Here is a 45074-nt window from a genome sequence, read left to right on the forward strand (position 1 = left end):
CGGGGCATACAACTCGTGAGGAGGGAACCGGGTTTGGGCTCGCTATTGTCGCCGAAATGGTCACTGCGCATGGGTGGACGATTCAGGTGACCGAGAACGAGACGGGTGGTGCTCGCTTCGAGATTCTCGGTGTCGAATCAGTGGCGTGAATCGGTTGACAGGCCCAGTCTGTTCTGTTAAACTTATTCTCTGGATTGAGCAGAGCTTCTGATCGCGTTTAATCATCAGTTGGGTTGCGATATTCATGCCAGCGGAGCGTCGGTTTCGGGATTGTTAGGGCAACTCGTATCCCTTCTTCATGAGCGTGGTACCACCACCCTAGTACGGCAATACCGATGACAACACCGACCGACCGGATCACAACTGCCTCACTTGGAAGCACGAGCGACTCCTGAATAGTAGTCGCTGTCGAGAGTTTGAGGAGGCTGGCCGGTTGCGGGTTCACACCTGCGAGGACGCCCGTGAAATTGACGCCGAAGTGAATGCCGATCGGAACGGAAAGGTTCCCGCTGAGAACATATCCGAGGCCGAGGAGGAGCGCCCATACCGCGACCATGAGCCCGAACGTCGTGCCTTTTGCGACAGCATGTGTCAAATAAAAGAACCCCGAAGAGACGAGGATCGCAACTCCTGCGGCCATTCGCCGCGAAATCGCTGAAATGCTATCCAAGCCTTCAGTGATATTCGTAATTAAATAGCCTCGGACGAAGAGTTCCTCGGGCACAACGAAGAGCAGTTGGAACAATGCTGCACCCACCGCGATAACGACCCAGGAGCCGGGTTCAGTTGTGAGTCCCACGCCAGTGAACTCGTAGTAACCAATACCCAACCCGACGAGGACGGTCAGCATGGAGATGCCAGCACCGACCATCGTCCCTCCCAGGATCTCACGCCACCACTGTCGGTCGATCGCGAAACCGAGGTCGGAGAGGTGGCGACGGTCGACCACAAGGGCGGCCACTACTACGGCAAGTGCCAATCCCAACGCATTCGGTATTTGCCAAGTCAGCATATTGAGGGCCTCCACGATCGCTCCGTTTCCGGTAAAGGGTCTCGGACGATACTGGTTTCCCGCACCTGCCAAGACGAAGAACAACACGAGCCCAGCAACAAGACGGATGGGGGCGCGGGGACGGCGTTCGGCCGTATTCCAGACCACCCAGCGGAGGCGTAGTAACAGGTATCCCGGAACGCGACGAACCGCTGGTCCGGATGCATCAACCATATGACGAAGCTCCTCATGTAAAACGATGTGTCGATCTCTGTTAAATTCTCGGACAGCCCCTCAATGATTTCAACAGATTAGACGAGCGTCAGAAACATACGCTTCTGATTGTCTGGATGATCGGGTAGCGAACCCGACCGTGACTGATTGGGAGACAGGGACCCCCTCGCACGGTTGATTTATGGATGTATATCAATATGAACGTCTTTCGTCTGCTCGATACGCACACCACCTGTATTGACCCCAGCCGGGCCAGGACTTGTCACCCGCTGAGGGTTTCAACAGAGCCGGATTTCTCTCTTCCAGCCCCCAGTTCTAAGTAGGCTCTCACACGAAGACACCTATGCCTCAGGAGACGACTGCTCGATTAGAGGAATACGCCTACAGCAACGTGGGTGAGGCGCTACGGACCATCGCCATCGTATACGAGGATGACTGTGAAGTGATCTATCTCCGAGATAACCTCAAAGGCGAATATACCGCCGAAGAGTACCATGCAATCGTAGATTCATTCAGAGCCGGTCCCGAACCAACCGAACAGAGTACAGACAGCTTGCCGATCGGTGATAGGCAATCACTTGTCCACTATCACGAGAAAGCGTTCGTCTTTCAATTTCCTCACGAAAACTGCCACAGTATTTTATTGAGCGTTGAAACGAGCGTTGGATCAAAGCTCAGGTCGTTTATCAACGGCTGTCAAGAGCACCTGTAAGAACGAAATGGTACTCTCCCTTGGCACACGCAGGATTCAGTACTGGAGGTATCATAGAATGGATCTCATGCCCGCTCTTCATTCCCTCAATTTGCTCAATACAGCATACGTAGTGATCACTGTCCACCTTCTCAGAATTCAGTGGTATTCAAAGTCTCGTGCTGGATACAGCACACAGGTCGGTCATGTCACCGTCGTTGAAATGATTCGTGGAGAATCACTAAGTGCAGAAGAATGTCGAAACACACAGAATTGGGAGTATACAGTAGCTGCCAAAAGAGGCCACTCGTCGATTTGTTTTTCCAATCTGAATATCAGTTGATTACCAACATTTAACCTGATCGCATATGTTCCCTTCAGTGTATATGACAAGAGCACTCAAAGGCTCAGGCTTCTTCGGACTTGCAACGATGATGGTTGTCGGACTCTACCAGTTCACCCTCTTGGCTGGTGGGAATGGTGTCCCAGGCTGGATGATCGGCGGCCACGCACATCTCGGTGTGATCTCTATCCTTGCTATCGTCATGGGATTCGCCGTCCCCGCACTCGGAATCACTGGACGTCTCCGCACCGCAGTTACCGTTATGTTCATCGCCGGACAGTGGGGAATTCCCGGTATCGTCTGGCTCGGAGAAGGATTCGGACTCAGCTTTCTGATGCCCACTGGGTTTCTCTGGGGTATCGCGCTCATCCTGTCCATGCTTATCATGTTCTACAAAACCATCACCCAAGACACCGAACTTGGCGGTGGCCCCACTGGAGTAGCGCCTGCTGACGACTAGCAACAACCAAACTCACTCCCCACGACCACCAATCCGTTTCAGAGAGATCATTGTCGGTAACCCAACGGAATAACTAGTTACCCTATAAGCCCCTATCGTAGGAGAACGCGGTCACTCGGTTTCGAGTGCTGCATAGATCTCCGCGTGCCGACGTCCATCGAGTTTGCCCATCTCTAGTGCAATTTCGCGACGTTCTTCATCGCTCTCGGCCGCCTGATACTGCTCGTATAGTGGCGAACCTCGTCATCGACCGGGGCCGAGGAATCGGTGCTGGACGCCATTTCTATCTCGAACAGACTTGGTGTGGTCGTTTATCAGTTACTCAGGAGGAGCATCTAAAACAGCCGCTCAGTAGATGTGCGAACGTACCTTTTTCTGCCTCGGGTACGGCTCGCTTCGCTCACGTTCAGGATACCGCACTCGCTCCGCTCGTGCGGATGCTCACTGCACCACCTGGGCCTTGTTTAGACGCAGCAGAATCGGCTCCCATCCTTTGTACTCAACTGATGAAACCGCGCCGTGAGGTGCTCACGATGAATTTCTGTACAGCCGGGATGGCTCCTGACTCGCCCACTCCAGAGCGTCTAAACAAGGCTCAAGGGTGTATCATATGCTCAAGCGAGAGGCGGATCAGATTCAATGAGGTACCCTATGAGCTTCCTGACAGCGGTAGTTGTCTTCGTAGTTGGACTAGTCTCCGGTATCGTCATTAGATGGGGCGCCGGTCTCGCTGCTATCATTGCACTCCGTTGGTGATATTCGGGGTAACAACGCCAGACATCGGACTCGTCAATTACATCATTCAGGGATACTACAACGGCAACGAGCCGTTGTTCCTCGCTGGATTGTTGTTCGGAATCGACGCCAAGCAAACGAAGAACGTCGTGGTCGAACGCTGAACTACAGCCCTAGCGCTCGTTGCAATTTCGTGAGCAAGCCCCCCTGGAGGTCGAATATCTTCGTCATCTCCTCGCCCGTGAGTTCGAAGTCGAAGACCTCCAGATTGGCCTGCAGATGTTCCGAACTCGATGCCTTCGGAATCGCCGCCACCTGTTCTTGCTGGAGCAGCCATCGAAGGGCGACCTGTGTTGGCGTCTTTCCGTAGCGTTCCGCGATCTTCGTGAGCGTCTCGTCGTCCGAGACCTTCCCTTTCGCCAGTGGGCTATACGCTGTTAGGATGATGTCGTTCTCTGCAAGATTCGAGAAGCTGCGTTTCTTGCTGTACAACAGGGCTTGTGATGTGGCTAGTAACTGCGTCCACCGGCGCGAATCGCAGTTTGGGTACTGCGATGCTCGGGCAATCAGCACTCACCTCGACACGGCGAAAGAAGCGGCGTCGTTGCACTTCACTTGTTTACTCTGAGTCGGCGCAGGTTAGACGGGTTCAGATGGCCGATTCAGCAACCGGAAGTGTAAACGAGAATGTCGTCCCCTCTCCGACAGTCGAGTCCACGCTGATGCCCCCTCCGTGGCGGTCGATGATTTTCTTGCAGATCGCGAGACCGACTCCTGTCCCACCACTATCCCCAATAGCTGTAAAGAGATCGAAAATCTGATCCTGTTGCGCCGGAGGAATCCCGGGCCCAGTATCGGCCACGGTGAATCGCCACTTATCATCCACGCAGGTTGCCGTAACGCAAATACTAACCTCACCATCACTGTGGTCGATAGCGTTGCCGATCAGGTTTTGAAAAACCTTCGCGAGCTGTGTTGAATTCCCTATGACCGTCGGGAGTGAGTCGACCGTCACCTCACAGCCCTCCCGGTCAGTAAGAAGCATCTCTCGCACCTCGTCGAGAACCGCGTTACAATCAACTGGTTCGGTAGTCGACTCACTGCAGCCGATCCGGGCAAATTCAAGAATATCCGCAATCATCTGCTGCATTCGGTCAGCGCCATCGATGGCGAATTCGATAAACTCGCGTCCGTCCTCGTCGAGGTCAGCCGCGTAGCGGCGCTCCAGTAACTGCAGATAGCTCGAAATCGTCCGTAGCGGTTCCTTCAAATCATGAGCAACAACGGATGCAAACTGCTCGAGTTCGGCGTTCGACCGCTCCAGTTCCTCGACAAGTGCGTTCAGTTCCTCGCGGCGGTGCTTGAGTTCCTGTTCGCGCTCTTTTTGAATAGTAATGTCTCGTGTTGCGCCGACGAGCTGAATCACGTCGCCGTTTTCGATGACTGGCGCGAGCTTCGTCTGCAAGTGTGTAGCCTCTCCATCGACGGCATCCGCGACCTCGTATGAAAGAGGTTCACAGCGCTCGACGCATTCTTCGTACCGAGCTTCAATTTCGGTACCGATCTCCTCACCAATCACGTCACAGACAGTTTTACCGTGGAGTGCATCAGCCGAAAAACCGACCAGCTCTTCGTAGGCCTGATTAACGCGCTGAATACTGAACGAGTTCTCACAGTCGGCATTCACGAGAAAAATCGCGTCCTGCACCTGATTGAACACTGTTTCAGCCTGGGTCAGTCGCCGTTTTCGTTCCAACAGTTGGGTGAACCACTGGCGCAAATACTCGAAAAACGTTGTTTCAGCAGGAGTGAATGGCTGATCCCGGGGATCGTCTCTGACGAAGCAGACGGTGCCATAGAGCCCCTCATCAACACGGAGTTTCGCCCCAAGATAACACCCTAACTCGAACGCTTCATAGGCTGGGTCGCCTTCCCAGCCCTGTGCCGGTGCGTTATACACCTCCAACATCCCGTCTTGTTGGATCGTTTTCCTGCAGTACGTATTCGAGAGGTCCGTAACTCCCTCTTGGACGATGTCGGCGCCGGCTACAGCGACAACCTCATGACGCTCACGTGACTCTTCGATTTTAACGACGTGCCCGTTGGCAAGATCAAGTCGCTGACATCCCAACTCCAGAAGTTGTGAAATCCTCTCATCTGGCGATGCCTTCGGTGGGGCTGTGATTTCGATAAGTTGATCGCGGTACTGCTGGTGGTCCGTCTCTCGATTGTCGTGGGGATTGATATGCGATTGGCTAACGAGGGCCGGAATCTGGCTAGCCAGTCGGTCGTATAGATTGGTGCTCTCAGTTATCCGGAGATACTCGGAGACACCTGCCGAAATAGCATCGCTAGCGATCTCTTCGCTCCCGTTCTTTGTACAGAGAATGAAAGGGACGGCCGGCTGGACTGTACGGACGGTATCGAGGACCTCGATACCAGTTTGCTCCGGAAGGTCGTAGACAGAAACGACACAGTCAATGGAGTTGTCCTTGAGTCGGTCTACTCCAGCCCTCCCGCTTGGTGCTCTTGTGACGCTGAATTGGTTCTCCTCGTGTTCAAGGCGAGTCAGAACCTGTTGTGTAAAGTCGTCATTGTTCTTGATGAATAGAACCTGAATCGACTCAGTCATACACAGTTAGATACATATATAAACTGATGCTATTGTATATTAAATCTTAGGGGAAGTGTACGATTATCAGCGATATATCGTCTCAAATGCTGCCAAACCCAAGAGATACTTGGAGACACCCGTGTGTGATGCGGACTTCGCATAGCTACTACCTTCAGATATATTGATAACTAAACGTTAGTAAATGATATACAAGACATATTCGCTTGGTAGATTACGTACACGCCACGCTAGTGGTGCACTCTGTGCCGTTGCGATTGTCTACGACGGTGAGTGTGAAATCGTGTCCCTACGAGACAATCGTAAAGATTGGGACTCCCACACAGCTATATCACCGAGGAAGAAACGCGCTGGCTCATGTTCGTTTACGAACCCGGTCTTGAACAACTCTGGGCGTCGGTTGGGAGCCCCGCAGACTCGTGGACGATCCCGGACGATTCAGAGGTCGAGGAACAGATGAATCGCGTCGTTGAACAGCTGGATCGATATGGAATTGAGATTGTGGGTGATTCATTGACTATCGATTGATCGGCTCGATCGAAATCCTTAGCAGAGGATATATTCTAACTCGAGGCGGTCAGTACGGAGTGCACATTAGTTCTGATCAGTTGGTAAATTGGTAGTGTGTATTTCTCAGGTCCGCTCTCAGTCGTGGTCATTGGTATCACCAAGGAACTATGAATTCCGAGCGCATATAGTGTAGAAATGGCCGATGACGGACCATCGGAGACGTCAGCCACCGACGTTCCACCAACAACAATCTATACCCGTCTCGTTAACGGCGTCGTGAGCCTCAACGAGCAGTGGCAGATTACGTATTGTAATCAGCACGCCGAAGAAGTTCTCCAACATAGCAGAGACGAATTGCTCGGAACAGATGCTCACGAAGTATTTTTTGACTCCCCTGATTCGAACCTCCAGCAAGAACTCGAACACGCTAGAGAAACGCGAGAACCGATCTCGTTCGAGGCACATTTCCCCTCATTAGGTTGTTGGCTGGCGGGACGTGCGTATCCTATTGAGACGGACCTATGGCTTCATTTCCGTGACGTCTCTGAACGCGCTCGCCGCCAAGCACAACTGCAGAAACGCGAACAAGCTATGAACCGTGCATACGACGTTATTGCGGACCCCGAACTCTCCTTTGAGAAGCAGATTGACGCGCTGCTAGAAATCGTTCGGACCGCAGTCGGAACGGACTATGCGACGCTCTCTCGGGTCGATCAGAACGCCAATTCCTATCTGTTCGAGGCGGTCGCCACACCGACAGACGCTGATCTCAACGCGGGCGACACGGTGCCACTCGACGTGACAAACTGCGAATGTGCCGTCGAGACCGAGCAAACACTTGTGTTGAATGATATTCAAGAGGATGCGCCGGAGCTCGCCGATCGAGCAGGGAACGCCGACTGGGGCATGTCCTGTTATCTGGGGACACCAATATTCGTCGATGGGAATTCGTATGGAACCTTCTGTTTCTACGATATGGAACCGCGGAACGAATCGTTCTCCGATTGGGAAGTGGCGTTTGTCGAGTATCTTGGCGATTGGGTGAGTACGGAAATCGAGCGCCAGCGCCAGACCGCTCGCCTCGAATCGTTCGCGGATATGCTTGCCCACGAACTCCGCAATCCGCTGGCGATCGGGCAACTCTACAGTAACCAACTGCCAAGCGAGGCTGCGCCGGAAGCAGTTGAGTACGTTGCTGAGGCGTTCGATCGTATCGAGGAACTCATTGACGTGATCCTCATTCTCACCCAAGAAGCAACGGTCAACATTGACTGGGAAACGGTTGCGGTGGCAGACGCCGCCAGAACGGCATGGGCAGATGCCGATGTCGGCGGCGCAGAACTCACAGTTATAGCTTCACAAAACATCGAAGTGGATCCAATCCATTTCCAGCATCTGCTCGAAAATCTCTTCGAAAATGCAGTTACTCATCATACGGCAGATATGCCCGTGCAGGTTACTGTCGGGGACCTCCCGACAGGGTTCTACGTCGCTGATAACGGCTCTGGAATTGCCAAAAGTGAACGGAGCCAGGTCTTTGAGACGGGCTATACGACTGCCGACGATGGCACGGGCCTCGGGCTTGCGTTCGTTACCGAACTGACAGAGATGTATGACTGGCGCTGTCAGATTGTCGAAAGCGATACGGGTGGAGCACGCTTTGAATTCACGAATACTGACCACCGTTGAACCGCTATTCTTGGCTAATCGCCTCAACAAGTGTGATTCCGAAAGGCCATTATCCACTACCATCAAAATGCCTTCGTCTTTCAATTTCCACACGAGAACTGCCACAGCATTCTGCTGAGCCTCGAACCGAATGTCAGGTCGCGGTTAGGTCTTTCATTAGCGGGAGTCAACAGCGACTCTGAATCCAAGCTAAACGGCTAGATTAGAGACACGCTGGTCACCCGCCTGATTGCTACCTGGGCTGAATTACTTTTAAGCTAAAACTATGGGATACCCCAGATATATGACTGTGTATTTTCGTGCGATATGAGAAGAGATTGCTCTACTACGCCCGGAGATACTTGTACCGGAGAACAGTAGCATCCACCATGACCGACGACGAAGCGCCGGTGCAGCACTGCACACTCCCCGAACCAATAGATGTCCGAGACACACTCGAAGGAGCTGGCATCGAACATCTCGACGTCGACGACGAGCGAATAGTCGTCATCTATCAACAGGCGATTCTCATGGTCACCGCGACAGATGGCCAGGTAACAGCAGCTCAAGAATTAGAGGCCGAACTCTGGGAAGCAGCACCACGCTCGACAGCGCCGGACCCAGAGTCGCTCCTTACTTCGTTCATCGACGAGCTAGTGGCCGCGACTGACACGCCCCCGTAGCACTACGGCATGGAGTCGTCCCGAAACCGAGAGTGACCCGCACTACTGTCTAGTTCCCTTACATCCGATAGTCTCCAGAAATCCTGACTACCCAATAAATATCAAGTATCATCTAATAATTCCTATTTTATTTAAATATATATTGTAAACGAAGCTATTTGATTGTGCTAGACATGGCGAATATACTGAATAGATTTCAAATATGATTGATAGCGCGAATAACAAGCTGCCTGGAGGGCGAGTAGCTCTTGCCGATGGAAAAACACCAGTACCGTGTTTTGATCCATACTGCTGTACCGATGCGACTGTTCTCTGCTACGACCAGAACATCAATCGGCCAGTCGCATTTTGTGATAAACATGCTGAGGATTGGATAGCACACAAGCACATCATCCGCGCCAACCGACGGTAGCTGATATTTTTTGATTTCGACATACTGTAACCTCTGATAGCTATGAGGGTGCCAGGCCAAAGAGATGCGGCGTTCTGCCTAACGAAATAGTCTCTCTTTTGTCAATAATGATCATACAGGACCGCAAGTCCGTTGCAAAAAGCGTCCAGTTCGCCCAACTGTCGAGTGTCCTCGCTTAGGGACGATCTCGACGTTTCATGCTACGCTAGTTATACGAGGGCCGTTCAATCCGAGCAAGCCAGAAGTCCCGTATTTCCTTGACGAGCTCGAGATAGGTCTCGTAGTCCGTTGGTTTCGTGAGATACGCATTTGCGCCGAGGTCGTACGCTCTGTCGATCGTCGCTTGATCATCTTCGCTCGAAAGGATAAGGATTGGTACCCGACGGAGCGGGACCGAACTTGTTTTCAGCTCTTCGAGCAGCGCCATGCCGCCCTCGCCGGGGATATCGAGGTCGAGAAGCAGGAGCTCTGGCATGTCATGCCCGTCACATTCGTCGTCACTCGGACCCCGGGTGGGAAAAAACGTAATTGCCTCCATCGTAGTAGTCGCAAAGTCCAGTGTCGGGAACTCTATCTCGGTGGCTGCTTCTTCGAACAAGCGTCGGTCAGCTGGGTTATCTTCGACAACTAACACTGTAGGCAGATTCTCTGGCATAACCGTGGATAATTAATCATACAAGTATTGGTTCTCTATCAGCATTAATTTGATGGCCAGTTAGATTTTCATTTTCTGTTGGGAAAATCCCAGAAACCATATTTTAATTCCCACTATATTACCAGAAAAAAGTTGCATCTTGTCCACTTTAATGTGTCTAAATATTAGCTATTCGAGATCAAAACCAGCCAGTATTATTTTGGTAGCGCCGGGAGATGTTCGTATATGGTCTCCCCTCCTGTGTACCAAGCTGACCTTCTCGCAGATACCATCCAGAAGGCAACCACGCAGGGATTGTTAGGCCCCAAAGAGGCCGAAGTACTGCAGACGCGAGTGCAGGGGATCGACTCGCTTGAAGAGGCTCATGAACTGTGGAATCATATCGAGGAAGAGTACGATATACTCGAATCCCAGCTGTGGGATAACTGACTGGCAGTGTTACTGTTGGGCGAGGGCATGGCCAACTCATCGTTACTGACCCGTCCTATGACTTCGAGTCGAAGCTGTAGGCTCTAGAGACCACTCTCATCGATTTGTCGCAAGTCTTTCTTGAGATCCTTCTCAACTCCTGAGGAACCTGACGTAGCCCCCATTATCTTGTGGCTGGCTGGCGTACCATCGCCAATGGACCGGTCGTCGCTACTCGCTACATTCTTAGTCGGCCTTTTGCTCGTGATCGCCGGGTGTGCTGGACTCGGAGACACCACCACTACCGCGGCACCTACCGACACTGAACCCTCAACAACTACTACTCTCTCACCGACCGACACGGACCCCACGCCAACCGCGGCTCATTCACCAACCGATACCGAATCTACAACGACCACCACAGCACCCACAGCCAACGGCACCCTCGAAGTCCACGCTATCAACGTCGGCCAGTCGACGAGTACGCTCATCATCAGCCCGACCGGCGAAACGATGCTGATCGACTCGGGTGACTTCACCGACGATGGGGAATACGTGCTCCAATATCTCCAGCGCCACAATATCACACGCATCGACCACTTCGTCGTTACGCATGCCGACGCCGACCATATCGGCGGTAACGCGGCGATCATCAACTACTACGAAACGGAGGCCAACGGTATCGGCGCAATCTACGATCCTGGGATTGCCGCCAGTACCCAGACCTACGAGGAGTATCTCGATGCCGTCGAGACACACAATGTCATCTTGTATGAAACCAGAGACGGCGATTCGATTCCCTTCGACGGCGTCGACCTACAGGTCATGGGGCCACCGGAACCATACATCGATAACGAAGCCCGCAACGAGAACAGTATCGTGCTCAAACTCACCTATGGAGAAACGAGTTTCTTACTGCCCGGTGATGGGGAAGCCGACCAGGAACGCTACCTCGTCGAGAACTATGGCTCGCAGCTCCAGTCGACGATCCTGTTAGCGGGCCACCACGGCAGTGCCAGTAGCTCGAATCCCGCCTTCCTCGATGCCGTTCAGCCGAAGGTGGCCATCATTTCTAGTGCCTACGACTCGCGCTATGACCATCCCAACACGGAAACGCTCGAGCGGCTGGCTTCCCGCAGTATCACCACCTATTGGACAGCCACCCACGGCGGTATGGTGTTCCGGAGCGATGGCCAAACTGTGACGGTGCGCACCCAACAAGCCGCGCCGACCAAGCCCCTCGAACTTCGAGAGGGCGACCCCATCGCTCCCGGTGCGACCCAGCCCCTGGAGACCAGAGCGCGCTTTACCGGCAGTGGACAGTCGCAACCGACGACACCCGTTGCCACGGACGGTGGGACGACAGACACCTCCCCATCGTTGTCGCTTGCGGACGTCAATGCTGATGCCGCTGGCGACGATCGCTCGAATCTCAACGACGAGTACGTGGTGCTCCGCAATGACGGCCAGACGGCGATTGACATATCCGGTTGGACGGTCGCCGACAAAGCCGGCCACAGTTACACGGTTCCCAAGGGCGTCACACTCGAAGAGGGCTCGACAATCACGATCCACACTGGAAGTGGACAGAATACGGCGACGGACCTCTACTGGAATGCTGGCAGCCCAATCTGGAACAATGGTGGCGATACGGTCATCGTCACGACAGCAGACGGCGAGCGCGTCCTCAGCGAGACCTACACATGATACCCGATGGTACGTACATGGCAGTCGTCGATCGCATCGAAGACGAACTCGCGACGCTTGAGGTTCAGGGCGACGACGAACGGTATAGCCTCGTCATCGATGAGACAACACTCCCAGCCGACGCTCGACATGCCGATGCGATTGTCGAACTCGAAGTTGACGATGGCGAGCCAGTCGAAATACGCTATCAGGAACAAGAGACGGCAAGACGAAAAGAAGAAGCACAGAGTCGATTCGATCGACTCTCAAAGCGACGCTCGGACAACGACGAGGAGTAAGCCTGCTACCTGGCGTCACTCAGTCGTAGTAACTAATCCGCTCGGTGACTTCAGCAAAGGCCACGTTCTCCGTTACCGTCTGAATTTCGGCGGCGACGCGTTCGCCGACTTCTGTGTCGGGGACAATAACGACATACCCTCGCTCAACTCGGGCCACCCCATCGCCCTGCTCACCGATATCCTCGATTTCGACTCGTCGCGTCTCCCCCTCCTTAACGGGTGGTCCCTGAGCCTGCCCATTCGCTGATGGAGAGTCCACACTGCTTCGGTGTGTATTTGACTCGGTCGGGTGCAGCGCAACCCGATACGTCTCACCCGCTTCCAACTCACCAATTTGAATCTCATCGGCAGGCACATCAATCACGAACGACTCACCATCTTCCTCGATCTCAGCAGAGAACAGACACTGTAGTTGTGGTGGAATTTCCATGTATGCAGACAGCCTCGTTCTCAGAGACGTCATCGGCCACCTATTTGACTCTACTCCCACGGATACTGCCCGTGGCGCTCGCGGTAGGCTCCAATCTGCTGGTCGAACTCAATTTCGTGTGGGAGCGGGTCGCCGGCGTGGACATCCTCGGAGGAGACACTGTCGGGCAGCCACTCGCGCGATTGCTCCTCGTCGGACTCACTCGACTCCTCTTCCAGATCGAGAAACCGTGCGTGTTCGCAGACATCGCACATCCAGATTTCCCGTCCAGTCACTGGGTATAAATCGAGACCATCCCGGCCAGCATATGAGTGTGGTGTCGGCTCCTGACAGCCAACACAGTCGTATCGGTACTCAAGGTCACCCGGATCTCCAAGAGAATACGCCTGGACGATCCCAGGCACCAACCAGTACTCCGCCTCACTCTCCTCGATCCGTGTCGCCAGCGCTTCGAACTGGCTGTACTCGGTCAAGCCGTCGCCGTCCTCGACGAACAACCGTGGCGTGGTATTCGGACGCTCCCAGTCGGTCTGCTCGACGGCGGTTTCGAAGAGGGTCTGCCCCACAGAGCGACCAAATCGAACGATATCCGGCGGGAACGGCCACCCCTCGGTCAGTTGTGGGGCTGGTTCGGCGTTGAAATCTGCCCGGCACTTGACTGTTGCACGGGAGGACTCAGTACCGGTCGTCAGGTCGTCACTGACAGCAAATGCTGCGGCACCGAATGCTTGGGCATGGTACTTGGTATTCCCCTCAACGACGGCAAGGATGACGCGACCGAACGACCACTCATCGACTGACCTCTCGTTCTCGACCGTCGGGTCGACGAGAGCGTCCCCAGCGCAGAACGGACAGTGCACTTCTGCTTCAGGGAGCGGCTTCGAATAGGTCGAACACTGGGTGGAGTCAGCATCGTCGGGAGTCCGGTAGTTTCCGGGCAGGTCCTCGGCATCGTCAGCGTCGGCGCGAGGGTCTGCGCTAGCGCTCCCACGGATATCTGCCGGGTCGAAGCTGGGGTTCCAATCAGTCACACACATGGATAGTCTCGTTTTCAGTTATAAACGCCAGCCCACTGCGGTGCTACAGAAAACACATCGATAGGAGCGGGTGCGAAGGGAACCTCCCCACTGTCTGAATCACAATAGCGACAATTCAGCCGCGCAAGAATTGGCATCTCTATACTCGTGGCCACCGATGTGGTTTGGAAAGTTGTTTGTCTTATATATGTCTGACAAATGTTTATGTATTGTCTGATATTCAGTGCGAGTATGGGAGAAACAAGTGGGAGTCTATCTGAACGAATCGTCCAACGGGTAGCGACAACTACCAACAGCGACGTGGTTGAGTTGCCGCCACTGTACGACAGTATCGATCCGGATGCTCTGGATATGACCGTTAAGGAGATGTCCGGCGGTGCTATCTCGTTCAAATATGCGGGACATGAAGTAACGGTTACTCACGGCGGCGCAATCAGGCTCGAAGAACAACCAACTGGCACTCCCGCCACGGAAATCGCTATGAGCGACGATTGATCCGGGACTGCTCCATCAGCCGCTGATTCAAGATATCTTTTATTGGCGGTGTCGCTGTGAGAGTATAGCTCAAGAACTTTGTAGGCAGTATTACTCGCCAAGCGGCGTGACATCGAAGGTCTGGAGATGCGACCGCAGGCGAGCGTAGGCACCATCACCGCTCCCAGCGGTCACACAGAATCGGTTCGGCCGGGCAGCACGAGGGTTGCCACCGGCGTTGATCCAGCGCTCCATGGTGAACTCCTGTGCGTCGAGTTCGTCTTTGTCCGCATCGGTACGGAACACTGCTGCAACCACGGGCGTTCCATGATTCTCGGCTCGATAGGCGGCCTCGACCGCCTCGTGGTCAGCGTCGAACCGCGTCCAGCCCGCGAACGTCGCTGGCGGATTCGCAGCGAACGCCTCAATCTCCCGGCGCTCTTTCGTCGCTTCGACGGCACTGCGCCACGCCTGCTCGATATCGTCGAACTGGGACTGCTCGATTGCCGCCAGCACATCTGACTTAAGACAATCACTGGCCCACGCTAGCACGGTTTTGGCCTTCTTCGCTCGCTCGTCGGGCTCCCCATTCAGACAGCCGAAATTCCGCTCTCGGGGCGAGAGTGTAAACATCATCCGCCGCCAGTAGCCAGGATCGGCCGCTCGATCCTCGCCCCGGTCCGGTGCCCACGCGGTCATGGATTGGCGAATCTCTTCGTGGTGTCCGAGACCAGTACGATGTCCGCCAGTCGAGAGCACCCGTTCAGCAAGGTCAATCGTCCGCTCAGTCTCGTCGGCGGGCACTTCCTCGGGACGGTCGATGTCAACGTGGTATGGGAGGCCGTACTCAGCCACGAGGACTCGGTCGATATCGGGACCGATGGGTGCTTCATCAAGGAAGGTCGGTTCGACTCCGTCCACTGGCTCGGTGTGCATCTGTAGAATGCCTCCACCCGCTGGAGGCTGCACAAAATCGACGAGCAAGAGAAAAAGAGCGAGTGGCTACGACTCGTCAGACTGCGTCGGCTGGATCGCCCGCATCCGGTCGCTGTACTCCGCTTCGTACTCGGTGAGCAGCTGTTCGAACTCTTCAAGCGCATCCGCTGCGGTCTCACCTTTCGCTTTGATGGTGAGCTGGTCTTCGTCCCAAGTGCCAGTGCCGCGTTTGAGTCGGGCTTCGACGCTGGCCCCGATATCTGTTCGTTCGACTCGCTCGATGTCGTCTGAAGTGGTGTCGTCGGTCATAGTTCCTCTCGGGAGCGCACTCTCTGGTACGCCCCGCATCTATCGGGGAGCGCAGAAAACCGCGGCGGAGTTACCGATCCCCGTCGACGGCCAACAGCGGTGGCTGCCCAGCGCTAGTCAGCGTCGAAGGCCTGGTCGCGTGCGAGGACGAATCGGGAGAGATTGCAGTATGTGTGGGTCGCTGTCACAGAAACGAAGGGGTGGGGTGAGGTGCGTGTGACACTATCAGATTCCCCTTCACCAATACTACTGTCCCAAGCAGCCTTAGTTATGCTTTGCGTATAGCGGCTCTACATCGGTCAACTACCATTCTGTACTATCTAGTGTCCAAACTGTCGCACGGACAGTATAGCCAGAAAGCCGTTTTTCTGGTTACTCGATGTCGTATCGGTCTTCGACGAGCGACCGATAGTACTCGTGATCGTCGACATCGACATCATCACAGGCATCGGTGGATTTCGCAATCACGCTCGCGAATTCTGGTTCAGGAGTCCACCCCTCAGCCTGTCGAATCGCTTCCCACTCACGAACGGCGGCCTGCTTACCGTCACGAGTCACGTACAGCACGCGTAGCGCTGGCCGCTCTCGGTTCGGTCCAGCAACAGGTGCTTTGGTTTGCCGACTGACCTGCCACTCTAACAGAAGCCCACCGCGACACTGAATCGCGTATAGGGGCTGTTCGTCCTCCCCAACGGGTTCTTCCTGGCCCTTTCTCGCCCAGGACTCGGGCAGTGGCTGGTTATCTGTCTCGTCTTTCCAGCGCCATTCGAGCGCCGTGCCTGATCGCTGTGTGCTACCCATGGTTGGTCTCTCACTCGCTGGGAGAGTGCACAAAATCGGCCAACATGCACCCATCCTTGACGGTTTCAACCGAAGCTGAAGATTCTTCCCAGCTATCAAAATCTCTCTTACCTCGCGATACCGTTCTGCTACAGACATCCCCTATTTGGGCCCAAGATACTACCGCTATGAGTAGAAGATGCTCCCCTCTCTTAGCTCAAGAGGAATTCTCGTGTAATTGTATCTGGTCATAATGTTTTTTAATGAATGATTCGTCTATCGAGTCCCAATGCGCTACTCCGAAACCCTACAGTTGTTTGAGCAAGCGTTCACATTCCCTGCCGACCGAGATACTGTCCTCAAGCAGTTAGGAGCCGTGGAGTTGATGACCCCCGCTGGAGACACAGTCACTCTCCGAGAGGTGCTCGAACGTACCGATGAAGCGATATACCACACCCCAGATGAGCTCTACTCCTCACTAGTGGGCAATCTCGAAGACGGGTTCATCGGGCGGAAATACTACGATGATCGAGCGGGCATCGAGGCGGGTGTCGATGACGTCCGAACCGAAGACGTCTCATTCTAACTCGGCCATCGATATCACGCAGGCAGTATCGACACCTCTACTGACGACTATCTTCAGTACATATTCTCGAACTCAAAGCGTGCCCCACCTCTCGTACTCGCTGTCAACGAGCACTCCCAGCCATAGATGTCTGCCATCGTTTTGACGAACGTTAATCCTACCCCCATCCCTCCATCGTCGGCCGCCGTCGTGTAGCCTCGCTCGAAGATGGTCTCCCGAACGTCGACTGGAATCCCCTTCCCGTCGTCGACGACGTAAAATCCAGTTGGGAGGTCATCAACCGTCACAGTAACATCGTCACCACCGTGTTCGACTGCGTTCTCGAAGAGATTCCGGAGCAAATGGCGGAGATACGTTTCATCAGCCGCTATCGTCAGGTCGGTCTGCACTGTCAGTGTTGCCTCGGGGGTCTCGATCTCGTCCCATGCATCCTGCGCAACGCCAGCAAGAGTAACCGGCTGCTGTTCGGACAAGGCTTTCTGGCCTCGTGCTAGGACCAGCATGATGTCGATCGTGTTCTCGATGCGATCGAATGCTTCAGCGACGTAACCGACGGCCTGCGGATTGTCCGTTTCGGACAGCTGGTGTGTGTATATCTGTCCGATCGACACTGGATTGCGAAGTTCGTGGGCCAGTAGACTGGCGAAGCTCTCCAGCCGTTCGTTCTGGCGTTCAAGTTTCTCGCCGTACTCCTCAGCGTCTTTTGCACGCGTCTTGGCTTGCCCATCGTGATACCCCATTCCCAGGCCAGCAACACTCGCGAGACCCGATAGAATGAGGAAATTTGCAATCGGGTCGGTCAACGTCGTAATGAGTGTCATGAATAGGAGAATCCCAATCATGAGTACACCGGCACGGATACACCACCCGGCGACAACTGGGAAGACGTCGGGGCGGATATTCGTTTCAGGGAGTCGGTGACCACCGTAGAAGAGGACGATACCACTCGTTCCGACTAGTATTGAGGTTGTTAGCGCTGCCTCAGTCGGCCGATCCCCGAGCAGTGAGACGACCGGCACTCCGGCAGCAAAGAGAATATAGAGGCCGCCAAGCGCGAAGAGGACACGTCGACCGCCAATAATTGCGATGCATCTTATCAAATACCCCATTGTCACTTCCGATAGAGAGTATGGTGTTAATGATTGTGGCCGAACTCGTCACCACTTCAAGGGATAGTTGAAAATTAGACATCTGCACTTGGTTGGTTATCTTCTGGTAACCAAAGAATAACGATACTATCAGAACACATCAAAACAGAAAATGTGTGCGAAGTACGTTGCAACTGGTGAGGCGTTCTACAAGGAGAAAAAGTGTGACACGCTCACGGAAGCGATATATCGGGCATTGTATGAGACAGGTGATAACTGCGAGCGGAAACAAATCCTCGCTGACGAAGAGTTGGTGTACGATTCTAACGCGGAGGGGTCATTAGTGAAGTGGGTCAAAGCTGAGCGCCCAGAGTTAGAACACCTAATTCGAGACTGAGGAGTACCGCACTCACTAACAGTGTTAGTACGTGCGTCTATTCTATACCTGCTGTAATTTGAGGAACTCCGATGACGAGACAGCGGCCGGTTATGCCGGCTGGTGCAGCTGTGGCGACTTTACAAAGACTGGAGTCTGCCCGCATCTCTGTACTCTTCGACAACGCGTGATACTCAACAATGTCGCTATTCCACTCAGAAATCTCTGAGACGTGGCCAGTGGTTCAACTGTTGGATAGGCTTCCTTTCAGGGGAATAGGGCTGCAATCGCATCAGGCCTCCCTTCTGGAAAGTGAGAGAACCGCACTGTCTGGGCCTTATTCGGACCCAGATAGCATCCCACTACCAAACCGCATACCCTTGACGAGTGGTCACTGATACGGCAGCGACCGTGTCTCTGAACGCACGGTTGATCACGTGCAGCTGTCCATAAACAAGAATGGATTAAAACTCTATTGGCCGTTCCGTCGCTCACCAGCCGTACTTTCGGCTCACAGAGGGTAGAAAAGCCACCGAGGATTATGCATCATAGCCCAAGCAGAGCAGCTAATTCCGGGACTACGCCCAGATTCCGCTGCGAAAAACCTACCAGAAAACATTTACCGAGTGCCAATGGACATCAGGTACGGTCCCAGCAGATGACGTCGACCGTTCGTCGCCTCGATCTGTAAGACGGGGCGGCACCGCCCTCACTGGGAGTCTTCTCCCATGGGCCTCCCTTCGAACGTGACACTACTTCATCGTGAGCTACGGGTATCAATCTGCTGAAGCCGCTGGAACCACGTCCGGAGCGTCTTCATCGAGACATCCACCGCGTCACTGAGCGTTGTCTGTGTCAGTCGAATATCAGCCTGCTCACTCGCTAGATATACGCATGCCGCGTCGATACCGACTGGACTGCCGTTGATCTCCGCAGACTCAGTTGCTCGCTCTGCAACCCGGGTAGCAGCCTGCTTGACCGACATCGGAACATCTCCCGGCAGCTCGGAGAAGACCTTCGGCACCCACTCAACCGGCCGCTGGACGGGAATCGAAATCTCGAGTTCAGTCTGGAACGCCCGATACGCAGTCCACACTGCCTGTTTCGAGCAGCGGGCGTAGGCCTCGATCTCGTTCATCTGGACGACCGTGTTGTATCGGCAGGCAGCATAGACGGCTGCCGCCGCCCCACTTTCGATGGAGCGTCCGACCAGCAGATCGGCGTCCTGCCCACGTTGGAATAGTTTCGACGCCTGCTTACGGACCGACTGTCCGTACTCCAGTGCCCCGACCAACCGTCGAATCTCGCCCAACCCATGCGCCAGATTCCGGTCTCGCTTGGACTCGAATTTCGACCGACTGTGCAGTCGGCGCTGTCGAGCCAATCGCCGGCGTTTCCGCGGCGAAATATCTCCCTCGCCGGAAAATCCGATCTCGGTAGAGAGGCCGCCGTCGTGCATCGTCACCGTCTGCGGTGCGCCAGTATGCTTGCGCTCCTCACGGTCGAACGACCGCCACTCTGGTCCGTAATCAACAGGCGAATCCTCGACCACGAGCCCACAGGACTCACAGTGGGTCTCTTGCTCGCTATGGCAGAGGTCGCCGTTACATTCGGGACAGCGCCGTGTCGAGACGCTCAACTCACGTTGCTGGACAGTTTGTGAAGACATTGGAAGACTTCCTCACCCACCGTGGGAGGCGAAAAATTCAGCGAGGACAGTCCGTCTACGCATCCGGCAGTCGGTCATCGGGCCGTGGGACTAATCCCGCTCGAATCTCTATATCGACCCGCCGCAGATGCTTACATCGAGACACGTCGTCCGGACAGCTACAGGTTTCTTCGAGTACGTCTACCTCGTAGACGCTGTCTGAGGCCGACTGTATTTCGTACCGACCGGGCTTTTGCAAAAACGAAACGTCGATGGCCTCGCGTTTCGCTCGCTTCGTTCGTGGGTCGTCATGGGGTTCGACTGTGAGTGGGCCGCTACCCGACTGAATGACACCGCTATTGTCGGCTGGGGCCTGTGCGACACCGCCGTCGGGGACTGCCCGTTTTGGGTTGGCATCGACGTGCAACCCGAACTGGTCATCAAGCGCATCTGATTTGCCCAGTCGGGAATCGGCCGCTCACCGATGGCGAATGCCACCCGGCGGCGGTGCTTACACGTGACCGACGGCCGATGAGAGTCGTCCGGACACTCACAGCGTCCCTGGGCCATATCGACCAGATACTCCGAGCCTGACGAGGAGACGACCAGATACAGACCCGGTGCGCCTCGGACTCGTCCAACCGAATCCAGTACGGACATCACTTCGGTCAGCGCGGCGACCGTGCGGTCGTCCACACCGGCACCATTACTGGTCATCGGCAGCCTCCAAGACCAGCAACGGTTGTCGTGAGCAATCCCTCGAAGGTGGCTATAGCAGTGGACATTGGTACAGGCGAAGCGCGTTCTCAGTGGAACGCCCCTCACCCTGCTGGGGCGCACAAAATCGCCGTCTGAGGCATTCAGTCAGGAATCGGACTCGCCTACTAACTTCTCGTGGATGTCGGAATTCACGACGGTCGCAACACCTTCGACGTCAGTTAATCCGTACTCCTCCCGAAGCAGGTCGTGAATGTCGTTCGCGAGGGCTGTCACCTCGTCACGAATTGCTGGCTCGTCCGAATGAGCCGGGAGATCGTCGGGGCCGATACCGTGGATTTCGATGAAGAGTCGCTGCTCACTCATCGCCGTCACCCCGGCGGAGCTTTCGAGCGCGTAGCCGAAGTTTGTCTTGAACGTGCGTTCGGTCCTGATGCGTCGTCTCGTAAGCGAGATATGCTTGTATCGTCTCGATGGAGTTCATACAGCGAATCCCAGCGAGAATCGGTTTGAGCTGATCGCCCGACAGGAGTCGCTTAGGTGGCAGGTCCTCCAGAATCGTGGGATTGGTATCTCCGCTCATGCTCCCATCTCCTGCTGGTCCCACGTAGCGACCGTTTCGCTGATAGCGTCGACGACGGTCCGAACCTGCTGTCGGAGTGGTACTTGCTCAGCAACGTTGACGTCCAGCTGTGCCCGGAGTTCTAGAATATCCGGCGTAGCGAGCCTGTCCGCCTTCCGAGCGACAATTCGCAGAACCTGTGCTTCGAGATCGGTCTCCAGAGGCTGCTCCGTCTGGATAGCCGCTGTGATCGACTTGACGGGCACATATCGCTGGTCGAAATACGATGCAGTGGTTCGACGACATCGCGATTGCTTTTGAGACATCCTCTCACCCGTCGGAGGGGCACAAAATACGGATGCGTTAGTGTCCGTCTCGACCGAAGGGTGAAGGTTTCTCACCACCACATTTCCCTTCTGGTCTATGGAGAGACTACCGGTTGAGAATAGGGTCTTTGAATGCCATCACCTCAACCATAATTGCCTCAACGTTCTCGTCGTCAACCCCGTTCATTTGAAGTGCTGATTTGAGATATTCTCCGACAACTCTGAAGTCTTCTTCGTCGATATCGAGATAAGCGTGTGCTTTGCGCATGTCATCGCCCGTGTAGTTAACTGGACCGCCAGCAACTGCACTGATGAATTGAATTTGGTGAGCGCGTAACTCATCCATATCCATCCCGTCGAAGTAGGGCGTGAGTTGTTCATCAGAGAGGACTTGGTCGTAGAAATCAGTGACAACTGCTTCGACCGCGTCTTTCCCGCCGATATCCTGATAGATTGTTTGAGGCATTGCGTTCATGCAAAATTGCCGTCGAATCGGAATACAACCTATCGCTAAGATGTTCGGCCTTATTTAGCTCTGCGGTAGTTGATAACAATGGGCTTGATAGAAGTATATTCCGTGTGGAATTGGCGAAAACCGACCATGAACTCGGCCACCCTACTCTGCAAGGATCTGGTCTAACAACTTCGTTTGTGCAACTGAGAGGTGTTCAACAAAAGTGGCCGCTGAAATCCCGAGTTCGTTGGCAACTGCCTTCGAGTTCGCATTCTTCGGCGATAAGAAGTAGCCCATCTCATGGGCTGTCTCGAGTACCTCATATTGGCGGTCTGTGAATACAGTCCGGTCGACAACGAGCAACGAGCGTTGCTCCTCAGATTCGCTAGATTGGGTGAGTCGGCGAACCGTAACATCTGTACAGCACGCTTGGAGATCGGAGATAACCTCCCGTAATGTTTCGAGATCCGGCGCTATAAACGAGACAACCAGCCGTTTGGAATCCGCTCGAATCTCTCGGACAGGACAGCCGTGGCTTGGAACACGCGTACATGGACACGCACTATTCTCGTGTGTATATCGATATACCGACGTTGAGCTGTCGTTGAATACTTTCTCTGCAGACTGTATTTCTGGCTCGGTGTCCTCAGCGTGATCTACTGTTACTTCGCCAACAACGCTTGGAGTCTCTGTCATAGAACTTTGGCTGACTTGCACGGATTCAATTGTACACTCCTCACTCAGTGAAGAAACGGGACAGCCAGCCACGCCGCTTACTTCCAGCTGCACGTGGACCCCAGAAGCCATATCTAGAGGGGACTGTTCCGGAAGTATAAGCAGATTCATTTCTGGGCCATACTGAGGGCGTTATATAATTCTATATTCTCCTGTCTACCGATGGAACACAAAATCGCGAACCCACGACTAACCAACAAATGACAGTCGACTCAGCAGATGTTGGTTAGTGCCAGTAATTGAGCCGTGCTGGGTTTCTGTCTGCCACATAAACGCCAGCTGATCCGTGCACCGTGACTATCGACCGTCGTCTCGAGATGGCGAGTCCATCTTGGTGGGGTGCCCACCAATCCTACTGCTCTCCTCTTGGGTCACCCTTGAACACTTCGCCGGAGGCCTGTACCTGGCGATGCTCCGCGGCGATGGCAGCGACATCATCAGTTGTGTCGTCTGATGCCTCTTCGTCAACTGGCTGCTGGTCACTACTCATGGTGAGCCTCTCACCTGCCAGAGGCGCACAAAATCAGAGGTCGAAAGCCCACTACTCAAGAGTAGTAGAAATCCCTTCTCTCACCCACCCGAACTATGCATCAAGCTCTTGATTTCGAGCTTGTCCTACTGCGATACTTTTAGTTTGCTCTGCTCTGTCTCTTCTGGTTGTAACAGTGCTTTGCTGAGCTCACTTTTCCGATGACTAACCTGCAAATGGCGGTACACAGACATTGTCGTCTCTCCGGAGAACTCGCAGAGTGGGCAGGTTGGCTCATGCTCTAACATCAATGATATCTCCGTTGCCAACTGTTTTATCACCACTGGAGAATATCATTCGGAAATGATTTGAATAAAATAGTGATTCTATCCTTCGTGGGAGGATACACTCATTGTGTGTCATACACATGCAATACATATGCTCAAAGATGACTCTGCAACCGCGGCAGACGAATCGGGACTCGACGGCGCAACTATCGAACGTGTAGCGGAGATGGTAGACGTAGAGCTCCAGCCATTGGCAACCGCGCTGGTCATTCTGCATGCCGAACTCATTGGTCGGCATTCGAACCTCGAACACAGTACGGACTATGTGACTGTAGACGGCACGCGCGCCTACCGGGTGCACGAATCCATCTGGAATGAGTTCCTCGAGGAGTTCGACTTCACCACGGAGACAGAACTCGCGGTTCGGCTGGCACACACTGAGCAGGCCAAACTCCTGTTCGCGAAATCGATTCGCGGCAACGATAACTTCGCGCCAGACGAGGAAGGTGTCGTCATTGGCATCGATACAGCCGAACAGTTTTAAGAGCGGTTACCACTACCATAAGGGACGATACTTCCACATATCCATTTTAGAGAGAATTCTCTTTTCGTCGAAACACACCACTGTTTCCGCTGAAAACCAGTAGCGTTGGTGGTGCGGTTTCATTCGAAAGAGGGTGTAGTGCCAGGGAAGCACAACCACGGATATGTAGAGACCGCCGAAAAGATCCTTTTCGTGGCCTAAGCCTCAATGGTGTCGATAAGCTCTGCCGCCGTACTCGAAATCCGATCTAATCGGTTTCGAACTGTCGCCGGCGCGTCCTCGTCCCATGCAGCTAAGTAGAATGCTGAGTCGTCCGGGTCCAACCCAAAGTGCCGACTGACAATGTAGGCCACCGCCTCAGCCTCAACCTCCAAGCGAGATTTCTCCTCACCCGGTTCGCGCTCGAAATGCATGATTGCGTGGGCGAACTCATGGATAAGCGTACTCGCAAGATCCGCCCGGTTCTCCCGGTCGATGACCTCCACGACTGGGTTCGTCGCCGTTGGACTCCGCCGTTCACATACCCCCCGTGCCGACCCGTGGTTCCACTCGTCGGGAGCGACGATGGTCGCATCCACATCGATGGCATCAGTCGCAGCCAACAGTTCTTCGACGAGCCCATCTGCATCACCATACGCTTCGGTTTCGAGGTCAGGCAGCGGCTCACCTTCAGTCTGGGAAACATCGAACACACTGGCTGGCCGGAACCCGACCAACCCGCGTGACCACTCGTCGGGGTCGGTCTCGTCGTACTCACACTCCGTATTTGCGTGATAGGACGGTGAGTTCCCACACTCAGGACATTTGCTGGTGATGATCGGTACCCAAATCCAGATCGCGTCTTCGCCCTGCTGGACGTGCCGGTCGAACTCTGCTTGCCACGTGTTATAGCCCGCGACCTTGGTCGCATTGGGACACTGCAACTGGATGAGGAGCGTGTTCCGGGCCGAGTAATCGTGGAACTTCGACTGGACTTCGAGCCACTGCTGGAACTGCTCGCTAGCCTGAGCCTCGTCGGTTAGCTCAGCGAGGTCCTCGACCCACGCATCGAGCCGGTCGCGCATGTCGTCGGCTCGGGTATCCGAGTCGTCGAAGGAGTGCGTGGTTTGCTGGCTAGACGTCTCTGCGTCGGGAAGGTCAGTTTGGATCGTCGCCATTGGTATCTATCGGGACGCACCCTCGGGCGCGCCCCCGCACCTCCTTCGGGGGCCAGAAAATTCACGCTGTAGCGCTGTAGACGCGATGAGAGTGCGGTACCGCTACTGAACAGCGAACGCTCAGTGCTGACTACAAGTAATCGAGAGACTAGCTGGACGCATTGTTAGAGGAAGAATCAGAACCCGCTGTAGGGCAAGAAACAATCGCTGCTCGATCCTTCTTGAAGACAGGTTAGGGCCAGTTAGGTGGGAGTTCGTCTGCGTGATTTTCGATTAAATCGAGGAATGGCTCGATTTCGTCGTACCGGGGCCCCTTCGAAACCTCGCCGGTTTCGCGATGCCACTCGATATAGCCCGCCTCAGCCAGTTTGGGGAGATGAGTATGAATGAGTTGGAGCTGCGGGTCATTTGCACTGTCTGCACCGCGAAACTCGAAATCCTCGTCAGAGACGTACTTCGTCGGTGGTGTCTCCGAGTCGTCGGGGAGGATGTAGTCGCACTCGACACGCCCATCCACAGTCGAAAGGGAAACGTGGTCGCGGTGGAACGTCGCACTCTGCTTGTCGTAGACCGCGCTGTCTGCCGAGAAGTGCGGTTGCGACGTGTTCTCACCACGTTTGAGGCGTTCGACTCCACTTTTGACGGCCTCGACTGCTCGCCGGATTCCTTTCTGGACAAGATTCGCGGTTAAGTCGGTTTCATCGCGGAGTCGGTCGTAGAGGGCGCGTTCGGCTTTGGCTTTGGAAGTGACGTGGTAGCCGTCGTCGCCGTGCCAGCACCAGTCGCTTGCGGTGTTGGCGCAGTATTTGAACTGCTCGACAGTCTCTCGAAGGGAACCGTCGGGGTCAAGCCCCGAGGCACTCGGCCTGTCCCGCCCATAGACAAAGCTCCTACTCGTTCCATAGTTCAACGATATGGTTCTCAACCTCGTCAAGAACAAGTGAGAGTACATCGCGGTAATCGTCTGGCCAAGAAGCGTCCTCGCCGGGCGTCGGGGCAGTAGGCAGGGGGTGGAAGTGGTCCCGGGTATTGTGAGGGTTTGGGTGCCGGTCCCACCGGCACTCCCTAGCGTGGTCTGAATGGACTTCACGATAGTGAAGTTTGAAGTCATCGTTTGTATACCAGCGGACCATCAGAGTCGCCTCCTCAACCGTAGCAGGGTAGTAGGATGGGGCGAACGTGACTTGCAGTTCGAGATGTCCGCTGGCGTCCGTGATGGTTGTTTGGTCGACTTGCTGGGTCGCTTGGAGACGCGATTGGAGAAACTCGAGAATCGGACGGTCGATGGGGGCAGGGCTACCCCCATCACCAGTTGGCGGGACCATTACGGTGATTACCCGGAGGCCTGCTCGCCGTCAGCACTGGCGCGTTGTTGGCGGGCACGTTCGTAGCGCTCGCGTTCCTCGCGTGCGGTTGTCCAGTCGCCGAGATCGCTATATACGTCGTCGATATCTCGCTCAGCGCTGTCTTCCGCAGTGGCGACGGCGTCGACGTCCGCCGGTTTCGCAGCGCCGTACGCATCCTCGTAGTCGGCGATTCGGGTGGTCAGTTTGCGAACGCGCTCCTGAAGGTCGTCGACGGAGTGCTCGGCGGCAAGCTGGTTGATGCGTCGCCATTCGAAGTACGCGTCGTTGCGCTCGTAGGTCGCCGGATGGCCGTCATGACGTGTGACGATGCCGAGATCCGCGAACCATCCCAGGTACTTCCGGGCCGTTTTCGGATCACAGTCGACGCGTTCGGCAATCGCGTTCGCCGTTGCAGGCTCACGGGTCTGGAGAATCGTTCCGTAGATACGTTGTTCGACGTCGTCACCGCGAAACGCGTTCTCGAACGGTGGCGGACCATCTGCGGACTCAGTATTGGACATACTCAGCCTTGTACAGCTAAGGATATAATTCTTGTCTCGCGGAATAGTTTCCTTAGCCATACCAGCCGCGTCTGCTCATTGTACTCTGTCGGACGTATCTGTGAGCTCGTACTCGATCCACTTGCTGACTCCGACGTATGAAAAGTGGACATGGAAAGCACTCGACGACATCATCGATCCCACGGCGAATCTCTAAGGGGTTAACCGTGTTCTGGCCGCCAACCGGATGACCTGCCCGCCGAGGTCGTTCGCAAAGTCGACAAAGTCACCCAGCGGATCAAGGACAAGCATTTCGATGTCAGGATCCATCATTAGCCGATGGTACATCTCGTGTTTCTCGGCGAAGGTCTTCCCTGAACCCATCTTCCCGGCAATTGCCTTCGAGTATGAGGAAAGTTGATAGCGATTGAGGAGGACAGGCGTGTTCGTTCCATCGAACCCGTAGAAGACACCCTCTGGATCGGCGATGGCTGGCTCAATAAAGGGAAACATCGTGCCAATGGCCGTCTCCTGCATGAGCTGGGTGGCCTTTATCCGATCATCACCGAGCGATGCGAGTGCATCCTGCGATTCGACTTGGCGTTTATCGAGCGTGACCGCTTTTGCATTCGCGGCCCCAAGCGAATCGACAACGCGTTCCGTGGCGTCATCGAGTTCCTGTTCGGTGTCAGCGATGATTTCAATGTAGATTGCGAAGTCGAAGAGCTTCGTCTCACCGAGGATGATGTCCCAAATGAGGTCTTTGACCATGTCGCGGTCGGCCTTGACCTCGTGGGTGTTGGTCTGATTTTTCTGGTCTTTCTTGTGGAGACGGGCGCGTAACTGCGTGAGCTGCTTTTTGAGTTTTCGCAAAACTGAGCCCGTGTCCCGCGGTTCAATATGCTGGGTAACGCGCACCTGATCATTCGTCGTGTACAGGTCTTCTAACCATCCTAATGGGACGCGTTCAGGATAGCCGTGGATGGTCAGCGTCCGGACGAACTGGTCGTTGCGAACCATATAGCCCGACTCGAAAAGATTCGAGACTTCCTGTAGCTGGCGTGGGGCGATGATATCCTGGTCGGCCAGTGCCTGCTCCGATTCATCTTGGACGACACCGAGTCGGAGTTCTCCCTCATCGACATCCTCGATTTCGAGCAAGTACTCGGCCTGCTCGCGGATATTTTCTTTCGTGAGGTCGTCACCATTCGCTTCGAGAATTTCAGTAGCCCGGCCGAAGGTCTCGTCGTCGATATCCTCGATACTCGGCTCGCTACTTCCCATAGGGAGCCATGATTGGATACGATCAAGCCGATCGCCCATCAGCGCTCGCCCTCCGTTTTGGTCGCGTGGTCAAATTTCTCGAACTGCGGGTCGACATGATTGTAGTAGTGATAGAGGATCTCCATTGTTTCCTGGCGCTCAGTGACGCGTTTGAGAGAGACGTCTGTTCGTCCGAGGTTATTCGTGATTCGGCGCTGGCGCTGCTGGACTTCACGAACGCACAGCTCCGTCTGCGCGGCTTCGTGCGATTCACCGATGGGGGCTTTTTTCGCGAGTCGCGAACAGACCGTTCCAATAACGGGAAGCGTGCTAAGTTGGCTTAGCACGCTGCCGGTCTCGAGATCTTTGTGGACTTGGTCAGCCTCAACCCGGGTAACGATGTAGAAATCGCGTTGTTTGAGGTCCTCGTCTTCGATATTCGTGCTGGCCCACTCGATGTAGAACTTGCGGCCGTACTGAAGAATCGGTGACTGACTCTGGGCAGTCGTATCCGCCCCAACTGTGTAGAAGCGTTCGAGGTGTCCTGTGAGGTCGAACGTCTTGGGATAGCAGGGGACAGCGACGCTGGATTCTAGAGACATGAGAAAGGACATGTACGCACTCATCGTTTCGCGCTTGGCCTCGTCGCTTAGTGAGAGCCAGTTTTGTGGGTGGACTTTCAACAGGCCGATGTAGCTGTCGCCGTCAACAGCAATCCCGTCGTCGCGGACGTAATCGAAGCGAGTGTCGACTGTGTCGTAGTCTTGCCACCCAGGCGGTCTTCCAGCTCGAAGTGATCACGAGCGCGGGCTCGTTCGCGAGCGGTCGGCAGATCCGTATCAATATCGTCAAGGAAGGCATCGAGGGCACGGAGCACTTCAAGGTCTGAATCGGGCGGAACCTGTGATTCCTCGGTGGGCGACGTTCCTGTCAGCTGGTCGTTGGTCGTGGTCGTTTGCGCTTGTGACTCAGTTCCCGACGTAGATTTGGAACCGGCTGATAGTGAGTCCCTGTTCTCGGTGACGTCGGCGGTTTCCGTCTCTCGGTCATCGGGTTGTGCTTCTGTGGTCTCGTTAGATGAAGCGGAACCCATGATGGTCACCCGGAATCAGCTTCGTGTTCGGTTTCGATAGTCTCGATATCAAGGCCGTCCTGTCGGACGCCGACAACATCCTGAACGACCGGTGTCTCATCGGCAGGTCGGGTGCGGCGGTTGTGATATGTATTCGAAGACAGGTAGTACTCTGCGGCAGCCCGAGCATAGCGAATCGGCCGCTGCCCAGCGGGGGCTACCAGTAAAATAAGGATGCCAAGCGTGAGCCCGATGCCGCCAGCGATGAGAAATAATGTACCGGTGAATCCAAGGCTCTGAGCGATCCCGAGTGTAAGGAATGGGATGATGAGGACTTCGCCAACTTCGCGAGCAGTGAGGCCGAAGATGAGCTTCGTATTGATGATTCGGCCAGCGATTGGAAAAGTCTCTATGTGTCTAGTTTATGACTAGCAGAGGAAGTTAATAGTTGTCACCGAAATTTTATTTTTGTAATATTTTTTGTATCTCTAAAGCTATTTTTCAGCGACAAATGGTTACATATCCCAATCAAAGCCATCTAGGCGGTTATCTCCGAACCACGATACGCAGGTACGTCATGAGGGTCAGTCCTCAGGAACATTATATATTTTATTGAACACGGAGATTACTGGAGACCCAGTTGACAGCCAGTATAAGAGACCCAGCACGTCATACGCCACGAAACTCGTATTTATTAGTCACCATTATACATAGTATGGGGTCCGATAACAAACACCATTCAGACGACTTGAGCGAACAAGAGCGTAAGGCGTTGCATCAAGTTGAGTTGGGAATCGAGCACCTTCATCGAGCACATGGTCACCTCGTCAGTTTCCACCACGATACTGGTCGGGCGATGGATCACTTAGCGGATGCCGAGGATCTCCTCCGGCAATGTGGGTATGATGAGTTGGCGGACGGGCTTCGAGACGAATATCTTCCCCGCGGAGTCGTGACCGACTCTACAGCCGATGATACTCATGCGGAGCGGTGGTCATACGATCTCCTCGAAAATTATCAGGATCGCTTTCTAGCTGACCTCGTCGACTTCGGGGAGACGGTAACCCAGCAGGTGGCTGATGGCCTACGACACGCTGCTGAACGAAAACAGGAATTCGACTGGAAAGGGCGCGCTCGTCGTGAATGAGCGTTGGCTCTACTCCTTACTTCTTACTCTAGCAACCCAAGGTCATTCAGTTGATCTTCGATTACCGACAGCGCTTCTTCGGCATCAGTCAACTGCTTGCCACCCGTGATGACGAGTTTCCCGCTGCCGAACAGCAGTGCCACGACATCGGGTTCGTCAAGTCGGTAAACTAGCCCGGGGAACTGCTCTGGTTCATACTCGATATGTTCGAGACCGAGCCCGATCGCAATCGCATTCAGATTCAGATTCGTCCCCAGATCAGCACTCGAGACGATATTCTGGATATGGATTGCTGGTAAGTCGTCAACCTCGATCCCTAAATTACGGAGTTCGTCAAAAATCTGTCTGAGAGCCACTTCAACATCGTCTACGCTTTTCGCCCCGGTACACACGACTTTGCCTGAGCGGAAAATTAGCGCTGCGGCCCTAGGGATCGTGCATCCGATAAACTAAGCCAGGGAAATTTTCCGGATCATAGTCACTACCCGTGAGATCCATTGCAAGTGATTCGAGCGCTAGTTCCTGACCGATATCGCTTGACGCGACGACATTCTCTACTGCAATTGACTCTGCTGAGAGACTCATAGTCGTACCGTGCTCCCACGCGCCTCTTAAAACAGGGCCTGATCCAGCGCGGACGAGACAAAATTGCTCGAGTTGCTTTAGAGGTCGCGTGCCTGGACCGTCTTTCGGTCGTTAGCTTCAGCACGCTCGGTAGCGTCTTCGAGCAGTTTGGCGACTTCCGTATCAAGTGTCTCGTAGAAATCCGCCGAGACATTGTGCTCCGACAGTGTATCCTTCACAGCTGCTTTGACAATAAGAGACATTCCAGTAAGGTCTATTCGTGTCTCCTATATAAGGCTTTGAGCCCCGAGTTGCCGCTTAGATAGCAGTAACTCGATTTACGTTGTCGTCCAGCGCTTGCGCGTCTTCCGGGAGCAAGGCGACCACGAGATACTCAGCATAGTCCTCGAAGTACTCGACGAGCTGTGCGATTCGATCTGAGTCGATCGCTTCCAGTGAATCCAGCAGCATGAACGGGACCGTCTCGTAGAGGTCGTGGACAAGATAGCCTGCCAGCGCGAAGATGAGTCCTGTGACCTCGCGCTCACTCTCGCTGAGATGCTCAACCGTATCTTCGTAAGCTGCGCCATTCTCCGTCGTTCGGACAATGTGGAGATCGAACGCGGTCTTATCGACTTTCCGTCGGCCCTCGCGTACAGTCTGTTCGACACGTTCGATCCAGATGCGGTCGAGATTCTCGTAATCCAGAATCTCCAGCATCGCATCCATGTGCTCGTTGAACTCATCGACGGCGTCAGCTTCGATCTGGTCGATCTTCGTCCGCTCGTCGGTCAGCTGTTCGAGTAATTCGTCGCGTTCCTCTCGGAGATCGTCGGCTCGGTCGAGCATGTCTTCAATCTCTTCGATTTCCTCAGTCACGTCCTCTAAATCTGATTCGAGACTGTCGATTTCGAACTCTAGCTGGTTGGCTTCTTTGTGGAGCGACAGCACCTCTTCGAAATCGTCCGATTCGAGGTCATCAACGTCGGCTTCGAGCGATTCGACGTCGTCGGTGAGTTCTTCACGTTGGGCTTTGAGTGAGTCAAGTTGCGCGTCGCGGCTCTCAATTTCATCCTCGATATCCGTGAGCTTACGCTCGATTTGCTCACGCTCATTTTGTTGTTGTTTGGCTTCACGCTGAGTGGCTTTCAAGTCCTCAAGTTCGGACTTGATGTCGTTGAGTTCCTGCACCAGGTCTTGGCGGCGCTCCTGAAGACGCTCAACAGTGTCCTCAATCTGGTCGCGTTCGACCGTCGAGCCACACGTCCAGCAGGTGACCGAATCATCGCCATTACCAAGCAATTCGTCAGTCGGTGACCCGCTTGACTCAGACTGGTCGGTTTCGTCGAGCGTCTCAAGGACCTCGTAGTCCTCATCCTCAAGTCGTTCTTCGTTGTACTGGATAAGACTCTGCAGGTCAGAAATCTGGGAGTTCAGTGTTTGCCGTTTCTCGCGGAGCTGTTCAATCTCGGTTTCGAGATGCTGGTGGTCGCCCATCGGCGTCTCGGGCAGTTCCTCGAGTTCGTCTTCGAGGTCACTTCGCTCCTGTTTGAGAGAGGAGATGCTCTCGTTTTGTGTCTCGATCTGGCGACGTGTCGATTCGAGGTCTGAGCGTGTCGAGCGAAGGTCGTCAAGCTTCGCTTCTAACTCTTCCTGATCCTCCCGACTCGACTCGATATCCCGGTTACTTTCATCTATCTCAGCTTCTTTTTCCTCGAGTTCGTCCTTCTTCTCCTGTATCTGTTCCTGTATCTGGTTTCGACGTTGTTCGAGTTTCGGGATATCCGTTTTTCTGTCTTCAATAGTAGCTAGTTCGTCATTGATGTCGTCTTTTTCATCCCCTAATTCCCTGATTCTGTTTTTAATGTCGTCGATATCGACGGGGCGCATGATGATCTCTCGAAGGTCATCACCACGAGCAACAGACTGGCGCGCTTCGTTGGTTTCCAGCAGGAATGCAAAGAGATCGGCGACCTCAGGGTCGTCGAGGTAGCCCTCGCCATCGAATGCGACTGCATCACCGGCGGGAGTGAGTGTCCGTTCGTAGGTCTCGCCATGGAGGTTCAATTGAACGCGGCCCTTGTCGGCGTCGCCTTTGAGTGTTGCCTGATTGCTTCCCATCGCAGCCATAATTGATTGGAGGAACGACGTTCGGTTCGTAGCGTTCTTGCCAGTCAGGACGGTCACACCAGGCGGAATCGAAACCTGCGTACTATCGATGCCGCCGATGTTCTCGACCGAAAATTCCGCCGTTTCAGATATGTGTTCAGGTGTACTCATATTTTGAGGAAGAGTCTCCAGCTATTAAAAACCTCTATCTAACCATCTTATTGTGCCAGTTTATGTAATCTGCGATGAGAGCTGTCCAAAATAATTCTAAGGAGCTGATGCTAAACGGTGCCCACTCAGAAAATTGAGAAGAGGTCCCAATAGCGAGATATTAGATGAAGGAGTTAAGATATTGAGAAATTCCCGACATGAAATCAATTAAGCGGTGTAAGTCGAGTCGTTAGGTGACAAGATTATGTGCCAGAAATGTTTATATTATTATATTCTATCAGGGTGCGGGGTATGGTTTATGCCATAGCTTTGCGCCTACGCGTACACAGACAAAATACTTATAAAAATATCTGCCATAGGTGCTGTATGACTGACAACGAAAAGGGGTCTGGGGCAGATCAAGGAAACTCACCACGTTCCAGTAAGGTTGCCCGGGTTATTTCAGAATATGATCTCGACAATTTCGGTGTAGAGCTCGAGAATCGTTGGTTAGGAAATAGTCGCGAGCAACAAAGTCTACGAACGCTCGCAGATGTTCTGAATCGACGAATACTGAAGTCTGCTATGACAGAGTCGGGTATGTTGGTAAGACAAGACCGGATCAACCAATTATACACGGCCCTCACAGATGATGAAACCACGGAGGGGACTCGACTCGAAGTACTCAACGAACTAAATCAGGAAGGAGTTGATACTGATGCCGTTCAGAACGATTTTGTTTCTCACCAAGCCATTCACACATATCTCCGGGAGGAACGGGGTGTTGAACGTGAAAATAACAACACAGATCAGATAGCAAAGACACAAGACACAATTGAACGATTACAAGGACGGCTTCAAGCTGTAACCGAGAAGAGCATTAAGAATCTGATTTCTACTGGACGACTCGTCCTCGGGTCGTTCGATGTCATAATAACTATCCAAGTAGTTTGTACCGATTGTAGTCAACAGTATGATATTGTTGATCTATTTGAGCGAGGACATTGCGATTGTAGAGTAAAGGATTAGGGATTCGGGCTGAGTGGGATTTACGACCGAATTTATGCGTCTGATCGGCCTCGCTATCAAGTATCTCGTAGTTGCTCTCACCGAACAGTTTTGTGGCCCGTGGCTTAGCCGCGATACACTCCAACACACTTTTTATTTCTTAGATGAGAATAACCACTGATGTTCGAAAATAGAGATGCTCTTGCAGAGACTCCTGAGCACGAACTTGCCATAGACTGTTTAAGTGCTGGTATCAATGCTGCTCACCCGAAGTCAGTTATCGAAAAGACGGTCGTAGTGGATGGAGACACACTCATAATCAACGGCACAAAATACGATATAGACGAATATAACCGTATACTTGTTCTTGGAGGTGGCAATGCGGCCGGACAAGCAGCCGTTGCTCTTGAAGATTGCCTGGGAAGCCAAATTGATGATGGGACCGTAGTTACAGATGATCCAGCTAATTTATCAAAAGTAGAGTGTATCGAGGGAAGCCATCCTATTCCAAGCGAAGCCGCAGTAGAGGGAACTAAACAGATTCTGCAGTCCGCGTCGACTGCTACCAAGGATGATCTCATCATAGCTCTCATTACTGGCGGCGGAAGCGCACTTCTACCCGCTCCTACAGAGTCTATCAAGCTTGCTGATTTACAAACAACGACCGAGGAACTACTACGAGCCGGCGCTACGATAGCAGAAATCAATACGGTTCGGAAACATCTCTCTGATATTAAAGGGGGAAAACTCGCAGCAGTAGCCTCGCCAGCGAAAGTTGTCGGTCTGATATTTAGTGACGTAACTGGTAATGAGATAGGGGCTGTCGCTAGTGGCCCAGTTTCTCCCGACAGTACGACTTATCACGATGCGATTGACATTGTCGATCGCTATAATCTCGAAGTCCCAGCGTCCGTGCGCAATCATCTAATACGTGGTCATGAGGATGAGCGTCAGGAAACTCCTGACGAGAGTAGTAGGGTGTTCGACAATATCGAAGTTCATATTCTAGCAGATAATTTTACAGCACTCTCAGCAGCGAGTGATGTCGCTCGTAAAGAGGGGTATGAACCAGTAATTCTCTCATCTCACATTCGCGGTGAGGCCAGCGAAGCTGCAAAAGTCCACGTCGGTATCTCAGAAGAGGTAGCCGCTACTGGGAACCCAACCAGTCCGCCTGCCGTTTTGATCTCTGGTGGCGAAACTACGGTTACCGTTGATGGAGAGGGGAGGGGTGGACCAAACCAAGAATTCGTGCTGAGTGCAGCGCTTGAACTTGATCTTTCCACCACCGTTGTCGGTGGTGTTGATACAGATGGAATTGATGGTAATGTCGATGCTGCTGGAGCACTAATTGACGCCGAGACGATTGATGATAGACCTGCTGCTCAGCACGCATTAAGTCAGAACAATGTCTACTCCACTCTCGATGCTGCTAAGGCACTTCTTCGAACAGGAGCGACCGGTACAAACGTAAACGACCTTCGGGTAATCGTGATTGGCAATCCCGAGGCAGACGAATGATATGGTTTGGTTGAGTTCACTCAAGAGAACGTAGCTCTACATGTTGGAAATGCGAATTAGGAATCACCTATTCCAATAGCGGCACATCATGGTCTCTATGATGTCATAGCATGAAACGGTTTATTCGAGAGATACTGCTACCACCATATAAAATCCTGTCTAATGGAACGGGGGTAGAATCGTCTGAAAGTGAATATATCATCAGTAGAACGCCCAAATATTGTAAAGTTTCCTAATATAGTCACATATAGTGGGAATCTCCGATCTACATTTTGTGCATCATTAATAATCCTCTGGTATTGGGATAGAGTATCACGACATACAATAGCACTACTTGTCCCACGGTGCGAAACTTTATATGCCCCGCCAGAAAATATACAGATATGAGCGAAAAGGTACCAATGCACTCAACGAAAAAGCTGTTCACCATTGTTGAAGAATTACGAGAGCGAAATGGCGCTAGGGTATCAGAACTAGCAACTTCGCTCGACTTACCCAAAAGCACGATTCACCGGCATCTCAAGACACTTGAAGAGCTCGAGTACGTAATGAAAGCAGGCGATATCTACCATATTGGCTCTCAGTTCCTTTACGTCGGTACTGCTGTACACAATCGAGAGACAGCGTACGCTCATATTGAACCGAGAATCAAAGAGCTTGCTACAGAAACCGAGGAACGAGCTCAGTTTATGATCGAGGAGCATGGATATACGGTCTACGTTCATCGTGAAACTGGAGATCACGCTGTTCAGACCAATACACAGCTTGGAAAACAAATGCCGATCCATGCTACTTCGGGTGGCAAAGCAATTCTTTCTGAAATGACAGATAAAGAGGTCTCAGAGATCATACAACAGCATGGCCTCCCGGAGATTACTGAAAACACGATAACAGACGAAAGTGTCTTTTTCGACGAGTTACAACAGATACGAGACAACGGCGTCAGTTACAATGATCAAGAGTACATTGATGGTCTGCGGTCCGTATCGGTACCAGTGATCAAGCCAAACGGGCAACCTTTGGGCGCAATTGGAATTTCTGGTCCACTAAACCGATTCAAAGGAGAATTTTATCGTCAAGAACTACCAGATAAACTTCTTGGCGTCGTTAACGAAGTTGAGCTAAATATGAAATATTCGTGATTGACACAGATAGTATTTTTTAATCGAAACAATATAGAGATTAAACCACATCCCATTACAACACTAGGTTTGTAATGGCCGCCTGTGATGGGGTTAAGTGATTCACGCTGTCCCACTATGTGGATCTTTAAGTACTCTTACCACTGATATGCCGGAAGACCAACTGGGTTTTCCGGCTTAGATCGCTCTCTTAGCGCCAGATACTGCTTATTGACACCACTATTTGGATAGACACCGGGCCTAGAACAGAGAACGAATGATGGCAGGCATTACAACCCTAGTATTGTAAAGTCAGTTTGCGAAGTCAGGGATGAGGTCATTCACTCGTCCCACAATACAGAACATTATATATAAATAGCGAGAGATGGTGTTAGAGCTCGTCTCGCTCTACGCCATCTCGGGTATCGTGCGTTCTCGACGTCTGTAGATCGTTGCACACACCATTGTCGCCAGCAGGCCCGAGAAGACTCTACCCCAATCCCATCCATATCGGTTGATTGGATAGGATGAAATAGAAGAGAAGATACCGAACAGCGCTGGAGGGCGTGGATACTTCGACTTAGGGAGTGACCATCATTTCATAAACAACGCAGTCTGATCCAGGAGTCTGAAGCGTTTTAATCTGCAGTTGGCTTTAGAATAGAGCCTTCACTGCAAAATGAGGAGATGCAAAAGATCGGTGCTACTGTACTACTCTGCTTCGCCAGCTGTCCAGGAGTCGTCCCAGACTCCTTTCTCTTTATAGAACTCAGCGATTCCTTGGTGGACAGGATGTTCGGGAATGATGGCGGAGGTCATATTTTCTGCCTTTGAATGGTTCGCATACGTCTGGTCTGCCTCCTGAATCGTATCAGTATGTTCGTGACTGACACGAGCTAGTTCACGTGCCGCGTCCGTGGGAACGTCAGGCCCAATTAGACACTGCAGGTCGAGATTCCAGCTAACTATCGAATCAGTCACTTTCGTCACTTCCTGATTCCAGCCATAGGGTTCGATTTCGGCTAAGCGTGCACCGGGGACTTCTTCGATTGCTTGTTTGAAGCTATCTGCGACCTCGACGAGATAGACATCGTTTCTCGCATCGATTTGCTTTGCCCAGCCAGTTAGTTCGACTCCGTTAGACCCGTAGACTGCCGCAGCGTCAACACGCCCCTCTTCGATTGCTCCAGGGATGTCGCTCGTGTCGACGTTGATGATATCGACTTCTTCCCACATTCCGGCTACGCGCATTACTTCTTCTGTAAGGAGTCGCGTCCCAAATCCGGGTTGGATGGGATAGACCGTCTTTCCAGAGAAATCTGCAGTGGATTCTATTCCGGAACCCTCACGTGCAACCCAGAAAATGTCGAGCCCGTTGAATCGGAACGACTGATGGCCGATGTTTTCCACTGGTTGCTCGTTAAAGCGGTCATTCCCCGATATCGCTTTGTTGATGGTGTTGTTGTCTGTCGCTACCGCAGGGAGATTGCCTTGATCGTATTGATACATGTTGGCAACGTTCCCCTGCGTCTGCTGAACAGTCATGTTCAGCGTATCACTGTGTTGGTTGAGAGCCCGTGCAAGCGCTTGCATCGAATTAAATGCGGTACTCCCTTGTGAAGAACCGCCCATCTGAATTTGGTACGAATCACCGCTGGATCCGTCATCAGAACTGGTGCTCGACCCATCACTCGAACCATCACTTGAACCATCGCTAGTCCCATCACCAGAGCCGCCATCGGAACCCTCGCCTGAGCCCCCATCACCCAGACACCCGGTAATGGCGATCGTTCCAATCCCAGCCGTTCCTTTGAGTACGTTACGTCTAGTCTGGTTACTGCTGTCTTCGTCGGACATCCGCTAGTGGCTAACAAATACCTGCTTAATAAACCTTTCCATCAATGACGTATAATGATGGAGGTTCAGTACAGTCGGTCATGGTTCCTCAATCGTTCTCAAAGATCAGTTAGGACGGTTTCGAGGAGAACAGGAATCCCTGATTTTTTCGCTTCATTAGCTACTATTCCCCGACTTCAACTCAATTCTCATTCTATCTCTGAACTCAGTGTTATACATCTGATTCAGCCGGGTGAATCAATGAGGAGTTACACGCGTGATTAATCAGTATTCCTAATGTTTGGTAATATAGTTTAGCAAACGCACCCAAATACTTTTATATTGGGGGTTTCGATAGTCGTATCCATGTCGTATGACATAGCGGTTATTCCCGGTGATGGTATCGGGAACGAAGTCGTGAATGCTACAGAATCGCTGATGATTGACCTCGCAGCTGCCCATGGAGTCGATATTCAGACGACTGAGTTCGATTGGGGAAGTGAGCGCTACTTAGACGAAGGGTCTCTTATGCCCGATGACGGGCTTGATACGCTAGAGGATTTTGACTCGATTTTACTCGGTGCCGTGGGTCATCCAGAAGTTCCGGACCACGTTACACTGCGGAATCTTCGACTGCCAATTACGAAAGGGTTCAATCAGCACATCTGCAAGCGCCCTTCCTATCTCTTCGAGGGCGTTGAAAGTCCGCTTCGAGGATATTCAGGAGGAGACATCGATCTGGTTGTCTACCGACAAAATACTGAGGGAGAGTACGCCGACGTCGGCGGACGCGAACATCAGGGCTTCCAGAATGAAGTTGCAATTCAATCCGCGGTTTACACCCGTGAGGGTACAGAGGCAATTGTACGAGCGGCCTTCGAAGCCGCGACAGAGCGCCGGGGAAAGCTTACGAACATTACGAAATCAAACGCACAAGCCTATGGGATGGTCTTTTGGGACGAGGTTGTCGCTGAGATCAGTGAAGAATATCCGAACGTAACGGTAGAACGCCTGCTCGTCGACGCGGGGAGCATGGATTTCGTCCGTCGTCCCGACGAGTTTGATGTCGTCGTCGCATCAAACCTCTTTGGCGACATCCTTACTGATATCGGTGGAATCATCTCTGGCAGCCTTGGAATCGCTCCTTCGACGAACATCAACCCCAGCGGGGATTATCCGTCGATGTTCGAACCGGTCCACGGGAGTGCGTTCGATATTATGGGTGAAGGTATTGCAAACCCAGTGGGGATGCTGCTATCGATGTCCCTGATGTTCGAACACCTCGACGAGGATGACCTCGCAGAGACACTCTGGGACGGTGTCGCCGAACAACTAGCGGATTCAGACGCCCCACGGACTCCGGACATCGGGGGCAACGCAACGACGCTAGACGTTGCAGGTGACCTCGAAGACCGCCTCCTCTAAGAACGATGTACCGAGTATTGCTCTCTATCGATGGATCGGAAGACCGGACGAGACAAGCAGTCTCGGCAGTTACCAACCTTCCGAAAGCCAGTACAGAAATATCGGTGACTATTCTCAACGTTTTCGAGGAGTTCGAAGCAGTCGATGACAGCGGCGGTAATGTGAAGTCGTCGGATCTGTTCGAGGACTACGAGCCGCCTACAAGTGTCGAGTTGGCGCAGGACCTTCTGGGTCGAAGCGATATCGAGTGGACATTCAGAAAAGAACATGGCGATCCAGCAGAGACTATTCTAACCGTCGCAGAGGATATCGATGCGGATGCAATCGTCATGGCACCAGGTAGCAGGTCACCAGTAGGAAAAGTTCTATTCGGGAGTGTTACTCAAGGTGTTCTCCTCGATGCTGACCAGCCAGTGATAGTCGCATAAGCTATTCTCAAGGGAGTTTTAACCTTTCACTCCCTCTTTGACGAACTACCTATCCGTAGCAGGAATTACACTAATACTATCGGTTGTTCTGCCGAACTTGCTTCTTCTCCTGTTGTTCTGATGGACTAATACGACAGTCAAGTAAGTGACTGGGTCCTTGAGAAGCATCGTTGCTTGATGAGCAGTACCATAACTATTTTATATTCCTAAAGCCACTGTGAGAGTGAACCATGGCCGCATCAAGCACCTCACGGCTAGAGTCAATAAACCTAAAAGAAAGAATAGGGAGTACACTAACGCTCTCTGCCTTGGCGCTCTGGGCACTGGTTATCTTCTACGCCTATACCTTAGCAATGCCAAGAGCACAGTACGGTGTGTTATTTATTGCCGGTGCGATAGGAGTATATATCCTAAATGAGTTAGAAGATGTCGTTGCAGAGAGTGAGTACCTTGACGCAGCGCTGTTAGTTCTCTCCCTGCTGGTTACAATCGTCGTCACAGCATACGTTAACCTCAATTTCAGGGCACTGAATATAGACCGAGTCGGGTATGCCTTCCAACACGAATACGTATTAGCAGGCGCTTTTGTTGCCGTTATCATTTACCTTTCGTGGCGGTCGTTCGGGCTGACATTTCTCAGTATCCTTATCGGCTCGCTATTGTACGGCTACTTCGGTGATCTGATTCCGGGACTTCTAGGTCACAGTGGCTTGAGCACTACTCGCCTTCTTCTCCTTTTGGTTCTGGATATAACCGGGTTCTACGGATTTCTAACCCAACTGGTTGCAGCTTGGATTGCCCTCTTCCTACTCTATGCGGGACTATTAGAGGGCTACGGAGCTTTCGACCTAATCTTCCGTGGAGCAGTGCGGACATCTAAGTATATTGATTCTGGTGTTGCGCAAACGGCTGTCGTGGCGAGTGCAGTCATTGGTTCGATCAACGGGTCTCAAACAGCGAATGCAGGCATGACAGGCTCGTTCACGATCCCAATGATGAAAGAGAACGGGATCAAACCCTCCACAGCAGGCGGTATTGAGGCCGTTGCTTCAACTACCGGTCAAGTCCTCCCACCCGTGATGGGTGCTGGTGCTTTCATCATGGCATCGCTTCTCGGAATTAGTTACATTACCGTCATTACTGCGGGACTGATTCCTGCGACAATAATGATGGTCTGTATTGTTATCGCAGTTCATTATATCGCAAGCCATCAGCTAGACGTAATCGATGTCGATGAGGTTCTAGACGAACTAGACGACCGATCCCGTCGCGACACGCTTGTTGACACGGCTAAGTTTATTGTCCCATTCTTCGTACTAGTATACACTCTTGGAGTCATCCAATTGACAGTGATGACGTCTGCACTATACACTGTTATCACGATGCTGATAACGGGTATCTCCTTCCCAGTTGCCCAAGCGGTGTATGAATCTCGCTCCGTTACTACCGAGGTTAAGGCGACGCTCTCCGACACAGTCGCTGGCTTCCGGCGAGGGGCCGTTATCACAGCACCTATTGCGATTATTCTCGCAGCGATCAACGGTGTTGTCGATATTCTCATGACGACTGGTGTCCCAGGGATACTCACCCTCTCCATGATGGAGATCTCCGGCGGCATAATGATCGTCGCAGTTCTAATTTCGATGGTGATCTGCATTCTTCTTGGACTGGGGATGCCGACGACTGCTGCATACACGGTTGTAGCACTACTCGTAGCTCCAACTCTGGTGAGCCGGTTCCTCGTGCCGGAGCTAAGCGCACACTTCTTTGTGTTCTATGGCGCGATTCTTTCCGGTCTTACACCCCCGATTGCAACTTGCGCAGCCGTCGCTGCTGGAATTGCGAATGCAGACTTCGTGGACACGTGTTACGAAGCGATCAAAGTTGCTGCCCCTCTATTCGTCCTACCATTCTCGTTCATCTATCATCCAGTCATTGTCTCTGGATCACTTGGCCCAGCGGCGCTGTTCACCGGACTGCTGATCCTGCTCGGTGGGATTAGTATAATTCACGGCATCAACTACCGATTCGAATCTGGGAAAGGGAAGCGAATCGCTATCGGATCCATATTCTTCGTCGCTGGCGTTCTTACAATGGTCTATCCCAGCGCAACCGTTCAGTACGCTGGTGCAGCCGTCATTATCACTTTGTTCGTCGTCCAACAGATCATGATGAACGGGATATCTGTTGGCGACTCAGTGAGGAGTTAGGCGAAATATGCGAGCAGGATTCCGTTTCTCTGTTCTACAGCCGCCACCGTAACAGAACGACTCTGGTGTCGGCTGATGCTACTCATCTATAGATGAGCTAGACGAGTAAACCATAGACGTTATTTTCCAGCACTCCCATTGGCCAATGCCAATGGAGTACGCTCGTGAGTCTAATCGTGTTATCGTTCGTCTCGATCCACAAGATGAAGTCATCAAATCGATTCGGTCACTCCGAGACGAACTACAGATAGATAGTGGCTTCATGGTCGGGATCGGAGCAGTTGACCGTGTGACACTCGGCCACTACGATGTTGAGGATCAATCATACTCTGAGGAGACGTTTACTGGACAATTTGAGGTCACCAGCTTTAGCGGTAATATTGGTCCCGATAAGGTTCACGCACACATTGAATTGGGTAAAGAGTCGTTTGATACCCTCGGTGGCCATTGCTCGGAGGCACGAGTTTCCGGTACGTTCGAGATTGCCGTATTTACCGGTGAAACCACCCTCTCTCACGAACGGGACGCGGAAACGGGATTAGATGTTTTTACCCTCAATAATTGAGATTGTAGCAGTACGACTATCCAACCCAGCTAAACACGGTTACTTATTCACAGTTACCACATCATCTAAACGTCTTGCCGAGAGATTAGTCATCATTGTCAGCAGTATCAACACATCGCTTACATGGTCGATAGTGGCCTTTGATAGCTACAAGCGGTTTTTCAATAGAATAGTTCATTACGTCGATAGCACGGCAGTCCTCACTCTCATGGTACGTCCTGTTGTAACTTGAACCGGATACAAGGACCATCTCTTGTTGGTTTTTCGACTGCGAACTAGAGGTTTGATCGTTCGGCATCATTGTTCCATATAGTCGCTTAGTAGTCAAACTTATCGATGGTAAGCCAACAATCGACAGTCCTGACACCATGTGAACTCCGGTCATTGGATAGACTCGTTACTTTGCCACAAATCGATGATTAGTCCAATAGATAACCCCCTCACGCAGTAACCTTGAAACGGACTCTTTGTACGAATACTATGGATTTATACGCGCGGACCGTCGATTGTCGGACGTTATGGGACAGACGCTCACGGAAAAGATTCTCGACGACCACCTCGTCGAAGGGGAGCTGACACCCGGAGAGGAAATCGGTATCGAGATCGACCAGGTGCTCACACAGGACACGACCGGCACGCTCGTCTGGCTGCAGTTCGAGGCGCTCGGTCTCGAAGAGGTCCAGACGGAACTGGCCGCCCAGTACTGTGACCACCAGACCTACCAGTTCGACTTCAAGAACACCGACGACCACCGCTTCCTGCGCTCGGCCGCCGGTACGTTCGGTGCGCACTTCTCGCGCCCGGGCAACGGTATCTGTCACAACGTCCACAAGGAGAACTTCGCCGCGCCCGGCAAGACCATGCTCGGCTCGGACTCCCACACGCCGACCCCCGGCGGCCTGGGCGAACTCGCCATCGGCTCCGGTGGTCTCGACGTCGCCGTCGCCATGGGCGGCGGCGCGTACTACATCGAGATGCCCGAGGTCGTCAACGTCCGTCTCGAAGGCGAGCTGCCTGACTGGGCCACCGCCAAGGACGTCATTCTCGAGCTGCTCCGCCGTCTCTCCGTCAAAGGCGGCGTCGGCAAGGTGCTCGAATACACCGGCCCCGGCGTCGAGACGCTGACGGTTCCCGAGCGGACGACCATCACCAACATGGGCACCGAACTCGGTGCCACCTCCTCGATCTTCCCGACCGACGAGAACACGAAGGACTACCTCTCCCGGCTCGACCGCGAGGACGTCTACGAGGAAGTCCAGCCCGACGACGACGCCGAGTACCACGACGAAATCGTCGTCGACCTCTCGGAGCTGGAGCCGCTCATTGCCGAGCCATCCATGCCCGACAACGTCGTGCCCGTCTCGGAAGTCGCCGGCACGGACGTCGAGCAAGTCATCATCGGTTCCTGTACGAACGGGGCCTACGAGGACATCCTCCCCGGCGCGAAGATGCTCGAAGGCCGCAACATCGACAAGAAGACCGAGATG

General features: G+C 53.2%; 48 protein-coding genes and 3 pseudogenes. 23 read left to right on the forward strand and 28 right to left on the reverse strand.

Annotated features, from left to right (window positions below; genetic code table 11):
- On the forward strand, nucleotides 1–149 hold a 149-nt coding region (locus tag E4S61_RS26625), incomplete at its 5' end, for an ATP-binding protein (RefSeq protein WP_135306397.1).
- A gap of 68 nt (nucleotides 150–217) precedes the next feature.
- Here E4S61_RS26625 and E4S61_RS24440 read toward each other — a convergent pair.
- Nucleotides 218–1225, reverse strand: a complete 1008-nt coding sequence (locus E4S61_RS24440; protein WP_135306398.1) for a CPBP family intramembrane glutamic endopeptidase — start codon at nucleotides 1223–1225, stop codon at nucleotides 218–220.
- Between the two features lie 343 nt (nucleotides 1226–1568).
- On the opposite strand from E4S61_RS24440, the gene E4S61_RS24445 reads away from it, so the two are divergent.
- The 3 genes and pseudogenes from E4S61_RS24445 to E4S61_RS26890 all read left to right on the forward strand — a co-directional run bounded on the left by E4S61_RS24445 (nucleotide 1569) and on the right by E4S61_RS26890 (nucleotide 3618).
- Entirely contained in the window at nucleotides 1569–1937 is a 369-nt protein-coding gene (locus tag E4S61_RS24445) for a hypothetical protein (protein ID WP_135306399.1), read from the forward strand.
- Between the two features lie 365 nt (nucleotides 1938–2302).
- Nucleotides 2303–2719 carry a hypothetical protein gene (locus E4S61_RS24450; protein WP_135306400.1) on the forward strand — a complete coding sequence of 139 codons (417 nt, stop codon included), beginning with the start codon at nucleotides 2303–2305 and terminating at the stop codon, nucleotides 2717–2719.
- A 651-nt stretch (nucleotides 2720–3370) separates the two neighbouring features.
- A pseudogene (locus E4S61_RS26890) lies at nucleotides 3371–3618 on the forward strand (hypothetical protein).
- Nucleotide 3619: 1 nt separating this feature from the next.
- Here the strand turns inward: E4S61_RS26890 and E4S61_RS24460 are convergent.
- Together E4S61_RS24460 and E4S61_RS24465 are read right to left on the reverse strand one after the other, a co-directional pair.
- On the reverse strand, nucleotides 3620–3946 hold the full coding sequence (locus E4S61_RS24460; protein WP_245180943.1) for an aldo/keto reductase: 327 nt from the start codon (nucleotides 3944–3946) through the stop codon (nucleotides 3620–3622).
- Nucleotides 3947–4103: 157 nt separating this feature from the next.
- Nucleotides 4104–6086, reverse strand: a complete 1983-nt coding sequence (locus tag E4S61_RS24465; protein ID WP_135306402.1) for an ATP-binding protein — start codon at nucleotides 6084–6086, stop codon at nucleotides 4104–4106.
- Nucleotides 6087–6443: 357 nt separating this feature from the next.
- Between E4S61_RS24465 and E4S61_RS25770 the strand changes: the two genes are divergently transcribed.
- From E4S61_RS25770 to E4S61_RS24475, 3 genes are all read left to right on the forward strand, one after another.
- Nucleotides 6444–6614 carry a hypothetical protein gene (locus tag E4S61_RS25770; protein ID WP_167768635.1) on the forward strand — a complete coding sequence of 57 codons (171 nt, stop codon included), beginning with the start codon at nucleotides 6444–6446 and terminating at the stop codon, nucleotides 6612–6614.
- A gap of 177 nt (nucleotides 6615–6791) precedes the next feature.
- On the forward strand, nucleotides 6792–8285 hold the full coding sequence (locus tag E4S61_RS24470) for a sensor histidine kinase (protein ID WP_135306403.1): 1494 nt from the start codon (nucleotides 6792–6794) through the stop codon (nucleotides 8283–8285).
- A gap of 368 nt (nucleotides 8286–8653) precedes the next feature.
- Nucleotides 8654–8947 carry a hypothetical protein gene (locus tag E4S61_RS24475; protein ID WP_135306404.1) on the forward strand — a complete coding sequence of 98 codons (294 nt, stop codon included), beginning with the start codon at nucleotides 8654–8656 and terminating at the stop codon, nucleotides 8945–8947.
- A 617-nt stretch (nucleotides 8948–9564) separates the two neighbouring features.
- Here E4S61_RS24475 and E4S61_RS24480 read toward each other — a convergent pair.
- Complete coding sequence (locus E4S61_RS24480) at nucleotides 9565–10014, reverse strand: response regulator (protein ID WP_135306405.1); 450 nt, start codon at nucleotides 10012–10014, stop codon at nucleotides 9565–9567.
- A gap of 225 nt (nucleotides 10015–10239) precedes the next feature.
- Here E4S61_RS24480 and E4S61_RS24485 point away from each other — a divergent pair, with 225 nt between their 5' ends.
- From E4S61_RS24485 to E4S61_RS24495, 3 genes are all read left to right on the forward strand, one after another.
- Nucleotides 10240–10443 (forward strand): hypothetical protein, encoded by a 204-nt coding sequence (locus tag E4S61_RS24485; RefSeq protein ID WP_135306406.1) that lies wholly within the window; start codon nucleotides 10240–10242, stop codon nucleotides 10441–10443.
- Between the two features lie 195 nt (nucleotides 10444–10638).
- The gene (locus tag E4S61_RS24490) at nucleotides 10639–12129 is read left to right on the forward strand and encodes a lamin tail domain-containing protein (protein ID WP_135306407.1); all 1491 of its coding nucleotides are present in this window, start codon (nucleotides 10639–10641) and stop codon (nucleotides 12127–12129) included.
- The gene (locus E4S61_RS24495) at nucleotides 12126–12407 is read left to right on the forward strand and encodes a DUF3006 domain-containing protein (protein ID WP_135306408.1); all 282 of its coding nucleotides are present in this window, start codon (nucleotides 12126–12128) and stop codon (nucleotides 12405–12407) included. Before E4S61_RS24490 ends, E4S61_RS24495 begins: the two co-directional genes overlap by 4 nt.
- 19 nt (nucleotides 12408–12426) lie before the next feature.
- On the opposite strand, the gene E4S61_RS24500 is transcribed toward E4S61_RS24495, so the two are convergent.
- Together E4S61_RS24500 and E4S61_RS24505 are read right to left on the reverse strand one after the other, a co-directional pair.
- A complete protein-coding gene (locus E4S61_RS24500) occupies nucleotides 12427–12837 on the reverse strand; it encodes a TRAM domain-containing protein (RefSeq protein ID WP_135306432.1) in 411 nt (136 codons plus the stop codon).
- A 50-nt stretch (nucleotides 12838–12887) separates the two neighbouring features.
- Nucleotides 12888–13868, reverse strand: a complete 981-nt coding sequence (locus E4S61_RS24505; RefSeq protein ID WP_135306409.1) for a hypothetical protein — start codon at nucleotides 13866–13868, stop codon at nucleotides 12888–12890.
- Between the two features lie 237 nt (nucleotides 13869–14105).
- Here E4S61_RS24505 and E4S61_RS24510 point away from each other — a divergent pair, with 237 nt between their 5' ends.
- Nucleotides 14106–14369, forward strand: coding sequence for a HalOD1 output domain-containing protein (locus E4S61_RS24510; protein ID WP_167768636.1), 264 nt, complete (start codon nucleotides 14106–14108; stop codon nucleotides 14367–14369).
- A gap of 90 nt (nucleotides 14370–14459) precedes the next feature.
- Here the strand turns inward: E4S61_RS24510 and E4S61_RS24515 are convergent, their stop codons facing one another.
- The 3 genes from E4S61_RS24515 to E4S61_RS24525 form a co-directional block, all read right to left on the reverse strand.
- Complete coding sequence (locus E4S61_RS24515; RefSeq protein WP_135306410.1) at nucleotides 14460–15284, reverse strand: hypothetical protein; 825 nt, start codon at nucleotides 15282–15284, stop codon at nucleotides 14460–14462.
- Between the two features lie 66 nt (nucleotides 15285–15350).
- Nucleotides 15351–15593, reverse strand: a complete 243-nt coding sequence (locus tag E4S61_RS24520) for a DUF7389 domain-containing protein (RefSeq protein WP_135306411.1) — start codon at nucleotides 15591–15593, stop codon at nucleotides 15351–15353.
- A gap of 372 nt (nucleotides 15594–15965) precedes the next feature.
- A complete protein-coding gene (locus E4S61_RS24525) occupies nucleotides 15966–16394 on the reverse strand; it encodes a hypothetical protein (RefSeq protein ID WP_135306412.1) in 429 nt (142 codons plus the stop codon).
- 268 nt (nucleotides 16395–16662) lie between these two features.
- Between E4S61_RS24525 and E4S61_RS24530 the strand changes: the two genes are divergently transcribed.
- Entirely contained in the window at nucleotides 16663–16959 is a 297-nt protein-coding gene (locus E4S61_RS24530) for a DUF5789 family protein (protein ID WP_135306413.1), read from the forward strand.
- A 53-nt stretch (nucleotides 16960–17012) separates the two neighbouring features.
- On the opposite strand, the gene E4S61_RS24535 is transcribed toward E4S61_RS24530, so the two are convergent.
- Both E4S61_RS24535 and E4S61_RS24540 read right to left on the reverse strand, forming a co-directional pair.
- On the reverse strand, nucleotides 17013–18068 hold the full coding sequence (locus E4S61_RS24535) for a sensor histidine kinase (RefSeq protein ID WP_135306414.1): 1056 nt from the start codon (nucleotides 18066–18068) through the stop codon (nucleotides 17013–17015).
- Between the two features lie 1112 nt (nucleotides 18069–19180).
- Nucleotides 19181–20092 carry a transcription initiation factor IIB gene (locus E4S61_RS24540; RefSeq protein WP_135306415.1) on the reverse strand — a complete coding sequence of 304 codons (912 nt, stop codon included), beginning with the start codon at nucleotides 20090–20092 and terminating at the stop codon, nucleotides 19181–19183.
- Between the two features lie 289 nt (nucleotides 20093–20381).
- On the opposite strand from E4S61_RS24540, the gene E4S61_RS26895 reads away from it, so the two are divergent.
- Nucleotides 20382–20525, forward strand: a complete 144-nt coding sequence (locus E4S61_RS26895; RefSeq protein WP_167768634.1) for a hypothetical protein — start codon at nucleotides 20382–20384, stop codon at nucleotides 20523–20525.
- Nucleotides 20526–20935: 410 nt separating this feature from the next.
- On the opposite strand, the gene E4S61_RS24550 is transcribed toward E4S61_RS26895, so the two are convergent.
- From E4S61_RS24550 to E4S61_RS25780, 6 genes are all read right to left on the reverse strand, one after another.
- The gene (locus E4S61_RS24550) at nucleotides 20936–21154 is read right to left on the reverse strand and encodes a hypothetical protein (RefSeq protein WP_135306416.1); all 219 of its coding nucleotides are present in this window, start codon (nucleotides 21152–21154) and stop codon (nucleotides 20936–20938) included.
- Nucleotides 21147–21371, reverse strand: a complete 225-nt coding sequence (locus tag E4S61_RS24555; RefSeq protein WP_135306417.1) for a hypothetical protein — start codon at nucleotides 21369–21371, stop codon at nucleotides 21147–21149. The genes E4S61_RS24550 and E4S61_RS24555 overlap by 8 nt, the downstream gene beginning before the upstream one ends.
- Nucleotides 21368–21616 carry a hypothetical protein gene (locus E4S61_RS24560; protein WP_135306418.1) on the reverse strand — a complete coding sequence of 83 codons (249 nt, stop codon included), beginning with the start codon at nucleotides 21614–21616 and terminating at the stop codon, nucleotides 21368–21370. Before E4S61_RS24560 ends, E4S61_RS24555 begins: the two co-directional genes overlap by 4 nt.
- Before the next feature lie 166 nt (nucleotides 21617–21782).
- Nucleotides 21783–22142, reverse strand: a complete 360-nt coding sequence (locus tag E4S61_RS24565; RefSeq protein WP_135306433.1) for a group I truncated hemoglobin — start codon at nucleotides 22140–22142, stop codon at nucleotides 21783–21785.
- A 150-nt stretch (nucleotides 22143–22292) separates the two neighbouring features.
- Nucleotides 22293–22976 carry a helix-turn-helix domain-containing protein gene (locus E4S61_RS24570; protein ID WP_449405173.1) on the reverse strand — a complete coding sequence of 228 codons (684 nt, stop codon included), beginning with the start codon at nucleotides 22974–22976 and terminating at the stop codon, nucleotides 22293–22295.
- A 241-nt stretch (nucleotides 22977–23217) separates the two neighbouring features.
- A complete protein-coding gene (locus tag E4S61_RS25780; protein ID WP_167768637.1) occupies nucleotides 23218–23355 on the reverse strand; it encodes a hypothetical protein in 138 nt (45 codons plus the stop codon).
- 417 nt (nucleotides 23356–23772) lie between these two features.
- Between E4S61_RS25780 and E4S61_RS24575 the strand changes: the two genes are divergently transcribed.
- Nucleotides 23773–24165, forward strand: coding sequence for a hypothetical protein (locus E4S61_RS24575; protein WP_135306420.1), 393 nt, complete (start codon nucleotides 23773–23775; stop codon nucleotides 24163–24165).
- A 197-nt stretch (nucleotides 24166–24362) separates the two neighbouring features.
- Here E4S61_RS24575 and E4S61_RS24580 read toward each other — a convergent pair whose 3' ends face one another.
- The 7 genes and pseudogenes from E4S61_RS24580 to E4S61_RS26030 all read right to left on the reverse strand — a co-directional run bounded on the left by E4S61_RS24580 (nucleotide 24363) and on the right by E4S61_RS26030 (nucleotide 29524).
- Nucleotides 24363–25322, reverse strand: a complete 960-nt coding sequence (locus tag E4S61_RS24580; RefSeq protein ID WP_135306421.1) for an ImmA/IrrE family metallo-endopeptidase — start codon at nucleotides 25320–25322, stop codon at nucleotides 24363–24365.
- A gap of 418 nt (nucleotides 25323–25740) precedes the next feature.
- Nucleotides 25741–26274, reverse strand: a pseudogene (locus E4S61_RS24585) (hypothetical protein); the annotation flags it as partial.
- On the reverse strand, nucleotides 26213–26647 hold the full coding sequence (locus E4S61_RS26900; protein ID WP_135306422.1) for a hypothetical protein: 435 nt from the start codon (nucleotides 26645–26647) through the stop codon (nucleotides 26213–26215). The gene E4S61_RS26900 and the pseudogene E4S61_RS24585, both read right to left, overlap by 62 nt.
- Before the next feature lie 8 nt (nucleotides 26648–26655).
- On the reverse strand, nucleotides 26656–27189 hold the full coding sequence (locus E4S61_RS24595) for a DUF7342 family protein (protein ID WP_135306423.1): 534 nt from the start codon (nucleotides 27187–27189) through the stop codon (nucleotides 26656–26658).
- Between the two features lie 192 nt (nucleotides 27190–27381).
- Complete coding sequence (locus E4S61_RS24600; RefSeq protein WP_209309599.1) at nucleotides 27382–28452, reverse strand: VirB4 family type IV secretion system protein; 1071 nt, start codon at nucleotides 28450–28452, stop codon at nucleotides 27382–27384.
- 38 nt (nucleotides 28453–28490) lie between these two features.
- Nucleotides 28491–29114, reverse strand: a complete 624-nt coding sequence (locus tag E4S61_RS24605; protein ID WP_209309600.1) for a hypothetical protein — start codon at nucleotides 29112–29114, stop codon at nucleotides 28491–28493.
- Nucleotides 29111–29524, reverse strand: coding sequence for a hypothetical protein (locus tag E4S61_RS26030; RefSeq protein ID WP_209309601.1), 414 nt, complete (start codon nucleotides 29522–29524; stop codon nucleotides 29111–29113). Before E4S61_RS26030 ends, E4S61_RS24605 begins: the two co-directional genes overlap by 4 nt.
- A 694-nt stretch (nucleotides 29525–30218) precedes the next feature.
- On the opposite strand from E4S61_RS26030, the gene E4S61_RS24615 reads away from it, so the two are divergent.
- Entirely contained in the window at nucleotides 30219–30650 is a 432-nt protein-coding gene (locus tag E4S61_RS24615) for a hypothetical protein (RefSeq protein ID WP_135306424.1), read from the forward strand.
- Nucleotides 30651–30673: 23 nt separating this feature from the next.
- On the opposite strand, the pseudogene E4S61_RS24620 reads toward E4S61_RS24615, so the two are convergent.
- The 3 genes and pseudogenes from E4S61_RS24620 to E4S61_RS24630 all read right to left on the reverse strand — a co-directional run bounded on the left by E4S61_RS24620 (nucleotide 30674) and on the right by E4S61_RS24630 (nucleotide 33494).
- Nucleotides 30674–31235, reverse strand: a pseudogene (locus tag E4S61_RS24620) (TATA-box-binding protein).
- A 77-nt stretch (nucleotides 31236–31312) separates the two neighbouring features.
- Nucleotides 31313–31477 carry a DUF1931 domain-containing protein gene (locus tag E4S61_RS24625; RefSeq protein WP_135306425.1) on the reverse strand — a complete coding sequence of 55 codons (165 nt, stop codon included), beginning with the start codon at nucleotides 31475–31477 and terminating at the stop codon, nucleotides 31313–31315.
- A gap of 55 nt (nucleotides 31478–31532) precedes the next feature.
- On the reverse strand, nucleotides 31533–33494 hold the full coding sequence (locus tag E4S61_RS24630) for an archaea-specific SMC-related protein (RefSeq protein WP_135306426.1): 1962 nt from the start codon (nucleotides 33492–33494) through the stop codon (nucleotides 31533–31535).
- A gap of 366 nt (nucleotides 33495–33860) precedes the next feature.
- Between E4S61_RS24630 and rdfA the strand changes: the two genes are divergently transcribed.
- The 3 genes from rdfA (at nucleotide 33861) to E4S61_RS24645 (ending at nucleotide 37144) form a co-directional block, all read left to right on the forward strand.
- Nucleotides 33861–34502 (forward strand): rod-determining factor RdfA, encoded by a 642-nt coding sequence (gene rdfA, locus E4S61_RS24635; protein ID WP_135306427.1) that lies wholly within the window; start codon nucleotides 33861–33863, stop codon nucleotides 34500–34502.
- Nucleotides 34503–34661: 159 nt separating this feature from the next.
- The gene (locus E4S61_RS24640; RefSeq protein WP_135306428.1) at nucleotides 34662–36002 is read left to right on the forward strand and encodes a glycerate kinase type-2 family protein; all 1341 of its coding nucleotides are present in this window, start codon (nucleotides 34662–34664) and stop codon (nucleotides 36000–36002) included.
- A gap of 383 nt (nucleotides 36003–36385) precedes the next feature.
- The gene (locus E4S61_RS24645; protein WP_209309602.1) at nucleotides 36386–37144 is read left to right on the forward strand and encodes an IclR family transcriptional regulator; all 759 of its coding nucleotides are present in this window, start codon (nucleotides 36386–36388) and stop codon (nucleotides 37142–37144) included.
- Nucleotides 37145–37834: 690 nt separating this feature from the next.
- On the opposite strand, the gene E4S61_RS24650 is transcribed toward E4S61_RS24645, so the two are convergent.
- A complete protein-coding gene (locus E4S61_RS24650; protein ID WP_167768638.1) occupies nucleotides 37835–38980 on the reverse strand; it encodes a TAXI family TRAP transporter solute-binding subunit in 1146 nt (381 codons plus the stop codon).
- 345 nt (nucleotides 38981–39325) lie between these two features.
- On the opposite strand from E4S61_RS24650, the gene E4S61_RS24655 reads away from it, so the two are divergent.
- The 5 genes from E4S61_RS24655 to E4S61_RS24675 all read left to right on the forward strand — a co-directional run.
- Nucleotides 39326–40384: an isocitrate/isopropylmalate dehydrogenase family protein gene (locus E4S61_RS24655; protein WP_135306429.1), complete on the forward strand. Its 1059-nt coding sequence runs from the start codon at nucleotides 39326–39328 to the stop codon at nucleotides 40382–40384.
- 5 nt (nucleotides 40385–40389) lie between these two features.
- Entirely contained in the window at nucleotides 40390–40812 is a 423-nt protein-coding gene (locus tag E4S61_RS24660; protein ID WP_135306430.1) for a universal stress protein, read from the forward strand.
- Nucleotides 40813–41042: 230 nt separating this feature from the next.
- A complete protein-coding gene (locus tag E4S61_RS24665; protein WP_209309604.1) occupies nucleotides 41043–43022 on the forward strand; it encodes a TRAP transporter permease in 1980 nt (659 codons plus the stop codon).
- A gap of 151 nt (nucleotides 43023–43173) precedes the next feature.
- Complete coding sequence (locus tag E4S61_RS24670; RefSeq protein WP_135306431.1) at nucleotides 43174–43587, forward strand: PPC domain-containing DNA-binding protein; 414 nt, start codon at nucleotides 43174–43176, stop codon at nucleotides 43585–43587.
- A gap of 518 nt (nucleotides 43588–44105) precedes the next feature.
- A partial coding sequence (locus tag E4S61_RS24675) for an aconitase family protein (RefSeq protein ID WP_245180946.1) occupies nucleotides 44106–45074 on the forward strand: 969 nt, incomplete at its 3' end.

It is taken from the genome of Haloarcula amylovorans (assembly GCF_004681185.1).
Lineage (GTDB): Archaea > Halobacteriota > Halobacteria > Halobacteriales > Haloarculaceae > Haloarcula > Haloarcula amylovorans.

Coding starts and splice junctions, on each gene's coding strand:
- E4S61_RS24440 (WP_135306398.1), bottom strand. CDS start 1,225: ATGGTTGATGCATCCGGACCAGCGGTTCGTCGCGTTCCGGGATACCTG.
- E4S61_RS24445 (WP_135306399.1), top strand. CDS start 1,569: ATGCCTCAGGAGACGACTGCTCGATTAGAGGAATACGCCTACAGCAAC.
- E4S61_RS24450 (WP_135306400.1), top strand. CDS start 2,303: ATGACAAGAGCACTCAAAGGCTCAGGCTTCTTCGGACTTGCAACGATG.
- E4S61_RS24465 (WP_135306402.1), bottom strand. CDS start 6,086: ATGACTGAGTCGATTCAGGTTCTATTCATCAAGAACAATGACGACTTT.
- E4S61_RS25770 (WP_167768635.1), top strand. CDS start 6,444: ATGTTCGTTTACGAACCCGGTCTTGAACAACTCTGGGCGTCGGTTGGG.
- E4S61_RS24470 (WP_135306403.1), top strand. CDS start 6,792: ATGGCCGATGACGGACCATCGGAGACGTCAGCCACCGACGTTCCACCA.
- E4S61_RS24475 (WP_135306404.1), top strand. CDS start 8,654: ATGACCGACGACGAAGCGCCGGTGCAGCACTGCACACTCCCCGAACCA.
- E4S61_RS24480 (WP_135306405.1), bottom strand. CDS start 10,014: ATGCCAGAGAATCTGCCTACAGTGTTAGTTGTCGAAGATAACCCAGCT.
- E4S61_RS24485 (WP_135306406.1), top strand. CDS start 10,240: ATGGTCTCCCCTCCTGTGTACCAAGCTGACCTTCTCGCAGATACCATC.
- E4S61_RS24490 (WP_135306407.1), top strand. CDS start 10,639: ATGGACCGGTCGTCGCTACTCGCTACATTCTTAGTCGGCCTTTTGCTC.
- E4S61_RS24495 (WP_135306408.1), top strand. CDS start 12,126: ATGATACCCGATGGTACGTACATGGCAGTCGTCGATCGCATCGAAGAC.
- E4S61_RS24500 (WP_135306432.1), bottom strand. CDS start 12,837: ATGGAAATTCCACCACAACTACAGTGTCTGTTCTCTGCTGAGATCGAG.
- E4S61_RS24510 (WP_167768636.1), top strand. CDS start 14,106: ATGGGAGAAACAAGTGGGAGTCTATCTGAACGAATCGTCCAACGGGTA.
- E4S61_RS24515 (WP_135306410.1), bottom strand. CDS start 15,284: ATGCACACCGAGCCAGTGGACGGAGTCGAACCGACCTTCCTTGATGAA.
- E4S61_RS24520 (WP_135306411.1), bottom strand. CDS start 15,593: ATGACCGACGACACCACTTCAGACGACATCGAGCGAGTCGAACGAACA.
- E4S61_RS24525 (WP_135306412.1), bottom strand. CDS start 16,394: ATGGGTAGCACACAGCGATCAGGCACGGCGCTCGAATGGCGCTGGAAA.
- E4S61_RS24530 (WP_135306413.1), top strand. CDS start 16,663: ATGCGCTACTCCGAAACCCTACAGTTGTTTGAGCAAGCGTTCACATTC.
- E4S61_RS24535 (WP_135306414.1), bottom strand. CDS start 18,068: ATGGGGTATTTGATAAGATGCATCGCAATTATTGGCGGTCGACGTGTC.
- E4S61_RS24540 (WP_135306415.1), bottom strand. CDS start 20,092: ATGTCTTCACAAACTGTCCAGCAACGTGAGTTGAGCGTCTCGACACGG.
- E4S61_RS26895 (WP_167768634.1), top strand. CDS start 20,382: ATGGGGTTCGACTGTGAGTGGGCCGCTACCCGACTGAATGACACCGCT.
- E4S61_RS24550 (WP_135306416.1), bottom strand. CDS start 21,154: ATGAGTGAGCAGCGACTCTTCATCGAAATCCACGGTATCGGCCCCGAC.
- E4S61_RS24555 (WP_135306417.1), bottom strand. CDS start 21,371: ATGAGCGGAGATACCAATCCCACGATTCTGGAGGACCTGCCACCTAAG.
- E4S61_RS24565 (WP_135306433.1), bottom strand. CDS start 22,142: ATGCCTCAAACAATCTATCAGGATATCGGCGGGAAAGACGCGGTCGAA.
- E4S61_RS24570 (WP_449405173.1), bottom strand. CDS start 22,976: ATGAATCTGCTTATACTTCCGGAACAGTCCCCTCTAGATATGGCTTCT.
- E4S61_RS25780 (WP_167768637.1), bottom strand. CDS start 23,355: ATGAGTAGTGACCAGCAGCCAGTTGACGAAGAGGCATCAGACGACACA.
- E4S61_RS24575 (WP_135306420.1), top strand. CDS start 23,773: ATGCTCAAAGATGACTCTGCAACCGCGGCAGACGAATCGGGACTCGAC.
- E4S61_RS24580 (WP_135306421.1), bottom strand. CDS start 25,322: ATGGCGACGATCCAAACTGACCTTCCCGACGCAGAGACGTCTAGCCAG.
- E4S61_RS26900 (WP_135306422.1), bottom strand. CDS start 26,647: ATGGTCCCGCCAACTGGTGATGGGGGTAGCCCTGCCCCCATCGACCGT.
- E4S61_RS24595 (WP_135306423.1), bottom strand. CDS start 27,189: ATGTCCAATACTGAGTCCGCAGATGGTCCGCCACCGTTCGAGAACGCG.
- E4S61_RS24600 (WP_209309599.1), bottom strand. CDS start 28,452: ATGGGAAGTAGCGAGCCGAGTATCGAGGATATCGACGACGAGACCTTC.
- E4S61_RS26030 (WP_209309601.1), bottom strand. CDS start 29,524: ATGGGTTCCGCTTCATCTAACGAGACCACAGAAGCACAACCCGATGAC.
- E4S61_RS24615 (WP_135306424.1), top strand. CDS start 30,219: ATGGGGTCCGATAACAAACACCATTCAGACGACTTGAGCGAACAAGAG.
- E4S61_RS24625 (WP_135306425.1), bottom strand. CDS start 31,477: ATGTCTCTTATTGTCAAAGCAGCTGTGAAGGATACACTGTCGGAGCAC.
- E4S61_RS24630 (WP_135306426.1), bottom strand. CDS start 33,494: ATGAGTACACCTGAACACATATCTGAAACGGCGGAATTTTCGGTCGAG.
- rdfA (WP_135306427.1), top strand. CDS start 33,861: ATGACTGACAACGAAAAGGGGTCTGGGGCAGATCAAGGAAACTCACCA.
- E4S61_RS24640 (WP_135306428.1), top strand. CDS start 34,662: ATGTTCGAAAATAGAGATGCTCTTGCAGAGACTCCTGAGCACGAACTT.
- E4S61_RS24645 (WP_209309602.1), top strand. CDS start 36,386: ATGAGCGAAAAGGTACCAATGCACTCAACGAAAAAGCTGTTCACCATT.
- E4S61_RS24650 (WP_167768638.1), bottom strand. CDS start 38,980: ATGTCCGACGAAGACAGCAGTAACCAGACTAGACGTAACGTACTCAAA.
- E4S61_RS24655 (WP_135306429.1), top strand. CDS start 39,326: ATGTCGTATGACATAGCGGTTATTCCCGGTGATGGTATCGGGAACGAA.
- E4S61_RS24660 (WP_135306430.1), top strand. CDS start 40,390: ATGTACCGAGTATTGCTCTCTATCGATGGATCGGAAGACCGGACGAGA.
- E4S61_RS24665 (WP_209309604.1), top strand. CDS start 41,043: ATGGCCGCATCAAGCACCTCACGGCTAGAGTCAATAAACCTAAAAGAA.
- E4S61_RS24670 (WP_135306431.1), top strand. CDS start 43,174: ATGGAGTACGCTCGTGAGTCTAATCGTGTTATCGTTCGTCTCGATCCA.